Raw genomic sequence first — 48,195 nt, 5'->3', positions numbered from 1 at the left:
CGGCATCCGCGATTCAAGAGCGTCTCGTGGGCTCGGAAAAGTGTATAAGAGACAAGCCCGGGACCGTGGTCCGATTCCCCCTCGCCCGCGCCCGCGCGAATCGCGGCGGCGACGGCGGGAGGGAGCCATGAGGCGGCCGGCAACCGGGCCCGGGCGGGCGCGCCGGCCCGGCGTCCCTCCCGGCCGTCGGCGCGGCCGGGGCGTGCCCGCCGACAGGATTGGCCATGACGTCCTTGCGGACGCGGCCAGGGCCGTTTCGCCTTCCGCCACGGCGCCCCCGGCCGGCGGGGCCCGCGCCTCGCCGCAAGGATCAGAGGTCGTTTCCTTGATCGTTCCAAGGAAAGAGCCGACAATCCTAAGCCATTGCGACAAAAGGTATTTTTGCCGTTCCGGCCTGTTGCCAAACGGCGCGAACCGAGTCTTGCTGGGAGGCGGCGATGGCGGATGAGACCGCAAACCTCCCCGTCCCCCGCCCCTCGGACCCCGGCGACCTGATCACCGAGGCCGAGGCCTACCGGACCTTCGGGACCATCCTGGAGGACAAGCAGCTGCGGCGGGCGCGCCGGGACGGCCTGATCGGCTTCCTGCGGCGCAAGCGCCGGATCCTGTACCACCGCGCCGAGATCGAGGCCTTCGTCCGGCGCATCATCGAAGAGGAGTACGTGAGACCATGTCCGACACCCCCCGCTCCCCCCGGCCCGCCTTCGCGGGGCCGACGCCCGTCGATAAGTTTCGCATCGGGGACTACTGGCTTGACCATGTCGCCGGCTCGCCGTTCTGGTACGTCTGCTGGAACGACCCGGCCATCGGCGACCGGCGCCGGCTCTCCCTCCGGACGCCCGACTTCGCGGAGGCCCAGCGGCGGCTCGTCCGGTTCATAGAGGGCGGCGGCCGCGACTTCGAGCGCCGGGGCGGCGACCCGCTGGTGCGCGACGTCGTGCTGGCCTACCTCGACCTGCCGCGCAAGCGGGAGAGCTGGGCGAGCTCCTGGCGGACGCTGCTGGCGACGCTCGACGCGGTCGCGCCGTCGGTGACGATGTCGGGCTTCGTCGGCGAGGTGCAGAAGGAGATGATCCGGGCGCTGCACCGGCGGCCGATGGGCCCCAAGAGCATCGCCAACATCATGATCCTGCTCGCCGCCGCGACGCGGTGGGCCCACGCCCCGAACGACCGCGGCCAGATCCTGAGCGCGCACCGCTATCCCGTCCTGTGCTCGGTGCCCGACATCTGCGCCTTCCTCGACGTGGCCGAGCCGGGGCCGCGCAACTGGCATCCGACGCGGGACGAGATGGCCGCCGCGCTCGTGGCGCTGGCCCGCGACGAGCCCTTCCGCCGGCTCTGCGTGCTGATGCTGCTCCTGGCGTGCCGGACCATGGCGGCGGCGACCGCGACGCGCGCCCAGCTCGACCTGCGCCACGGGCTCTACCACGTCAACCCGGACGGCCGGCGCCAGACCACCAAGCGCCGCCCGGTCCTGCCGCTGCCGCCGCGCGCCCTCGCCGAGCTGGCCGCCTGGCCGGAGGCGGAGTGGGTGGCGCTGTCCGCCCCCACGATCCAGGGGCACTTCGTCACCGTGCGCAGGCGGATCGGGCTGCCGCGCCTGGTGTCGTCGGCGTTCCGGGACTACATGGCCACCGCGATGCGCCACGCCCACATCGACTTCGGCGTGCCGCGGGTGCCGGCCGAGGAGGTCGAGATGTGGATGGGGCACCGCGTGAGCATCACCCCGCCGGCGGAGCGGCTGGCGCGCCGCGGCCTCGGCGGCACGATCCACGAGCGCTACGGCGTGTTCTCGCCCGAGTACCTCGCCACGGCCCGGCTGGCGGTCGGGACGATCCTCGACGACCTCGACCGGCGCACCGGCGGGCTGCTGCTGCCGCATGCGCCGGCGCTGCTGCCGGCACCCCGCCCGGCGGCGCCGCTGACCCTCCGGCAAGTTCCGGCAAATCAGGTCTTCTCCCCTCGGGAGATGAACTGCGCGAACCACCACCCAATGGACGGTTTCCAAGGGGGCGAGAGCGGTGAAGCGACGCAATTCCAGGGCGAAAACGGGGGAAATCGGGGCCATGCGGGGCTTGTTCCGGCAAGTTTCCGGCAAGCCAGGAAGCCGGCTTTCTGCACCCTGGATGAGCTTTGGAACATCCTGCGTGCGGAAGCCGTGGCCGATCCCGTCTAGCGCCAAACCGAGAGCCCGAGGCGCGGCCCTGCCATCGGCGGGGCCGCGGCCATCCATCCGTGAATCCACTCACCCCCGCTCCGCCGTCGGTTCCATCCCGGGCGCGGGCCATCCTTAAGCAGCAATGCGTTCGATCCGGCGCCACACGTCCCAACGGGCGCCGTCCGGCCCCAAGGTCACGAGGGACCCGAACGACCCGGCCCGCACGATCACGCGCCCGTCACTGCGGCAGCGGATCTCGTCGATCACGCTCTTCAACGCGTGGTTAGCCGCGGCCCGGGCGGCGTAGCGCTCGGCGTCGGGCCGGCCAACGCAGGCCCGGGCCGCGGCAATGAGGGACCGGCGCTCGTCCGGGGTCTTCCGACTCGCCAGAGCCGCGAGTTCGCGCTTCGCCTGCGTCTCCCGTTCCGCCAACTCGGCAAGCTGCGCCTGGCGCTGTGCCAGGCGGTCCGCCACCTGCTGGCCGGCCTCGGCGAGATCGATGAGGCCCTCGATCTTCCGGGCGATCTCCGCGCGGTCGCGCGCGATGCCGGCGAGCGTCTCAAGAAACGGCTTCTCCACCTCGGTGGACGGAGCCAGGTGCTCAAACGCCTCCGCCCAGCGCAGGATCTCCCGCTCCAGGTCCGGATACCGGATGCGGCTCCCGTTCCCGCAGACGCCGTTGCGCTCGCTGGAGCAGCGGAGCACGACCGTGCTGCGGGGGCCGCGGTCCCGGTAGACCATCCGGCCGCCGCAGTGGTGGCAGACCGCCAGGCCTGACAAAATGTTCGAGAAGCAGCTGCCTTTGCGGCCGCCGCTGTTGCCGGGACCCGAGCGCGCCCGCGCGTCGGAAGCGTCCCGCGCGCGCTGCCAGAGCTCGCCCGAGACGATTCTAGGATAATAATCCTCAATGGGGTCCCCGACGGGCACGCGCACCGTCCTGCCGTCCCGCTTCTCGATCCGGTGCGGCTGGTAGCGTCCGATCAGGGCCTCGTTGTCGGTCAGTTTCTGCACGGTCCCGCCGTGCCATTCCCGCCCGTGGGTCCACGCCTTCTCCCCGGCCTGGTTCAGCCGGCGGGCGATCTTGTCGCGCCCGATGCCGGCGGCGAGATCCTCCAGGGCCTGGATGGCGATCTCCTGCCGGTGCCTGTTGACGATGAACGTGGTGCGGTCCTCGCTGAGGGTCAGCCAGGCCGGGCAGCGGCGGGTGAGCTTTTTCGTCCTGTCCTCGCGCTTGCGCCGCCAGGCGCGGAGCAGGCGGTCCGACTTGATCGAGCTTTCCTCGTGCGCACGCGACATGATCGCCAGGCTGACGATGAGCTGGGAGAAGTCGCGGTTGATGGTCTCCTCGCTGTAGACATGGCCGTCGGCGACGGTCGCGATCCTGATTCCCGCCTCCAGGATGTCCTGGAACACCCGCAACGCCTTGAGCACGTGGTCGCGCGAGAGGCGGTCGAGGCTCTCGACGATCAGGTAGGAGCCGGCTTCGATTTCGCCGGCGCGGGCCTTGCGCAGGAACGCCGCGAGCGCGCCCCGGTCCCGGTTGCTGCCGTCGAAGGCGGAGACGCCGAGGTCCCGCAGCGTGTCGTCGAGGTCGAGGTCGTGCGCGGCGACGAAGGCGTCGCGCATCTCCTCCTGGCGGGCGAGGCTGTCGCCCTTGAGCTGCCGCTCCGAGCTCATGCGGATGTAGCTGTAGGCCTTGACGCGGGGCATCGGTCAACCTCCGTAACCGCAGCACCCTCCATAGCACGGATTAACCAATCCGCATGTGACGATGTGATAGATCCCCGCCCCGCGCAGCACATCGTTCGTGGGCTCGGGAATGAGCCCGCGCTTGCCGGTCACCAGCGCGGCACCGATCCCGCCGGCCGCACCGCCGATGGACGCGGCGATGCGCTGGGTGAGCGCATTGCGGGCTTCGTCCACCCGGGCGGCCAGCCGCAATGACCAGTCCGGCGGGCTTGGCGGATCGACGCGCCGCACCTGCCCGACCATGGAGCCGACGGCTCCGATCCCTTTGTAATAGGCGTCGCGGGCGAAGTCGTATCCGCCGGGCCATGCCGCCTCCGGGGGTGGCAGCAGGCGGGCCGTGCCGGCAATGAACTGTCCGGCCGTCAGCCCTGCCCCGGCCCGTATGGAGACCCGCACCAGATGTGGGCGCTCCGCCACGGGAATGCCCTTCATGTCCGCGACCCGGATGAGAAGCCTCTGCCCCTGCTCCCGGTCCTCCACGGCTTCGATGTATCCTGCAATCGTCGTGATGGTGATGCGGGTGAGAACGGGCGCGGCAACGCTCCGGGTGCGGATCACGCCGGTCGAGAAGCCGGCAAACAGGGCCGCCATTCCGATCACGACCGCAAGGGCGGTCATGTTTCGGCGAAGCGCGATCCCCGCCACGCAACAGAGGCTGAAAGCGCCCAAAGGCGCCCAGAGGGCGGGCTGGCCGTCCGCCTGGAAGAACAGGAGGATGCCGAGGCCGAAGCACACCGCGATCCAGGGGAAAAGCCGGCGCTGCTCGACCTCGATGGCGATGGCTTTTCCGAGCCGGGCGCGTCCGTCGAAGAGGCTCCATTCGAGGCTCGCGCCCCAAGAGCGAGGCAGCACCGCAGCCCGCGCTGCGCCGCGCGGGATCCTGGAGGGCTTTGCCTTGTTGTCTTCCATCGTGCCTTCGGCTTAACGCGGCTCTCAACGCATGCTAGACGACCGCACGCTCCGGCCCAAACCGCCCTGTGGATTGAGTCGGCTGACGCTGCGGCTAAAGGGCCGCGCGCTCCAGATTTTTCTTCAGTCAAGGTTCCCCGCGATGACCGTCGTCACCCGCTTCGCCCCCTCACCCACCGGTTTCCTCCACATCGGAGGCGGGCGCACGGCCCTGTTCAACTGGCTCTATGCCAAGCGGCATGGGGGCAAGATGCTCCTGCGCATCGAGGACACGGACCGGGAACGCTCGACAGACGCGGCCATCACGGCGATCCTGGACGGCCTGAAATGGCTCGGCCTCGATTGGGACGGAGACGTGGTCTACCAGTTCTCCCGCGCCGCCCGCCACAAGGAGGTGGCCGAGAGCCTGCTGGCCCAGGGCCGCGCCTATTACTGCTATGCCTCCCAGCAGGAACTGGAGGAGATGCGCGAGACCGCCCGCAAGGAAGGCCGGCCCCTGCGCTATGACGGGCGCTGGCGCGACCGCGACCCGTCCGAGGCTCCGGCCGGCGTGAAGCCTGTGATCCGTCTGAAGGCTCCGATCGAGGGCGAGACCGTGGTCGAGGATGAGGTCCAGGGCCGCGTGGTGTGGCAGAACAAGGATCTCGACGATCTCGTGCTCCTGCGCTCGGACGGCACGCCCACCTACATGCTCGCCGTCGTGGTGGACGATCACGACATGGACGTGACGCATGTCATCCGTGGCGACGATCACCTGACCAACGCGGCTCGCCAGACGCAGATCTATCAGGCGCTGGGCTGGGATGTGCCGAAGATGGCTCATATCCCGCTCATCCACGGACCGGACGGCGCCAAGCTCTCCAAGCGCCATGGGGCATTGGGTGTCGAGGCCTATCGCAGCTTGGGCTACCTGCCGGAGGCGCTGCGCAACTACCTCGTGCGCCTGGGCTGGAGCCACGGCGACCAGGAGATCTTCTCTACACAGGAAATGATTGACGCCTTCGAACTCGGCAGCATCGGCCGCTCGCCGGCCCGCTTCGACTTCGCCAAGCTCGAGAACCTCAACGGGCATTACATGCGCCAAGCCGATGACGAGCGGCTGGTGCAGGCCCTGGAGGATCTGCTGCCCGAGTTGGAGAAGGACGAGCACCATCTCGGCCGCACCTTCAAGCCGGCCCTGCGCCAGAAGCTGCTGGCCGCCATGCCGGGCCTTAAGGAGCGCGCTAAGACCCTCGTGGAGCTGCTCGACAGCGCCTATTACCTCTATGCCCAGCGCCCGCTGCGCCTCGACGAGAAGGCCGCCGGCGTGCTTGCCGATGGAAGTGCCCGCCTCGTCGGCATTGCTGCGAAACTGGAAGCCGTTTCCGACTGGTCGGCCCAGAGCGTGGAGGCCGTCGTGCGCGAGCATGCGGAGGCCATCGGGGCGAAGCTCGGTCAGGTCGCGCAGCCCCTTCGGGCGGCTCTAACTGGCCGGGCGACATCGCCCGGTCTCTTCGATGTGATGGCGGTTCTCGGCAAGGAAGAAACCCTGTTGCGTCTTCGCGATCAGACCAAGGATGCGCCTGCTGCATAGCGGGCGCATCTCGCCTTTAGACGTGCTTGCTCCGTTCCTATGGATAAGCTACCGAAGGCGCCATCATCCGACCGGCAAACCCTGGTCCGGCAGCTCCGAGGGCCTACTCCGCTTACCCGGTTGCCCTAGGTTCTGCCCGGCCTCCTTTTGAAAGGGCCAAGACGCATGAGTTCCAGCACCAGCACCATTTCAGTCGACGGCAAGTCCGTGGAGCTGCCGGTAAAAGAAGGCACCATTGGCCCGAGCGTCGTCGACATTTCCAAGCTCTACGGCCAGACCGGGATGTTCACCTACGATCCCGGCTTCACCTCCACGGCGGCCACCGAGTCGAAGATCACCTATATCGACGGCGACAAGGGCATCCTGCTCTACCGCGGCTACCCGATCGACCAGCTCGCTGAGCACGGCGACTTCCTCGAGACCTGCTATCTGCTGCTCTACGGAGAGCTGCCGACGGCCGCCCAGAAGGCCGATTTCGACTATCGCGTCACGCGCCACACCATGGTGCATGACCAGATGAACCGGTTCTTCACCGGCTTCCGTCGGGACGCCCATCCGATGGCCATCATGGTCGCCTGCGTCGGCGCCCTCTCGGCCTTCTATCACGACTCCACGGACATCTCCGATCCGCACCAGCGCATGATCGCGTCGATGCGCATGATCGCCAAGATGCCGACGCTCGCTGCCATGGCCTACAAGTACTCCATCGGCCAGCCCTTCGTGTATCCGCAGAACGATCTGGACTACACCTCCAACTTCCTGAAGATGTGCTTCGCGGTTCCGGCCGAGGAGTACAAGGTCAATCCGGTGCTCTCGCGCGCCCTCGACCGGATCTTCATCCTGCACGCCGATCACGAGCAGAACGCCTCGACCTCGACGGTGCGTCTCGCCGGCTCTTCGGGCGCCAACCCGTTCGCCTGCATCGCGGCCGGCATCGCCTGCCTGTGGGGCCCTGCCCATGGCGGCGCCAACGAGGCGGCCCTGAAGATGCTGGAGGAGATCGGCACGCCGGATCACATTCCGGAGTACATCGCCAAGGCGAAGGACAAGAACGATCCGTTCCGCCTCATGGGCTTCGGCCACCGGGTCTACAAGAACTACGACCCGCGCGCCCGCATCATGCAGAAGACCACCCACGAGGTGCTCAACGAGCTCGGCATCAAGGACGACCCGCTCCTCGACGTGGCCGTGGAGCTCGAGCAGATCGCTCTGAAGGACGAGTACTTCGTCGAGAAGAAGCTCTACCCGAACATCGATTTCTACTCGGGCATCACCCTCAAGGCGATGGGCTTCCCCACCTCCATGTTTACGGTGCTGTTCGCGCTGGCCCGTACGGTCGGCTGGATCGCCCAGTGGAGCGAGATGATCGAGGATCCGTCCCAGCGCATCGGCCGCCCGCGCCAGCTCTATACGGGCTCGCCGGAGCGCGATTACGTGACGGTCGCCCAGCGCGGGTGAAGACATCGGATGCAATAAGAAAAGGGGCCGAAAGGCCCCTTTTTCGTATCTGCGTCCTCGGACCAGCGTGTCATTCCCGGCCGGAGCGCAGCGGTGGGGAAGGGAATCCATAACACTGCGCCTGATCGTGGATCCTCTTCCCGGCCCTGCGGGCCGCCGGGGATGACAGATAGGAAGCGCTACGCCTTTCCCTTGGATGACAGCATCTCTTCCACGATCCGCGCCGCCCGCTCGCTGGGGGCCTCGTCGCCAATCCGCATGAGGTCATCGAGCTTCCGGAACGCATCGATCTGCCGCTGACGCTCCGGCGTGTCTCCGAGCAGCGGCAGGAGGGAATCGGCCAGCTTTTCGGGCGTGCAGTCCCACTGGATGAGTTCCGGGATGACGTTCTCACCGAGCACCAGGTTCGTGAGCACGATGGAGGGCGCCTTGATCAGGTATTTCAGCACTTCCTCGATTTTCGAGACGCGGTAGGCCACCACCATTGGGACGCCTGACAGCCCGAGCTCAAGGGTCACGGTGCCGGAGGCGGCGAGCGCCGCGTCGGCCTGCCGGAAGGCCGCCCATTTGGCGGCTTCTCCCTCGACGATCCGGGGCTTTACGCTCCAGTTCTCGGCTCGCGTTCTGATCTCATCCGCCAGATGGGAGACCGCCGGGATGGTCACGGTGAACGGATGCGGCGAACGCTCCCTCAGGAGCGCCAGGGCAGCGCCGAACGGCTCCATGAGGCGGCTGACCTCCGAGCCGCGGCTGCCGGGTAGGACGAGTAGGTTGAGGGGCCTGCCTGCAACGTGCTGCCTGTCTCCAGGCGCGGGCCTGATCTCGTCGAGACGCTCGATGAGCGGGTGTCCGACATAGGTGGTCGGCGGGCCGCCAAGGCGACGATGCGCTTCGGGTTCGAAGGGCAGCAGCGCCAGGAGGTGATCCACATAGGCCCGCATCTTCGGAGCACGCCCCGGCCGCCACGCCCAGACCGAGGGGCTGACGTAATCCACGATGGGAATCTGCGGCGCGCGCCGGCGCACAGCCTTCGCCACGCGGTGAGTGAAATCAGGGCTGTCGATGATGACCAGCATGTCGGGCTTTGCCGCCACCACCGCGTCCGCCGTCATCCGGATGCGCTTCAGGATGGCAGGCAGCCGGGCGATCACGGCGGAAATGCCCATGACGGCGATGTCTTCCAGAGGAAACAGGCTGTTCAGGCCTTCCTTTGCCATGGCATGGCCGCCGACGCCGCCGAAACGCAGACGCTCGGCTCCGAGCCGCGCCTTCAGGGAGCGCATCAGCTTGGCGCCGAGTTGATCGCCGGATTCCTCGCCGGACACGATCCAGATCGTCAGCGGCTTGCTCTCAGACAAGAGGCTTCTCCATCCAGGGCAGATCGACGGCGATGAGGAAGACGCCAAGGCGGTCGGCTGTGCGCAGGGTTTCCTCCTGCTCCAGCACGAAGGTCGATCCTGCACCGATGGCGATCCCGGAGAGGCCCGCCTTGGCGGCCTCTTCCACGGTGCGCGGGCCGATGGTCGGCATGTCGACCCGCAGGTCCTGACCGCGCTTGGCGGCCTTGATCAGCACCCCCCCCTCCTCACGCCGGCGAAGGCCGAACCAGGACTGGCGCAGGCTCCTCACCCGCCGGATCATGCGGTCGGTGCCTTCGGGCCCCTCGATGGCCAGAACATGCCTGCGGTCGACGACGGCACCCTGCCCGATATCGAAGTCCGACAGGGAGGCGAGAAGCTCGAGCCCGAAGGCAATGGCGTCGTGGTCGTCAACTCCCGGGTGCCGCGTGCCGGTGAGCGTGCGGGCAGCCACCAGGTCGGGGGCGAGTTCATGGGCGCCGACGACGCGGTGGCCCCGCTCCTCGAGGAGCATCACGGCACCGCGCAGCACCTGATCGTCACCCCGGGCGATGACCTCCTTCACCTCGTGCATGTTGCGAAGCAGGGAATAGGCGCTGAGCAGGGCGGAAAAGCCGGGGCGGCGCACGGCTCCGACAAGGGAGACGGCCTGCGGTCGCCAGCCTTCGAGGGTGCTCATGATCGTCTTGAGGTCGAGTAGATCGACGGTGGCATGGGCGCGACGCTGCAGCTCCGCTTCCGCAAAGCCGCGGAACGCCAGCACCCGGACCTCCTGCCCCATTCGCTCGAGATGGTTCACGAGCTGAATGGGAAGCTGCCCAGCCCCGGCGAGTACCGCGATGGGGCCTTGGGGCGTCATCCGGCTGAACTGACGGGATCCCGCGGCGTGCAGATCGCCCTGTCCCCGCCGGCACGGATGAAATCGAGGATCTCGTGCACGAAGGGATGGCTGTCGAACTCGCCGGCGACATCCTCGACCCGCTCGGACAAGGTGCCCTCATCCGCGAACAGAAGCCGGTAGGCGCGGCGGATATCGTGGATCTGCTCGCGGGTGAAGCCGCGACGGCGCAGGCCGATGATGTTGAGGCCCGCCAGGTGCGCCCGGTTGCCCATAGCCATGCCATAGGGAATCAGATCGTTCTCCAGGCCCGACATGCCTCCCACGAAGGCATGGGAGCCGACGCGGGCGAACTGGATCACCGCGGAGGCGCCGCCGAAGATCACGAAATTGCCGACCGTGACGTGCCCTGCCAGCATCACGTTGTTGGACAGGATGCAGTCGTTCCCGACCTTCGTGTCGTGCCCCACATGGGAGCCGGCCAGGAAGGCGCAGCGGTCGCCGACGACCGTGCGCAGACCACCGCCCTCGGTGCCGGGGTTCATGGTCACGCCTTCGCGGATCATGCAATCGGCGCCGATCTCGAGCGTCGAGGCCTCGCCCTTGTACTTCAGATCCTGCGGAATGTGGCCGATGGAGGCGAAAGGAAAAATCCTCGTCCGGGGACCAATGGTGGTTCGTCCCGCGACGGCCACGTGGCTGATGAGCTGGCAGCCTTCGCCGAGTTCCACCTCGGGCCCCACGGTGCAGAACGGACCGATCTTGACGCCTGCGCCGATCTTCGCGCCATCCTCGATGACAGCGCTTGGGTGGATTATCGTTTCCATCAATCGTTCACCAGCATGGCGCTGACCTCGGCTTCGCAGACGAGAACGCCATCGACTTTGGCCTCGCCCTTGTACCACCACATGTTGCGCCGGTTGTTCAGCTTGCGCATATGGAACTCGACCCTGTCGCCCGGTTCAACCGGCTTGCGGAACTTCACCTTGTCGATCGTCATGAAGAATACCTGCTTCGGCTTGGCCTGCTGGGCCATCTTGGCCTTCACGCAAATGGCTCCCGCCGTCTGAGCCATGGCCTCGATCAGAAAGACGCCCGGGAAGATCGGACGCGAGGGGAAATGGCCCGTGAATTGTGGCTCATTGAAGGTGACGTTCTTGATGCCGATGCACGAATTGTCACCGTCGATCTCGATGATTTTGTCGACCAGGAGAAAGGGATACCGGTGCGGCAGAAGCTCCAGGATCTCCATGATATCGGCGGTTTGAAGCGTGGTGGGCGCTTCGGACATGACGGGAACTCCGAACGGTAGGGAATGTCTTCAAGGAACGTTATGAAGACGCATCGTCGTCTTTGGCGGAATCGCCCCCGGATGCAAGCTTTTTCAACGCCGTTATCTCGCGGAACCACTCGCGCATAGGGCGGGCCGGGATGCCACCCCAGCGGGCTCCTGGCGGAACATCACCGTTGACGCCGCTGGTGGCTGCGATCTGGGCACCCATGCCGATCCGGACATGCCCCTTCACGGCCACCTGGCCGCCGATCGCCACATAATCCTCGATGGTGGTGGAGCCGGCAATTCCGACCTGGGCCACGATCACGCAATGGCGGCCGATCACCACATTATGGGCGATCTGGACCAGGTTATCGATCTTGGTGCCCTCGCCGATCACCGTGTCGCGGCTTGCACCCCGGTCGACCGTGGTGTTCGCCCCGATCTCCACGTCATCCTGGATGATGACCCGCCCGACCTGCGGCACCTTCAGATGCCCCTGCGGCCCCATGGCAAAGCCGAAGCCGTCCTGACCGATCCTGACCCCCGGATGCAGAATGACCCGGTTGCCGAGATAGGCATGGGTGACGGTGACATTAGGGGCAATGGAGCAGTCGCGCCCGATCTTCACGTTCGGCCCAACGACCGAATGGGCGCCGACCAAGGTGCCGGATCCGATCTCCGCATGCGGCCCGACGACGGCGCCCGGGTCGACGCGCACACCATGCTCCAGCCTTGCGGAGGGATGAACGAACGATCCAGGAGAAACTCCAGTCGCGGCAAAGGACGATTCCGGCCGCATGGCGGATGGGAACAGGATCGCCAGCACCTGGGCGAAAACCCGGTAGGCTTGGGGCGTAATCAGAGCAACCGTGCCGGACGGCACCTTGGGCGCATAGCGCGGTGTCACCAGGCAGGCTGCCGCTCGGGTCGCCGCCAGGGCCCCGACATAGGCAGGGTTGTCCATGTAGGCGAGATCGCCAGGGCCCGCGCTCTCGAGAGGAGCAACCCCACGAAGCAAAAGCTCCCCGTCGGTGCCGTCGGGGAGCGTTACTTGGGCCATCTCCGCCACCTGACGCAGATTCAGCGTCTGGCTTTGCGGGAAGAAATTGGATTCAGCCATGAAAATAAGTGAGGGCGCCCTTCGGCGCCCTCCCCGATTAGAAGCGCGTGCCGCCCGTGAACCGGAAGGCCTGGGTGCGGTCGCCGCCGATCCGAGTGCCGTCCGCCAAGGCGACACCCTCCTCTTTCGAGAGGGCAAAGGCGTAGTCGAAGCGGATCGGGCCGAGCGGAGACGTCCACAGGAGCGAAGCACCGACCGACGAGCGCAGCTTGCTGCTGTCGAGGACATCGATTGTGCCGCCGTCGACACCCTCGAACGTGGTCGGGCCATCGTAGCCGTAGAGCGTACCGGCGTCGGCGAACACGGCGCCCCTCAGGCCCAGTTCACGGGGCAGAACCGGGATCGGGAACTGCACTTCGAGCGAACCGCCGAAATAGGTGGTGCCGCCGAGGGCATTTGCCCTGGCATCGCCGGTCGAGATGTCACGCGGACCGATGCCGTTGGGCGCAAAACCACGCACGAGGGACGGGCCCATGAAGAAGTGGTCGATGATGCGCAGATCGCCGCCGGCTCCGTCATTGTCGCCGAAGCCCATGATGTGACCGCCCTGAACGCGGGCGATACCGACCACATCCTCGAAGAGCTCGTGATAGTACCGGGCATCGCCGGTCACGCGGAAGTAGCGGGAATCACCGCCAAGCCCGGCGAAGTCCGTCTTGACCTCGGCATAGAAGCCGTTGCGCGGATTGCGGGTGCTGTCGAGGGTGTTGTAGTTGAAGGTCAGGCCGGCCAGCGAGGTGATCGTCTCGCCCTGCGCGTTCTTGATTGCGCGAGACGCTTCGCCATTCCCTTCGCACTCGGCGCGGGTGATGACGCCGTCACCGTTGGCATCCGTAAACCCAGGGATCGGGAACGTGCAGTCGTTGTACGGCCGATCTTCCTCGTTCGGGATCGTGATTTCCTGCTGATAGAGCGAGTAGCGGGTCGTGATCGTGAACTCTTCCGTGATCGGAAGGCCCAGGCGCAGCGTACCGCCGGTCATGCGGTTCTCGTAGCGGGAGTACCGGGTCTGGTCGCTGAACTTCGAGAACAGGTCGATACCCGCCGACATCCGGTAACCCAGGAAGTACGGCTCGGTGAAGGAGAAGTCGATGCCGTGGGCACGCTGGCCGAGCTGGCCTGCGAGGCGCACGAACTGGCCGCGACCCAGGAAGTTGGTCTCGGTCACGGAGACTTCGCCGATGAAACCATCGGCCGTCGAATAGCCGCCCGAGATGGAGAACGCACCGGTGGACTGATCTTCCACATCCACGTTCACCACGACACGATCAGCCGAGGAACCGGGCTCGTTGGAGATGCGGACCCGCTTGAAATAACCGAGGTTGTTCAGGCGGCGCTCCGCACGGTCGACAAGCACCTGATTGTAGGCATCGCCCTCGCCGAGCTCGAACTCGCGGCGGATGACGTAGTCGCGGGTGCGGCTGTTGCCGCGCACGTTGATCCGCTCGATGTAGATCCGCGGCGCTTCCTCGACCACGTAGGTGAGGCTGATCGTACGGGTGGACGGATCACGGGAGCCGACGGGGCGCACAAGGGCGAAGGGGTTGCCCTGGCGGGCGACATTGGCCGTGAGGCTCTGGACCGACTTCTCAACGGCTTCGGCATTATAGACGGAGCCCTCGGAGGTCGAGATCCCGCGGCGCACAGCCTCGGCATCCACACCGGGAAGCCGGGGGTCGACGCTCACGCTGCCGACCCGGTACTGCTCGCCCTCGTCGACCGCAATGGTGACGACGTAGCCACCGCCAGCGGCGTCAAATGCGACGTCGCTCGAAACGATACGGAAATCGGCATAGCCGTTCTTCAGGTAGTAGCGACGGATCAGCTCCAGATCGTTCGAGAGGCGATCCGGATCATAAACGTCGGTGCTCTTGAGGAAGCTGAGGAGGTTCGTCTCGGTCGTCTGCATGACACCGCGCAGGCGGCTCGACGAGACCTGGCTGTTGCCGACGAAGCGAATTTCCTTCACGCCGGTCTTGTCGCCCTCGACCACCGTGTAGACCACGTCCACCGTGCCGTTGGGGAGATCGACTACACGCGGCGTGACCTGGGCAAGGCCTCGGCCCGACTGCCGGTAAATCTCAAGAATTCGCCCAACGTCGGCATCGACAGCGGCCTGATTGTACGGAGCGCGGGCGCGGGCCTGGAGCTGATCCTGGAAGGCTGCGCTCTCGATCTTCTTGTTCCCCTCGACCACCACGCGATTGACGATGGGGCCTTGCGCGGCCGACGCACGGCGACTCCCCGGGGCCACCTGCTGCGCGAAGGCGCTCTCCGCGGCAGTGATTCCAGCCATCAGCGCGCTGATTGCGATAACGGCGGTGGTGGCCGGCTTCTTCCGGCGAGGAGTGGTCGTCGACATCATCAACTGGCCCGTTCTTTGTCTTTATATCCCGAGCGGAGGCATCCCCGCAGGCTGGAGACGAGTGCCCCCAACCTTATCCATGTGAAGCGCTTGTACAAACTTTCGCCGCTATTGCAAACGGCGCGTCCACAACGGAGTAGCGATTTTTATGCTGCGTGGCGTCCTTGTCACGATCCCGGGCTCATAAAACTGGTGCCAAGGTGAACAAGATCATTCCAAGTGGCGAACAACATGAGCATCGCCACCAGGGCAAACCCGATTCTGAAGCCGATTTCCTGGGCTTTTTCGCTCAGAGGACGGCCGCGAACAGCCTCAATGGCATAGAACAGAAGGTGGCCCCCATCCAGCAGGGGAATGGGAAAAAGGTTAATGAGGCCAATCGAGACCGACATGAAGCCGATGAGGCTGACAAGGCTGTAGACCCCGCCGATGTCGAAGGCGACACCGGACGCCCGGGCGATTCCGATAGGCCCTGAGAGCTGATCGGCCGATTCCACCCCCAACACGAGACGCCGGATGAAGTTGATCGTCCGCTCGACCAGGTTCCAGGTCTCGACCACAGCGGCCTTCAGGGCTCCCCAGGGCGAATAGGTCAGGCGCTTGATCGCCGAGGGGTCACGGGAGGCCTCAACACCCAGCAGACCGATCCGCTGCTTGCCGAAAGGACTGGTCCGCTCGACGAAATTCGGCGTTGCCGTCAGGGCAACGGTTTCTCCATTGCGGTCCACCGTGAAAGCGAGGGGCTCGCCCGCGCTGGAACTGACGATGAGCTGCATGTCGGCGAAGGTCTGTATGCTCCTGCCATCGACGGTCAGAATCAGGTCCTTCGGCTGAAAACCAGCCCTCTCGGCTGCGCTGCCCGGCTGGACCGCTTCGATCCTGGGCTCCAGAACCGCCCGTCCGTTGAAGTAGTTGAAGCCCGCAAAGATGGCGATCGCCAAGATGAAGTTGGCAATCGGCCCGGCCGCCACGATAGCAGCCCGCTTGGCGACGCTCTGGTGGGGGAAGCTGATGGAGCGCTGCTCCGCCGGCATCCGATCGAGCTCGTTCTGGTCCGGGACGCTGGCGGCGTTGAGATCGCCGACGAACTTCACGTAGCCGCCCAGGGGAATGGCGGAGATCTTCCACCGCGTTCCCTTCTTGTCCGTCCAGCCCACCAACTCTCGCCCGAACCCGATGGAGAAGGCCGTCACGCCGACCCCGCACAGCCGGCCGACCCAGAAATGGCCGAATTCGTGGATGAAGACGACCACCGTGAGCACCACGAGGAAAGAGATCAGGGTGAGGAACAGGGAACCTGTCGCACCGCCGATCATCGAGACATAGTCCATCTGTGTTCCTTTCGCGCCCTATCGAACCCGCGCGGCTTCGACAGAGGCTGGAATGAGCCTGCGTGCCGTCTGCCGGGCCTCCTGATCGATGGCCAGGGCCTCGGCGACGGTCGACGGCGTTGACATCTGCCTTCCGGAAAAAGTCGAGCAAACCTTCTCAACTATCTCGGAAATATCATAAAATCCAATCGCGCCTGCCATATAGGCCTCGACGGCGATCTCGTTGGCGGCATTCAGGATCGTGGGCATCGCCCCTCCGGCCCTGAGAGCTGCCTTCGCCAGGGACAGGCACGGGAAACGAGCCTCATCGGGCCGCTCGAAGCTTAAACGGCCAATCGCGGCAAGATCGAGACGAGGCAGTTCCATCCTCAGGCGCCCGTCGCCCCGGAGCGCATTGGCGATGGGGACCTTCATGTCCGGCAGGGCAAGCCCTGCGGTCACGACACCGTCGGTCCATTGAACCAGGCCGTGGACGATGGCCTCCGGGTGGACCAAGACGTCGAGGCGCTCTGCTCCGAGGCCGAACAGGTGGTGAGCCTCGATCAATTCGAGGCCCTTGTTCATCAGGGTGGCGGAGTCGATGTTGATCTTCGATCCCATGGACCAGACCGGATGGGCCGAAGCCTCCTTGGCGCCGGCTTTCGCGATCCGCTCCCTGGACCAGGTCCGGAATGGACCGCCCGAGGCGGTGATGATTGCCTTTTCCACATCCCGATTGAGGCCGGCAGCCAACGCGTGCTCCAGGGCATTGTGCTCGGAATCGACCGGCATGATCTCGACATTGAAGCGGCGAGCATCGGCCATGAAAGCATCGCCGGCGCAGACAAGGCTCTCCTTGTTGGCCAGGGCGATCCGCCGTCCCGGCTTCAGCGCTGCATGGGTCGGCGCCAAGCCGGCGGTTCCGCTGATGGCCGCGAGGACAATGTCGGCATCGCGCTCGGCGGCCTCCAGGACAGCGGCCTGCCCCGCTCCGCTCCCGATCCCAGTGCCGGAGAGCGCCTGCCGCAGAGCCTCGCCTCCGCGCTCGTCGGCCAGGGCCGCGAATTTTGCTCCGAGACGTCGGGCCGTTTCCGCCAGAGCCAGTGCGTCGCGCCCGCCGACAACTGCCTCGACCCTGAATTCGTCGCGGTGAGCCAGCACCACATCGGCGGTCGACCGGCCGATTGAGCCGGTTGCTCCAAGGATCGTGAGGGAACGGGTCATCGAGGCCTATGAGGTGGAGTCGAGGGTCAGAAGAACAAGGGCGACGACGAGGCAGACAGCCCAGAAGCCGTCCAGCCGATCCATGACGCCGCCATGACCGGGGATGAGATGGCTCGAATCCTTGACCTGGCAATGGCGCTTGAGCGCCGATTCCCCGAGGTCGCCCACCTGACTGGCAATGGACGCCACGATGGACAATGCGGCAATCCCGGCGAGCGTGAAGGGCAAGGCGGCGCCATAGTGCTGGCCGACCCACGCCACGAGAATGCCGCCCAGCGTTGCGGCAACGACGCCGCCGATGAAGCCGGACCAGGTTTTCTTCGGACTGATGGGCGGGCAGAGCTTCGGCCCCCCGAAGGTGCGGCCCGTGAAGTAGGCTGCGATGTCAGTGGCCCAGACCACGGCGAACATCCAGAGCAGACCGAGGATGCCGAGATCGGGATGATCGCGCACGATTGGAGGAATGAGAACGATGGGCAGCGCATAGACGAAGCTGGAGACGGCCCAAAGCTTGTTCTGACCGCCATGCACTGCAAAAGCGGTAGCCGCCAGGAAGGCAAGGCTTACGGCGACGGAAAGCCAAAGCTCGGCGCCGAGCAGGAAGAGAAGCGTCAGCCCGGCAAGGCCCAGACCGAGAATGGCCTGGACCGGACGGCGGGGCTCGATCCCCGTCATGTCGGTCCATTCCACCATGATTGCGATTCCAGCCGCCAGCCAGAACAGGGCGAAGGGCCAGCCGCCCCAATAGGCCGTCAGAAGCGCGGCGGTCACCATGACGAGGGCCGAGAAAACCCTGGTCGTCAGCTCTTTGGAAGGGGCCGGCTTGGGGTGAGGCGCCGATGAGCCTTCGTCCGCAACCATCGTCAGACAGCCCGGGCGCTCAGCCCGCCGAAGCGACGGTCGCGCCTGCAATACTCATCGATAGCGGATTTGAACGCGGCTTCGTCGAAGTCGGGCCAATAGCAGGGCAGGAAGACGAACTCCGAATAGGCCGTCTGCCAGGTCAGGAAGTTGGAGACCCGTTGCTCCCCCGAGGTCCTGATGACCAGATCCGGGTCCGGGATGCCATGGGTGTCGAGAGCCGCCCCCACCGTGTCCATGTCGATATCGGCCGGATCGAGGCTGCCTTCCTTCACTTGCCGGGCCAGCGCCCTCATGGCGCTGACGATCTCCTGCCGCCCGCCGTAGTTGAAGGCAATCACCAGGGTCAGGCCCGTGTTGGAGCGGGTGAGCTGCTCCGCCTCATCCAGAAGGAGGCGGATGTCGGAGGCAAGCCCCTCCCGCTCGCCGATGATCCGGACCCGGATGTTGTTGGCGTGGAGCTCGGCCAGATCGTGCCGGACAAAGCGCTTGAGAAGCCCCATGAGATCGGAGACCTCGTCAGCCGGGCGCCGCCAGTTTTCGGCGGAGAAGCTGTAGACGGTCAGGTAGCGGATCCCCAGGACTCCAGCCGTGCGCACGGCACGGCGGATCGCCTCGACACCGCGCCGGTGCCCTTCGAAGCGAGGCAGGCCCCGTTGGGCCGCCCAACGGCCATTCCCATCCATGATGATGGCAACGTGAGCCGGCATCCCCTCGCCTGCTTCCCTGCAGGCAAAGCCTGGATCCACCCGTTTGGCTTCGCCGCTCATGATGTCCTGTTCCAATGCACGCCTGAAGGATCAGACGTGCATGATTTCCTTTTCCTTGGCGTCCAGAACAGTGTCGATCTCGGCCACGAACTGATCCGTCGCCTTCTGAACCTGCTCGGCATGACGCTTGCCGTCATCCTCGCTGATTGCACTGTCCTTCTCAAGTTTCTTGAGGAGGTCGAGACCGTCGCGGCGGACGTGGCGAACGGCAATCTTCGCCTCTTCGGCGTATTTGTGCGCCACCTTCACCATTTCCTTGCGGCGCTGCTCGTTCATCTCGGGGATGCGCAGGCGGATCACCTGGCCCTCCGTCTGGGGATTGAGGCCCAGGTCCGACTCGCGGATTGCCTTCTCCACGGCAGCCACCATGCCCCGGTCCCAAACCTGGACGCTGAGCAGGCGCGGCTCCGGCACGTTGACGGTGGCCACCTGCGAAATCGGCATCGATGCGCCATAGGCGTCGATCTGGATCGGATCGAGCAGGTTCGGGGAGGCACGCCCGGTCCTGAGGCTGGCCAGGTCGTTCTTGAAGGCGTTGATGGCGCCCTGCATGCGGCGCTTCACATCGGCGATATCAAAGGTCGTAGCCATCAGTTTTGTCCCTTACGCGAACTATCTAAACGGGCTTACGCTCCCCAAGGTCCAGCATCAAGGCCCCTGGATCAAGGGGCGACGACTGTAGAGGGCACTTTCCCCTGGAGAAGAGCGGTCACGGAGCTGGGAGCGTGCACGGAGCCCACGATGATCGACAGCCGGCTCTCACGAGCCAGGGCGAAGGCGGCCGTGTCCATGACCTTGAGATCCTTGGCAATGGCCTCGTCATGGGTCAGCCGGTCGAATCGAACCGCAGTCGGATCCTTCTTGGGATCGGCCGAATAGACGCCGTCCACCTGGGTGGCCTTGAGCACCGCATCGCAACGCAGTTCGGCGGCGCGCAGGACGGCGGCGGTATCCGTGGTGAAGAACGGGTTGCCGGTGCCGCCGGCGAGAACCACCACCTGCCCCTTGTCGAGGTGATGGAGGGCGGGCTGGCGGGCATAGGTCTCGCAGATCGTCGGCATGGAGACGGCCGACATGGTGCGGGCCGGAACGCCGGCGGCGTTTAGGGCCGTCTCGATGGCCAGCGAGTTCATGACCGTGCCGAGCATGCCCATGGAGTCCGCCGTGGGGCGGTCGATCCAGCCGGCGGCGCTCATGCGGGCGCCCCGGATGATGTTGCCGCCGCCGATGACGACAGCGATCTCGAACCCGGCGCGGGTGGCCTGGGCCAAATCCTCCGCCAGGGAGGACAGGGTCTGAGGATCGAGCCAATAGCCGTCGGGGGCCATCAGAGCCTCACCCGAGAGCTTCACCAGGACGCGCCGGAATGTTGTCATCGTCAGACCTTTCGTTTCGAACCCTCTCATGAAAACGGCGGCTGAGGAGCCGCCGTTTTGCTTAAGGTCGATTTAGGCCTTGAGACCGGCCTGGGCGGCGACTTCCGCCGCGAAGTCCGGAGCCTCCTCCTTCTCGATGCCCTCGCCGAGGGCATAGCGGACGAAGGCCTTGAGGGTGACCGGCTTGCCGGCCTTGGACTCGGCTTCCTTGAGCACCTGGGTCACGGTCTTGGACGGATCGTGCACGAAGGGCTGCTCGAGGAGCGTGACTTCCTTGAAGTAGCTCTTCAGGCCGCTCTCGATGATCTTCTGCATGACGTGGTCCGGCTTGCCGGCATTCTTGTCGCGCAGGATCGCGCTCTCGCGCTCGACGGTCGCCTGGTCGACGCCGGAGGCATCGAGAGCCACCGGGTTCGTGGCGGCCACGTGCATGGCGATCTGGCGGCCGAGGTTGCTGAGAACGGTCACGTCACCCTCGGACTCGAGCGCCACCAGCACGCCGATCTTGCCGAGGCCCTCGGTCACGGCGTTGTGGACATAGGTGGCGATCACGCCCTTCGAGACTTCGAGCTTCGCGACGCGACGCAGGGTCATGTTCTCGCCGATGGTGGCGATGAGCTCCTGCAGACGATCCTTCACGGTCGTGGACGAGCCGGGGAAGGTCGCGGCTTCGAGCGACTCCATGGTGCCGTTGCCGTTGAGGCCGATCTTGGCGGCTTCGCGGACGAAGGCCTGGAACCCGTCGTTGCGCGCGACGAAGTCGGTCTCGGAGTTCACCTCGAGAATCGTCGCGGTGTGGCCCGACGATTCGACGGCCACGAGGCCCTCGGCGGCCACGCGGCCGGCCTTCTTGGCGGCCTTCGAGAGGCCCTTCTTGCGGAGCCAGTCGATCGCGGCCTCCATGTCGCCGTTGGTCTCGGCGAGGGCGGCCTTGCAGTCCATCATGCCGGCGCTGGTCGTCTCGCGCAGCTCTTTCACCATCGCAGCGGTAATGTTCGCCATGGCTGTTCCTTTCAAAGGTTTACGCATAGAGGGAGCCCGGCGCTCGTGGAACGCCGGGCTCGATCATTCGTTCAAGCGGCGCTGCAGATGCGGCGCCGTAAGGCTTACGCAGCAGCGGCTTCGATCATCGAGCGGGCCTGGTTGATCCAGCCATCGCGCTCGAGACGGCCGTTCAGCTTCAGGTCCTTGTCGAGCTGGGCGGCATCGGCCGGCTGCATGGCAGCGAGTTGCCAGTAGTGGAAGATGCCGGCCTCGTTGAGCTTCTTCTCGAGCTGCGGGCCAACGCCGTTGAGCTTGGTCAGGTCGTCCGGAGCGCCGCGGGGAGCCGCCAGACGCTCGAACTGCTCGCCCTCATAAGCGGGAGCAGCAGCCGTGTCGTTGGCCGGAAGCTCTTCAGCCATCGGGTTCTCGGAAGCACCGATGTCGATGCCCATGTCACCGGCGCCGCGGGAGATGCCGTCGAGGGCAGCGCGGGCAACCAGATCGCAATAGAGCGAGATCGCACGGCCGGCGTCGTCGTTGGCCGGGACCGGGAAGGTAATGCCGTCCGGATCGCAGTTCGTATCGACGATGGCCGCCACCGGGATGCCGAGGCGCTTGGCCTCCTGGATCGCCAGCTGCTCCTTGTTGGTGTCGATGACGAAGATCAGGTCGGGCGTGCCGCCCATGTCCTTGATGCCGCCGAGAGCGCGCTCGAGCTTTTCCTTCTCGCGGGCAAGCATGAGGCGCTCTTTCTTCGTGAGGCCCTGGCCGCCGCCGGCGAGGATCTCGTCGACCTTGCGCAGGCGGGAGATCGAGCCGGAGATGGTCTTCCAGTTGGTCAGCATGCCGCCGAGCCAGCGGGAGTTCACGTAGTACTGGGCCGAACGCTTGGCCGCATCGGCAACCGCGTCGGAAGCCTGGCGCTTCGTGCCGACGAAGAGCACGCGGCCGCCCTTGGCCACCGTGTCGCTGACGGCCTGGAGGGCGCGGTGCAGCATCGGAACCGTCTGGGCGAGGTCGATGATATGGATGTTGTTGCGGGTGCCGAAGATGAACTGACCCATCTTCGGGTTCCAGCGGTGGGCCTGGTGGCCAAAGTGAGCGCCAGCCTCAAGCAGGCTGCGCATCGAAAAATCGGGAAGCGCCATAATCTATTCTCCGGTTAAGCCTCCGCGGAACAGTGGACCGGACCCTTCCGGCCACCGGGGGTTCCTCATGAGCTCATGAGGGGATTCCGCGTGTGGGATGCGGGCGCATATAGGAGGAAACGCGAGGAAACGCAAGCGGGGCGTTCTCCTGTCGGGGCATGGCGCCGTCTCCTCCTCGGTGCCATCCCCGCGCAGGCGGGGATCCATAACCGCTAGCGTTTCAGGATGTGCATCGGCGTCACGTCTTTTCCTGCACCGTCAGCGGTTATGGATCCGGGGCTCGGCTGCGCCGCCCCAGGATGACAGCGCTATACTCGTCTTTCGATCCCGGATCGGCTTTGCCGTCCGGGATGACGTTCTCTGTCAAAGAACCAGCACCTCAGGGCCCGCAGCGGGTGCTGCGAGCCTGAAGGGCAATCGAGGGTGGCGCGACAGGCAGCCCGGCTCGATGTGTGATGGTGAAAGGGAAGAGCCGGAATGCCTCTTCGCGCACGGCTTCTTTAGGCGGACAAGCGGTGCCGGCCCGGTGACCGCTCAAGGCGTTGTCCGTCTGCTCGACGGGGGCCTTGAACCGATTCCGACCGCCGGCACGCAGCCTGGGCCTCCCGTCGATGCCGCTTGCGAGGCCGCATCACGGGACCGTGCCTGCCTCCACACAGCGACGCCTCGCGAGCGCGCCCCTCATTAGAGGCAGGTCTAAGGCAAGGTATAGCCGAGGTTAGGAGGATTGTCAAGAACAAATACAGAACGTCGAAACTTCCGACGCCCTCCACGTGCGGGCGAGGATTCCCGCACCGCCTCAATTCATCTGCACTTCGACCACCCCCGGCACGGCCCGGAGGGCACCGGCGATCTGGGGCGAGGCCATGTACTTGCCGGGAAGCTTGACCTCCACTTCCCGGTCGCCCTCATCCAGGATCAGGACCAGCGAGACCTCGCCCTCGCCTCTTGCTTTCAGGCGCTCCTGCACGCTTGAAATAGGCCGCTCGTCCCGCAGGAAGATCCGCATGCCCTTCTGGTGCTTGGCGAGAGCCTCTTCCAGCGGCTCGGCGATGCCGATTCGCGCCCTCACCTCTTCGCCCTCCATCCCGGCCTGCAGCATCAGGACGACGGCGGCGCCGGGCTCCAGCACCTCGCGGAACCGCATCAGGCCCTCGGAGAAGATGATGGCTTCGTACTGCCCGGTCTGATCGGAGAGCATGAGAATGCCCATCTTGTTGCCGGTCTTGGTCCGGCGCTCCTGCCGGTCGAGCACGGTGGCGGCAACCTTTCCCACGGAATTGCCTGCCTTCACCGAGCGGCAGAACTCGACCCAGGTCTGAACCCGCAGCTTCTTGAGGAGATCGCCATATTCGTCGAGCGGATGGCCCGAAAGGAAGAAGCCGACCGCGTCGTACTCCCGCTGCAACCTCTCGGCCGCAGGCCAGGGTTCGTAAGGCCCGATCCGCAGTTGGACATCGGCCGAGGCGACGCCGCCGAACATGTCCATCATGCCGCCATTGGCGGCCTCGTGGGATTGCTGGGCGAGGCTCATCATGGCGTCGATGGAGGCGCAGGCCCTGGCCCGGTCCGGCTCCAGCTCGTCGAATGCGCCTGCTGCGATCAGGTTCTCCAGGGTGCGCTTGTTGAGCATGCGCGGATTGATGCGCCGGGCGAAATCGGCGAGATCCTTGAAGGGCTTGTCGCCGCGGGCCTCGACCACGCTCTCGATGGCCTGGCGGCCCACGCCTTTGACGGCGGCCAGCGCATAGAGAATCTGCCCCTGGCCTTCCGCATCGTACAGCACATCGAACACCACGCCCGACTGGTTGATGGAGGGCGGGATGACCTTGAAGCCAAGGCGCTGCACCTCGCGGCGGAATTCCGACAGCTTGTCGGTGTTGTCGAGATCGAGCGTCATGGACGCGGCCAGGAACTCGACCGGGTGATTGGCCTTCAGATACGCGGTCTGGAACGCGACGAGCGCATAGGCGGCCGCGTGACTCTTGTTGAAGCCGTAATCGGCGAACTTCGCGAGAAGGTCGAAGATCTCGTTGGCCTTGGCCTTGTCGAGGCCGCCCTCCTTGGCCCCGGACACGAAGCGCTCGCGCTGCGCGTCCATCTCGGCCTTGATCTTCTTGCCCATGGCGCGACGCAGAAGGTCGGCGTCGCCGAGCGAGTAGCCGGAGAGGACCTTCGCCACCTCCATCACCTGCTCCTGGTAGACGATGATGCCGAAGGTCTCGCGCAGGATCGGCTCGAGCTTGTCGTGGGGATACCAGTCCTTCTTGTTGTGCTCGTCCTTGCCCAATTTGCGCGCGCAATAGACCGGGATGTTCGCCATCGGACCCGGACGGTAGAGCGCCACGAGGGCGATGATGTCCTCGAACCGGTCGGTCTCCATCTCCACGAGCGCCTTGCGCATGCCCGCCGATTCCACCTGGAACACGCCGACCGTCTCGCCGCGCTGGAGCATCTCGTAGGTCTTGCGGTCATCGAGCGGCAGCGCAGAGAGGTCCACCTCGATCCCCTTGCGGCGAATGAGGTCGACTGCCGTGCGCAGGACCGTGAGGGTCTTGAGGCCCAGGAAGTCGAACTTCACGAGGCCCGCCTGCTCGACCCATTTCATATTGTACTGGGTCACGCGCATCCCGGTCTTCGGGTCTCGGTAGAGCGGCACCAGTTCCTGCAGCGGACGGTCGCCGATGACGACACCGGCCGCGTGGGTCGAGGCGTGCCGATGCAAGCCCTCGAGCTTCTGCGCGATATCGAGCATGCGCTTGACGACAGGCTCCTCGTCAATGGCCGCCTGCAGCTTCGGCTCGCCTTCGATGGCCTGCGCCAAAGTCACGGGATTGGCCGGGTTCTGCGGCACGAGCTTGGTGAGCTTGTCCACCTGGCCGTAGGGCATCTCCAGCACGCGGCCGACGTCGCGCAGCACGCCGCGGGCGAGCAATGTGCCGAAGGTGATGATCTGCGCTACCTGCTCTTCGCCGTATCGCTGCTGCACATACTGGATGACGCGCTCGCGTCCATCGACGCAGAAGTCGATGTCGAAGTCGGGCATCGACACGCGTTCCGGGTTCAGAAAGCGCTCGAAGAGCAGGCTGAACCGCAGCGGATCGAGATCCGTGATGGTGAGCGCATAAGCCACGAGCGAACCCGCACCGGAACCACGGCCGGGCCCCACCGGAATATCGTGATCCTTCGCCCATTTGATGAAGTCCGCCACGATGAGGAAGTAGCCGGGGAACTGCATCTTGCGGATGATGCCGACCTCGAAGGCGAGTCGGTCGCGATAGTCCTGCTCCGTCAGGCCCGGCGCGGGCCCATGCGCGGCGAGACGCTTGGCGAGGCCTTCTTCCGCCTGCCGCTGCAGCTCCTCGCCCTCATCGAGAGTGGCAGCGTCGGGGCCGGTGCCGAAACTCGGCAGAATGGGCTTGCGGGTGCGCACGCGCGTGGCGCAGCGCATGGCGATCTCGACGCTCGCCTGCAGCGCATCCGGCAAGTCCGCGAACAGCTCCATCATCTGCTGGCGCGTCTTGAAGTGGTGTTCAGGCGAGAGGCGGCGGCGATCCGGGTTGGAGACGATCTGCCCTTCCGCAATGGCGAGCAGCGCATCGTGCGCCTCGTAGTCCTTCGACGAGGAGAAGAATGGCTCGTTGGCGGCAACGACCGGCAGGCCGTTGCGGTCTGCAAGCGTCAACAACTCGCCTTCGATCAGGCGCTCGTCTTCCAATCCGTGACGCTGGATCTCCACATAGAGCTGATGGCCGAAGGCACTTTTGAGGATATCGAGCCGGGCTTGAGCCAGATCCTGGCGCCCGCCGTTGCGCAGGGCGCAGTCGAGGGGGCCGCTGAAACCGCCTGTCAGCGCGATCAGGCCTTCGCTGTGAGCCGACAGCGCGGGGGCTGCAACCCGCGGATTTTCGCCGAGCGGCACGCCGAAATAGGCGTGGCTCACGAGGCGCATGAGGTTGCGATAACCCTCCTCGTTCTGTGCGAGCAGCACGATATTGGCGGGCTGAGGCACCACGCGGGCAACCGGGTCAGCCTCCTCGAAGCAGACCGAGAGCTGGACTCCGGCGATGGGCTGGATGCCGGAGCCCGCCATCTTCTCGGAGAACTCGAGAGCGCCGAAGAGATTGTTGGTGTCGGTGAGCGCCAGCGCCGGCTGCTTGTCGGCGGCGGCGAGTTTCGCCAGTTGGGCAATCTTCAGGGCACCCTCGAGCAGCGAATACGAGGAGTGCACGTGCAGATGAACGAAGCCGATATCCTGAAGAATGCGCGCCATGAAACTCTACTCACTCAATGACACGCATAGTGGCACGATTCTTTCCTCAGAAGTCCTAACCCAGGATGCCGAGGACTATGTTCCTGTGAATCGCGGTGGGTTGTTGTGGATTCCGGGTATCAAGCGATGGGAGAAAGAACCAGAGCCCAGATTGCCACGGCCGAGCCGAACATGGCCAACGAAGCGATTTCGGCGGTGGTCTCGATGATGAAGCGAAGCATGGTCTGATCTCCGTGTTCCCAATATGTTCATATTTGTTCATTGAATGTTCTGTGTAAAGCCTGTGCAGAGGCTGCTTTCGGGACGGAGTCAACAAAGCGTAAAGATGCGATCACCCGCCGGCGGGTGCGCCTGAAGGGCGTCTAGCGCCAGTTCGGCATGAGAGAGTGAAGCCTCAGGGCAGCTGAACGATCAGCCCATCGCGGATGGTCACGCGCCGATCCATGCGGGCGGCGAGATCCATGTTGTGGGTGGCGATGAGGGCCGCGAGCTTCGACGCGCGGACGATGGCCACGAGGGTCTGGAAGACCCGGTCGGCGGTGTGCGGGTCGAGGTTGCCGGTGGGCTCGTCCGCCAGCAGCAGGCGCGGAGCATTGGCGACCGCACGGGCGATGGCGACGCGCTGCTGCTCGCCGCCGGAGAGCTCGCCGGGGCGGTGGTCGAGGCGCTTGCCGAGACCGAGGAAGGTGAGGAGCTGCCTGCCCCGATCCTGCGCTTCCGCCTTGGGAAGTCCGCGGATGAGCTGCGGGATCACCACGTTCTCCAGGGCTGAGAACTCCGGCAGGAGGTGATGGAACTGGTAGACGAAGCCGAGCTCCTCGCGCCTGACGCGGGTGCGGTCCTGGTCGTTCATCGCGGCAGTCGGCTTGGAGCCGACGAACACCTCGCCGCCATCTGGTTTCTCGAGCAGGCCCGCCACATGAAGCAGCGTCGACTTGCCCGTGCCCGACGGCGCGACGAGCGCCACGATCTCTCCGGGCCAGATCGCGAGATCGGCGCCGCGCAGCACTTCAAGGAAGCTGTCCCCTTGCGGGTAGCGGCGCTCGACCTTCGACAGGTGCAGGGTGGGCTGGGATTGGGCTGGCGACATACTCAACCGTAACGCAACGCTTCGACGGGATCGAGCTTCGCGGCCCGCCAGGAGGGATAGAGGGTCGCGAGCAGCGACAGCACCATCGCCATGATCAGAATGGTCGCGACCTCGGTCGGATTCACATCGGCCGGCAGGCGGCTCAAGAAGTAGAGTTCGGCCGGAAAGAGGTTGGTGCTCGTAAGCCGCGAGATGACATCGCGGATGGTCTCGACGTTGAGCGCGAGCAGCAGCCCGAGGCCGAATCCCGCGATCGTTCCCACGATGCCAATGGAGGCACCGGTGATCAGGAAGACGCGCATGATGGCGCCCCGTGTCGCCCCCATGGTGCGCAGGATCGCGATGTCCTCCGACTTGTCCTTCACCAGCATGATGAGGCCCGAGATGATGTTGAGCGCCGCCACCAGCACGATGAGCGTGAGGATAAGGAACATCACGTTGCGCTCGACCTCGAGCGCGCCGAAGAAGGTGCGGTTGCGCTGGCGCCAGTCGGTCATCAGGATCGGCCGCCCGGCCGCCTCCTCGATGGCCGCACGCGCCTCGTCCACCCGGTCGGCATTGTCGAGATAGACCTCGATCAGCTGCACGTCGCCCTGGCGGTTGAAGTAGTTCTGCGCCTCCGTGAGGGGCATGAACACGAAGGTGGAGTCGAACTCCGACATGCCGATCTCGAAGATCGCCTTCACAGGATAACCCTTCACCCGTGGCGCGGTGCCGAAGGGCGTGGACGCGCCGCGCGGCGTGATCAGCGTGAAGGTATCGCCCGCCTGGAGCGACAGGGCATCAGCGAGTCGCCGGCCGATGGCGACCCCCTCGCCTTCCTCGAAATTCTCGAGGGTGCCCTGGCGGATGTTGCCGGAAATGTGCTCGATCTTCTGCAGATCCTCGGGGCGGATGCCGCGCACGAGGACGCCGCTGCCGTTGTACTGCGAGGAGCCGAAGGCTTGGCCCTCCACCAGCGGGATGGCGCGCCGAACGCCCGGCACCGCGGCAATGCGCGCCGCGACCTCAGGGTAGTCGGTCAGAGGGCTTTCCAGCGGGGCTACGAAGATGTGGCCGTTGATGCCCACAATCTTGTCGAGCAGTTCCTTGCGGAAGCCGTTCATGACCGAGAGCACCACGATCAGCGTGGCGACGCCGAGCATGATCCCGAGGAACGAGAAGCCGGCGATCACCGACACGAAACCTTCCCGCCGCCGGGTGCGCAGGTAGCGCCCCGCGAGCATCCACTCGAAGAGCGAGAAGGGTTTCGTCCCTGACGGAGCCGCTTTGGTGTCCGGTGCCTTGGCCATGACTGCTTATGTATGGCGGCTCAGGCGCGCGGCCACATCCTCGAGGGACAGCGTCTCGCGTTCGCCCGTGGCGCGGCGCTTCAGCTCCACCTTGCCCTCGGCGAGGCCCTTCGGGCCGATCACCACCTGCCACGGCACGCCGATGAGGTCGGCGGTGGCGAACTTTCCGCCCGGACGCTCGTCGCGGTCGTCGTAGAGCACGTCGCGACCGGCGGCGGAGAGTTCGCGGTAGAGCCGCTCGCAGGCGCCGTCGGTTGCGGAATCGCCTGCCTTCAGGTTCAGGATCGCCACATCGAAGGGCGCCACGGCCTCGGGCCAGATGATGCCGTTCTCGTCATGGCTCGCCTCGATGATGGCGGCGATCAGGCGGCTCGGGCCGATGCCGTAGGAGCCCATGTGGACTTCGTGCTCCTGACCGTCCGGCCCCATGACCTTCGCGCCCATGGGCTCGGAGTACTTGGTGCCGAAATAGAAGATATGGCCGACCTCGATGCCACGGGCGGACATCTTCTTCTCGCCCGGAACGGCGTCGAAGGCTGCCGCATCGTGCATCTCGGAGGTCGCCGCATAGAGCGACGTCCACTTGTCGACGGTGCTCTGGAGGCCGGGAATGTCGTCGAAGTTGGTGTCCGCCGGCGGAATGTCGAAGTTCAGGTAATCCGCGTGGCAGAACACCTCGCTCTCGCCGGTCGAGGCCAGGATGATGAATTCATGGCTCAGATTGCCGCCGATCGGGCCCGTATCGGCCCGCATCGGGATCGCCTTCAGGCCCATCCGGGCGAAGGTGCGGAGATAGGCCACGAACATCTTGTTGTAGGAGTGGACGGCGCCGGCCTGGTCCAGGTCGAAGGAATAGGCGTCCTTCATCAGGAACTCGCGGGAGCGCATGACGCCGAAGCGCGGACGCACCTCGTCGCGGAACTTCCACTGGATGTGATAGAGGTTCAGCGGCAGGTCCTTGTAGGAGCGCACGTAGCCCCGGAAGATCTCCGTGATCATTTCCTCGTTGGTGGGGCCGAACAGCATCTCGCGCTCGTGCCGGTCCTGGATGCGCAGCATCTCCTTGCCGTACGCGTCATAGCGGCCCGACTCGCGCCAGAGATCGGCCGACTGGATCGTCGGCATGAGGAGTTCGACGGCGCCGGAGCGGTTCTGTTCCTCGCGGACGATGGCGTTGACCTTGTTCAGCACCCGCAGCCCCAGTGGCAGCCAGGCGTAGATGCCCGCTGACTCCTGGCGGATCATGCCGGCGCGCAGCATCAGGCGGTGGGAGACGATCTCCGCCTCCTTCGGCGTCTCGCGAAGAATGGGGAGGAAGTAGCGGCTCAAACGCATGGGACGCCTTTAAGATCTCGATCAGAGGAAGAGTTGGAAAGCGACTCGTTTCCAGCACACAACACAGGCCTCGGCCAAAAGACAAGCTGTCATCGGTTCACAGGGCCCGCGGCGCGGCGGATTAGACCAAAGATGAATACAGTAAATGCCGAAAATTGCACCATCGGCTGCCCAAGAAAGGTGACACCCTTGGGGAACCTGATTATAAACGAAGCCCTAACGTCTTAAGACCTTCGAAGGTTAGAGGCTACGGTCCGAGTTTCGGGAGGAACAAGATCCCCAAGCGCCAGACAGGCGCTGGCCTGAGAAAGCCAGGGATCAAAAAATGCCAAAAGGCAGTTCAGGCAAGGCGAAAGCCTTGCTTTTTTCTTTTGGGTTAGCGCTTGAGGCCTCTAGAGCATCGTGCGGAAAAGTGGACCCGGTTTTTTCCGGTCACACGATGCTCTCATCCAAGAAGAAAGCATCGGATCCGATCCCAAAAGTGCAAATCCACTTTTGGGTCCGATGCTTTAGAGCCCGGCCAGGGGAAAGACCGCCGCGACGATGACCAGTACGACTGACGCGACGAGGGTCGTCCAGATCGCCTTCTCGCGCAGGGCTGGAAGCGCAGGCGCCCCCGGTTCGCTGCCCCGGACCACCTCACCGGCCTCCGCCTGACTGCGGACGCCGAAGGGCAGGACGGCGAAGAGCAGAATCCACCAGATCACGAAATAGAGGGCCAGCCCTCCGCTGATCCGCAGGTCGAAGCCGTTGACGACAACGGCAATGGCAACCGCCGAGATGGCGACCACTACGGCCAGGGTGGACCAGACCGATCCGGAGAGAGCTTTGACGAGGTTTATCAACAGCTTGTCCTCAGGCTTGTTCAAGTTCGATGAGGGTGCCGTTGAAATCCTTGGGGTGCAGGAAAAGCACGGGTTTCCCGTGTGCCCCGATCTTGGGCTCGCCGGAGCCGAGCACCCTGGCCCCGGAATTCACAAGCTGGTCCCTGGCGGCGCCGATATCGTCCACCTCGTAGCAGATGTGGTGCATGCCGCCGTCCGGGTTCTTTTCCAGAAACCGGGCGATGGGGGATTCCGCGCCCAAGGGCTCCAACAGCTCGATCTTGGTGTTCGGCAGCGTGATGAACACGACGGTAACCCCGTGCTCTTCGAGAGGTTCAGGTGCGGAGACCTGGGCGCCCAGGGTGCTGCGATAGACCTCGGAAGCCGCCGCGATATCGCGCACGGCTATGGCGACATGGTTGAGACGTCCGATCATCTGGCTCTCCCGGGGTTCGACGCCCTATGCCTCGATCACGAGCACGTGGCAGGCGGGCTTCTTGCCCCATTCCTGGTTGACGGCAGCGCGGACGGCCCGGTGGACGGCGTTCTCGACCGCCTCCGGATCCCGGCGCTTGGCTTTCGGCAGTCCATCGAGCAGGTCCGCCACCGTATCGGCGATGATGTCGGTCATGTCACGCCCTTGCCGGTTCTTGTCCGGAAGGCCCATGGCGTCGATCACCGGATCGCCCACGAGTTCGCCCCGGTCGTCGATCGCGATGGCGACCGTCACGATGCCGGCAAAGGCGAGCTTGCGGCGCTCCGGCAGTGCCCGCTCCGCGGCGCCGATGACGATGTTGCCGTCCCTGTAGAGGCGGCCCGCCGGAATGGTATCGACGATCTCCGCAGGGCCGGGTGAGAGGCGAACCAGGGTTCCGTTCTTGGCTCTCACCACCTCCTGCACGCCCTGCTGACGGGCGAACTTCGCATGCTCGCTCAGGTGCAGCGGCTCGCCATGGGCGGGAATCGCGATGCGGGGACGGGTCCACTGGTACATCTGGGCGAGTTCCCCCCGGCGCGGGTGGCCGGAGACATGGACCATCTCGGTTCGATCCGTGATGACATCGATGCCCTGCTCGATCAGGCTGTTGATGATCGAGCCGACGGCCTTCTCGTTGCCCGGAATGGCCCGGGAGGAGAAGATCACCCGGTCGCCGGCGGAGAGCGCGATATCGGGATGCTCGTCCTGGGCAATGCGGGCCAGGGCCGCGCGAGGCTCGCCCTGGGAGCCGGTGAGAATTGCGACGACCTTGTCACGCGGTATGTAGCCGAAGTTATCGGCCGAGCGGAACTCGGGCAGGTCTTCGAGATAACCGCATTCCTTCGCCACCTCGACGACGCGGTCCATCGCGCGGCCGACCACGATCACCTCGCGCCCGCACTCCCGCGCGGCTTCCGCGACGGAGCGAATGCGGGCCACATTGGACGCGAAGGTGGTGACGGCGACCCTGTGGGGGGAGTCCTTGATGAGCTGGGCGAGGTTCTTCGACACGTCGGCTTCGCTCGGGCTCGTGCCCTCGCGCACCACGTTGGTGGAATCGCAGACCAGCGCGAGAACGCCCTCGTCGCCGAGGGCGCGGAAGGCCTCCTCGGACGTCAGGCTGCCGAGATACGGGGTGCTGTCGAGCTTCCAGTCGCCGGTATGGACCACGAGCCCATGCGGCGTTCGGATCGCCAAAGCGTTCGACTCCGGAATCGAATGGGCGACGGGCACATACTCGATGTCGAAGGGGCCGAGCTTCAGGCGCTGGCCCGGCACGATCTCATTGAGGTCGACCTTCGGCGCGTTTGGCTCCGACAGGCGGCGTGTTTCCAGGAGGCCGATGGCGAATTTCGTGGCGTAGACGGGCGCCTGCAGGCGCGGCCACATCTCGACCAGAGCGCCGATGTGGTCCTCATGCGCGTGAGTGATGAAGATGCCCAGAAGGTTATGGCGCTCCTCCTCGATGAAGCGCAGATCCGGGTAGACGACGTCGATGCCAGGCAGGTTCTCCTCGCCCCCGAAGCCCATGCCGCAATCGACGAGAATCCACTGCCGGTCGCGCTCCGGCCCGAAGCCGTAGAGGGCAGCGTTCATGCCGATCTCGCCGAGACCGCCGAGAGGGAGGAAAACCAATTCGTCCTGGTGGGATGCCATTAAGATTGAGACCTTTTCGCGCCAGCGCTTGGCTTGGCTATATCGTGCAGCAAATTGGGAAAATAAAGGTCGCCCGCGTCGATGAGTTCCACCCCGGCGGCGCTTTTCAGCTGCAGGCGGCCGAAGCGGTCGAGACCTTCGAAGATACCGCGCCTCTCGCCGGAGGGCAGTCGGAGCGTGACCTCCTGCCCGACCCCGGCTGCGCGCTCCAGCCAGAGGCGCCGGATTGCTCCGAACGGATCGGACGCATTCATGCGCGATGAAGCCCGCCACGCTGCGAACGCCCTTGCGAAGGCACCGGACAGGGCTTGCAACACCTCGTCGCGGGTCAGGCTCGGCCTCACCTGCTGCAGGCTCGCCGCCGGATAAGGCGTGCCGGAGGGAGCGAAAGAGACGTTCACTCCGAAGCCGATGACGATTGCCAGCGGGCCATTCGGCTGCAGCCTGTGCCCTTCGAGCAGCAGACCTGACACCTTGGCGCCGTCAAGCAGGAGATCGTTCGGCCACTTGAGGGCGAGACGCGGAGCACCGAGGCCCGTGACGGTCTCGACCGCTTCGTGCAAGGCGAGGCCAGCAACAAACCCGAGCTGCGGTGCAGATGCCACGTCGCAGGGATCGACCAGCAGCAGGCTGGCATAGAGGTTGCCGGGAGGCGACGACCATTGCCGGCCGTGCCGCCCCCTGCCCGAAAGCTGCTCGGCGGCGGTAATCCAGAGCTGTCCTGGATCTCCCGACCGTGCGGCCTGAAGGGCGTCGTCGTTCGTCGAGCCTGTCGCCTCGAGGGAGATCAGCCTGTATCCGGCAGACTCGGTCTCGGGCGACAGGTGCACGGTCAGAACAGGGAGATTGCGGCCGTGCGCGCAGCCGCCACAAGCGGCGCCGGAACGATGCCGAAGAGCACGACGAAGATGCTGCAGAGAGCGAGCACGAACTTCACGCCCGCAGGCATGGCATCGTAGCGCTCGGCCGGATCATCGAAGTACATCACCTTGACGATGCGCAGGTAGTAATAGGCGCCGATCACGCTCGTCACCACGCCGATGATGGCAAGAGCCACCAGATCGGCTTCGATCGCAGCGTTGAAGACCGCAAACTTGGCGAAGAAGCCGGCGAGCGGCGGGATACCCGCGAGCGAGAACATCATCATGGCGAGGCAGAAGGCGAGCACCGGATGGGTGCGTGCCATCCCGGACAGGTCGTCCACCGTCTCGTACATCACGTTTCCGCGGCGCAGGCCGAGGATCACCGCGAAGGTGCCGAGCGTCATGGCGAGATAGATCGCCATATAGACGATGACGCCCTGAACGCCTGCCGCCGTGCCGGTCGCGAGGCCGATCAGCGCATAGCCCACGTTGCCGATGGAGGAATAGGCCATCAGGCGCTTGATGTTGCGCTGGCCGATGGCCGCGAAGGAGCCGAGCGCCATGGAGGCGATCGAGATGAAGACGATGATCTGCTGCCACTGGATCAGGATGCCCGGGAAGGCATCGATGAAGACGCGGGTGGCCATGGCCATGCCGGCCATCTTGGGAGCGGCGGCGAAAAAGGCGGTCACCGGCGTGGGCGAGCCCTCATAGACGTCCGGCGTCCACATGTGGAACGGCACGGCGGAGATCTTGAAGGCGATGCCGGCGGCCACGAAGACGAGGCCCACGATGGCGCCGATGCCGACATCGCCCTGAAGGATCGTGGCGATGACCGGGAACGAGATGCTCCCGGAGAAGCCATAGACCAGGGACGAGCCGTAGAGCAGCATGCCGGACGAGAGCGAGCCGAGCACGAAGTACTTCAGGCCGGCCTCCGTCGAGCGGACGTTGTCGCGGTCGAAGGCGGCGATCACATACGAGGACAGGCTGAGCAGCTCGAGACCGATATAGAGGGCGATCAGGTCATTGGCCGAGATCACCATCATCATGCCGATGGTCGAGAGCACGATCAGGATCGGGTACTCGAACCGGCTGATCCCCTCGCGGCGCATGTAGTCGAGCGAGAGAATAACGCCGCCGGCCGAAGCGATGAGCGTCAGCGCCTTCATGAACTTGGCGAAGCCGTCGATCACGAAGGAGCCGCCCATGGTCTCAATGCGCTCGGACGGGAGCATCAGCACCGCCACGAAGGTGACGGCCAGAAGCGCCAGGGCGATGATGTTCATGGCGTAGCCGGGCCGCTCGCCACGGATGGCGCCGAACAGGACCATGATGAGGGCTCCGGCCGCCAGGATGATTTCTGGCAGCACGGGTCCGAAAGCGGGAATGGTGAGGGCGGGGTTCATCGTGACCTCAGTGTGCGGCGACAGCGGCCGTTTTCACGGTGGCGAGCGCAGCCTGAACGTTGTTGAGAAGCGTCTCCGTCGGTGCCGCGAAGACGTCGAGGATCGGACCGGGCTGCACGCCGTAATAGATGATGAGCAGGATCAGCGGCGCGAAGGTGATGATCTCGCGGCGGTTCAGGTCGGTGATCGTCTGGAGCGCCGGCTTGTCGAGCTCCCCGTACACCACGCGTCGGTAGAGCCAGAGCGCATACGCAGCCGACAGGATCACGCCCGTGGTCGCGAAGAACGCCACCCAGGTGTTGGACCGGAAGGCTCCCATCAGGGTGAGGAACTCGCCGACGAAGCCGGAGGTGCCCGGCAGGGCCACGTTGGCCATAGTCAGGATCAGGAACACCACCGCATACATGGGCATCCGGTTCACAAGGCCGCCATAGGCCTTGATCTCGCGGGTGTGCATCCGGTCGTAGATGACGCCCACGCAGAGGAAGAGCGCGCCGGAGATGAGGCCGTGGGAGATCATGGTGAACATGGCGCCCTGGATGCCCTGCTCATTCATGCTGAACAGGCCCATGGTCACGAAGCCCATATGCGCCACCGACGAATAGGCGATGAGCTTCTTGATGTCCTCCTGCATCAGGGCGACCAGCGAGGTGTAGACGATCGCGATGACAGAGAGCGCGAAGACCAAGGGGGCAAAATACTCCGATGCCTCGGGGAACATCGGTAGGGAAACTCGGATGAAGCCGTAGCCGCCCATCTTCAGCAGGACGCCGGCCAGGATCACCGAGCCTGCGGTCGGCGCCTCAACGTGGGCGTCCGGAAGCCAGGTGTGGACCGGCCACATGGGCATCTTCACGGCGAACGAGGCGAAGAAGGCGAGCCACAGCCAGGTCTGCAGGTTCGACGCGAAGTTGAACGCCAGCAGGGTCGGGATGTCGGTGGTGCCCGCCTGCCAGTACATGGCCATGATGGCGAGCAGCATCAGCACGGAGCCGAGCAGCGTGTAGAGGAAGAACTTGAAGCTCGCGTAGATGCGCCGCTTGCCGCCCCAGATGCCGATGATGAGGAACATCGGGATCAGGCCTGCCTCGAAGAACAGGTAGAACAGCACGAGGTCGAGGGCGCAGAACACGCCGATCATCGTGGTCTCAAGGACCAGGAAGGCGACGAAGTATTCCTTCACCCGGTGCCCGATCGACTCCCAGGAAGCCAGGATGCAGAACGGCATCAGGAACGTGGTGAGCAGGATCAGCGGCATGGAGAAGCCGTCGACGCCGAGCTTGAACCGGATGGTCTCGGTCAGCCAGACGTGGCTTTCCACAAGCTGGAACGCTGAAGTGGCCGTGTCGAAACGCGCCCAGGCGACGAGCGACAGCAGGAAGGTCGCGATCGTCGTTGCAAGCGCCGCCCAGCGGGCGTTGGAGCGAGCCGCCTCGCTGTCGCCGCGCAGGGTCAGGATGAAGGCCGCTCCGACAAGCGGGAGAATGAGAAGGCCGGAGAGGATGCCGAAGCCGAACATTAGTGGGCTCCCCTGAAGAGATAGAAGGTCACGAGAGCCGCAACGCCGATCAGCATCGCGAAGGCATAGTGATAGACGTAGCCCGTCTGGACCCGCACCACCCCGCGCGTCACATCCATGACGCGGGCGGAGATGCCGTCAGGGCCGAGCCCGTCGATGATGCGCTGGTCGCCGGTCCGCCAGAAGAAGCGGCCGATGGCCATGGCGGGACGCACGAAGATCGCGTCGTAGAGCTCGTCGAAGTACCACTTGTTCAGAAGGAAGCGGTACAGGAGCGGATGATCGGCCGCGAGTTTCACGGGCTGCTTCGTGTCGACGATGTACATGTAGTACGCGAGAGCCAGACCAAGGGCCATCATGATCGACGGCAGGAGCGGCACCCAGCCCGGGAGGTGGTGCATCTCTTCCAGGATGTGGTTCTCGGGACGGGTGAACAGGGCGCCCTTCCAGAATTCAGCATAGCCTTCGCCGATGAACGCATCGTGGAAGACGATGCCGGCTACGACCGCACCGATGGCGAGCACGATCAGCGGCAGGAGCATCACCAGCGGGCTCTCATGGGGCGTGTGGTCCCCATGGTGGCCGTGCTCGTGATCGGCATGGTGGGCAGGCTCCACGTCGCGGCTGCGCTCGTCGTGCTCAACACCCTCGTGGTCGTGCGGAGCATGAGCCGCATGGCCGTGATGGCCATGGCCCCAGCGAGCGGTGCCCTCGAAGGTGAGGAAGAACAGACGCCAGGAATAGAACGACGTCATGAAGGCAGCGACCACCGTCGCCATAAAGGCGAAGGAGCCGGCGGTCGAATGGGCCGCGTAGGCCGCCTCGATGATCGCATCCTTGGAATAGTAACCTGCGGTGAACGGAAAGCCGGTCAGGGCCAGGTTGCCGATGAGCATCATGGCCATGGTGATGGGGATGTAGCGGCGCAGAGCCCCCATGTGGCGCATGTCCTGCTCATGGTGCATGGCGTGGATCACCGAGCCGGCGCCGAGGAACAGCAGGGCCTTGAAGAAGGCGTGCGTGAAGAGGTGAAACACGCCGGCGCTGTAGGCACCGACGCCGAGCGCCACGAACATGTAGCCGAGCTGCGAGCAGGTCGAGTAGGCGATCACGCGTTTGATGTCGTTCTGGACCAGACCGACGGTCGCGGCGAAGAAGGCCGTGATGCCGCCGATGATGGTGACGACCGTCAGAGCGGCCGGCGCATATTCGAAGACCGGCGAGAGCCGGGCGACCATGAACACGCCCGCAGTCACCATGGTGGCGGCGTGAATCAGGGCCGAGACCGGGGTCGGGCCTTCCATCGCGTCCGGCAGCCAGGTGTGCAGCAGGAACTGCGCCGACTTGCCCATGGCGCCCATGAACAGCAGCAGGCAGGCGATGGTCAGGGCATGCCACTCGATCCCAAGGAAGGTGAAGTTCGCGTTCGCGAACTCGGCCACCCGAGGGAAGATCGTATCGAAGGTCACGCCGCCGAACAGCACGAAGATCGTGAAGATGCCGAGCAGGAAGCCGAAATCGCCGACGCGGTTGACGATGAAGGCCTTCATGGCCGCCGCATTGGCGGAGTCCTTCTGGTACCAGAAGCCGATGAGCAGATAGCTTGCGAGGCCCACGCCCTCCCAGCCGAAGAACATCTGGACGAGGTTGTCGGCCGTCACCAGCATGAGCATGGTGAAGGTGAAGAGGGAGAGATAGGCGAAGAAGCGCGCCCGGTGCGGATCCTCGTGCATGTAGCCGATGGAGTAGAGGTGCACGAGGGCCGAGACCGTGTTCACCACCACAAGCATCATGGCTGTCAGCGTATCGATCCGGAAAGCCCAATCGACCTGGAGGTCGCCGACGGACATCCACTGGGCGACCTGGACCCGGGTGGCGCCGTCACCGAAGCCGACCTGGATGAAAGACACCCAGGAGAGGACGGCGGCCACGAAGAGCAGCGCCGTGGTGATGATCTCGCTCGGCCGGGGACCGAGCACACGCCCGAAGAGGCCTGCGATGAGGAAGCCGACGAGCGGCAGGAAGACGATTGCGTGATACATGTTCGTTTACTTCGCCGGTCCGTTCGGGCTTACAGCTGACGCATGATTTTGTTCAGAAAACCGGTTCCCACTTTTCTGAATCATGCTCCTAGCCCCTCATCATGTTGACGTCTTCAACCGCGATGGAGCCGCGATTGCGGAAGAAGACCACCAGAATGGCCAGGCCGATGGCCGCCTCCGCCGCCGCAACCGTGAGGATCAGCATGGCGAAGACTTGGCCGACGATGTCGTTCAGGTGGGTCGAGAAGGCCACCATGTTGATGTTCACGGCGAGCAGGATCAGCTCGATGGACATCAGGATGACGATCACGTTCTTCCGGTTGATGAAGATGCCGAACACGCCCAGCGTGAAGAGCACGGCCGCGACGGTGAGATAATGACCCAGTCCGATAACCATGGCGTGCCTCCTTAGATGCCCTGGCGGAAGGGAACCTTCCGCACCTCGACGGCAGTCTCCTGCGTCCGGGCGTTCTGCTTGGAAATATCCTGGCGGCGCACGCCGACCCGCTCGCGGAGGGTCAGGACGATGGCCCCGATCATCGCAACCAGCAGGATCAGGCCGGCTGCCTGGAAGAAATAGAAGAACCGGGTGTAGAGCACCTGCCCGATCGCTTCGGTGTTGGTCATGATGTCGGCAGCCGGGATTGGCACGACCGGGGTCAGGACCAGACGGGGGTCAATGGTGTAGGTGCCAACTACCAGGATCAGCTCGAGCAGAAGGATCAACCCGATCAGGCCGCCGATGGGCAGGTACTGCAGGAAGCCCTGGCGAAGCGCCGCAAAGTCCACGTCGAGCATCATGACGACGAAGAGGAACAGCACCGCGACCGCGCCTACGTAGACGATCACCAGGATCATCGCCAGGAACTCGGCTCCCATCAGCAGGAACAGGCCCGCCGCATTCACGAAGGCCAGGATGAGGAAGAGCACCGACTGCACGGGATTGCGGGAGGCAATCACCATGAAACCGGAGGCGATCGTGATGGTCGCGAACAGATAGAAGAAGGCGGCGGTAACCGTCATGCTCAGCTTAAGCCGCTAAAGAGCGGCCCCTTCCGACGTGGCCCCGGAGAATCCGGCGGCCTGTCTATAAATTCCGAATCCGGCGGGGACAACCCGCCGGAACTGCTTGCCCCCTGCCCTTGCCGGGCAAAGCGCCCTTAGCGGTAGGGTGCGGACTTCGCGATGTTCTTCGCGATCTCGCGCTCCCAACGCTCCCCGTTCTCGAGAAGCTTGGCCTTGTCGTAGTAGAGCTCCTCGCGGGTCTCCACGGAGAACTCGAAGTTCGGCCCCTCCACGATGGCGTCCACCGGGCAGGCCTCCTGGCACATGCCGCAATAGATGCACTTCACCATATCGATGTCGTACCGGGTCGTGCGGCGGGTGCCGTCGTTCCGGCGCGGGCCGGCCTCGATGGTGATGGCCTGGGCCGGGCAGATGGCCTCGCAGAGCTTGCAGGCGATGCAGCGTTCTTCGCCGTTGGGGTAGCGCCGCAGGGCGTGCTCACCCCGGAAGCGTGGCCCGCGATGGCTCATCTCGAACGGATAGTTGAGGGTCGCCTTCGGCTTGAAGAAGTACTTCACCGTCAGGATGAAGCCTGAGACGAACTCCTTCAGCAGGAGCGACTGGGCGATGCGGTCGAGCTGCATGGCCGATCTCCTTTAGCGGACGCCCGGCGCATTGCCGGTGACCATCAGGACAGCTGCCACGATGACGACCATGGCCAGGGAGAGCGGCAGGAAGACCTTCCAGCCGAGGCGCATGAGCTGATCGTAGCGGTAGCGGGGCACCAGGGCTTTCACCATGGCGATGAGGATGAAGAGGAAGCTCGCCTTCAGCACGAACCAGATCACGCCCGGCACCCAGGTGAAGGGCGCGAACGGGATCGGCGACAGCCAGCCGCCGAGGAACAGGATCGTGCCGAGCGCGCACATGGTCATGATAGCCACGTACTCGCCGAGCATGAAGAGCAGGTACGGCGTGGAGGAATACTCCACCATGTAGCCGGCCACGAGCTCGGATTCGGCCTCAGGCAGGTCGAAGGGCGGACGGTTCGTCTCGGCCATGGCCGAGATGAAGAACACCACGAACATCGGGAAGAGCGGCAGCCAGTACCAGCCCAGGATGCCGAGGCCGGTGTTCTGCGACTCCACGATGGCCGACAGGTTCAGGGTTCCGGCGCACATGAGCACCGTCACGATCACGAAGCCGATGGAGACCTCGTAGGAGACCATCTGGGCCGCCGAGCGAAGGGCGCCGAGGAACGGATACTTCGAGTTCGAAGCCCAGCCGCCCATGATGACGCCGTAGACGCCGAGCGACGAGATCGCGAAGATGTAGAGGATGCCCACGTTGATGTCGGCGATGGCCCAGCCGGCATTGAGCGGAATCACCGCCCAGGCCGCGAGCGACAGGGTGCACATCACCAGCGGGGCCAAGAGGAACATGCCCTTGTTGGCAGGCGCCGGAATCACCGGCTCCTTCAGCACGAACTTGAGCAGATCGGCGAAGGACTGGAACAGGCCCCAGGGACCGACCACGTTCGGGCCGCGGCGCAGCTGAACCGCCGCCCAAACCTTGCGGTCGGCATAAAGCGCATAGGCGATGAAGATGAGAAGCGCGACCAGCATGAGCAGGCTCTTGCCCAGCATGATCGCGACGGCGAGGAGGATGTCCCCTAATTCCATGATCCGTTCCTCTTACTCAGCCGCCTCGAGCTTCAGCTCACGGGCGAGCGCGGAGCACTCGGCCATGACGCCGGAGGCGCGGGCAATCGGGTTCGTGAGATAGAAGTCCGTCACCGGGCTCGCGAAAGGTTCGCGCCCCGGGGTGCCGCCGATATTGGCCAGCGCCTGGACCGCAGCGAAACCGTCGGCCGGCTGAACCGTCTCGATCGCGGCGAAATGCGGGTACTGCGCATAGAGCTTGGCGCGCAGGGCATTCAGCGAGTCGAACGGCAGGCGATGACCGAGCACGTCCGACAGCGCACGCAGGATCGCCCAGTCCTCGCGAGCCTCGCCGGGCGCGAAGGCGGCCCGGTTGGCGAGCTGGACCCGGCCTTCCGTGTTCACGTAGGTGCCAGACTTCTCCGTATAGGTCGCGGCCGGCAGGATCACGTCCGCACGGTGCGCGCCACGGTCGCCGTGGGTGCCCTGGTAGATCACGAAGGCGCCGGGAGCGACATCGATCTCGTCGGCCCCGAGGTTGAACAGAACGTCCACTTCGCCCTGGGCCATGGTCTGGGCGTTCAGCCCCCACTCGCCCGGCACGAGGCCGAGATCGAGAGCGCCGACGCGGGACGCGGCGGTGTGCAGAACCGAGAAGCCGTTCCAGCCGTCCTTCACGGCACCCACGTCGCGGGCGAGCTGAGCGACGGCTGAGAGAACCGCGAGACCGTCCGGGCGAGAGAGAGCCCCCTGCCCCACGACGATCAGCGGGCGCTCGGCGCCACGGAGCTTCTCGATGAAGCTGTGGCGGCCGGAGGCGAGTTCGGAGAGTGTCTCCGGTCCGGCGCCGAGATATTCGTAGGGGTAGGTCAGGTCCGCATGCTCGCCGATCATCGCGATCGGCGGCGGAGCCGCGCGCCAGCGCTTGCGGATACGCACATTGACCAACGAGGCCTCGATGCGCGGGTTCGAGCCCACGATCAGGATCGCGTCCGCATCCTCGATGCCGGTGATGGTGGTATTGAACAGATACGATCCGCGGCCATAGACCGGGGTCAGCACGCTGCCGTCCTGGCGGGCGTCGATGTTGGTGACGCCGAGGCTCTCCATGAGGAGCTTCAGGGCATACATCTCCTCGACCGCAGCGAGATCGCCCACGATGGCGCCGATGCGCTTGGGGTCCGTACCCTTCACGCGGGCAGCAATGGTGGCGAAGGCCTCCTGCCAGGAGGCAGGGCGCAGGCGGCCGTTCTCCCGCACAAAGGGGCGGTCGAGGCGCTGGAGGCGCAGGCCGTCCACGATCTGGCGGGTCTTGTCGGTGATCCACTCCTCGTTCACAGCCTCGTTCACGCGCGGCAGGATGCGCATGACCTCGCGGCCACGGGAATCGACGCGGATGGAGGAGCCGACAGCGTCCATCACGTCGACGGAGTCGGTCTTGGTGAGCTCCCAGGGACGGTAATGGTAGGATTCCGGCTTGTGGGTCAGGGCGCCGACCGGGCAGAGATCCGCCACGTTGGCCTGCAGCTCGGAGCCGAGGGCCTTCTCGAGATAGCTCGTGATCTCCATGTCCTCGCCGCGCCACAGGGCGCCGAGATCCGGCACGCCGGCCACTTCGGCCGTGAAGCGCACGCAGCGGGTGCAGTGGATGCACCGGTTCATGGAGGTACGCACCAGCGGGCCGAGGTACTTGTCGGTCACCGCGCGCTTGTTCTCGTGGAAGCGGCTGGTGTCGACCCCGTAGGCCATGGCCTGATCCTGCAGGTCGCACTGGCCGCCCTGGTCGCAGATCGGGCAGTCGAGCGGGTGGTTGATGAGGAGGAACTCCATCACCCCTTCCCGCGCCTTCTTGACCGTCGGCGACTTGGTGGAGATTTCCGGCGGCTCGCCGTTCGGGCCCGGACGGCAGTCACGCACGCCCCAGGCGCAGGAGGCGACCGGCTTCGGCGCGCCCTTCACCTCGACGAGGCACATGCGGCAGTTGCCGGCAATCGAGAGCCGCTCGTGGTAGCAGAAGCGCGGAATTTCCGCCCCGGCCATTTCGGCGGCCTGGAGCAGGGTGTATTCCGCAGGAACGTCGACCTCGACGCCATCAACGATGATTTTCGTCATCTTCAATCTCACTCCGCCGCGATCATGACGGATTCGGAATGCGGGTTCGCCGCGTAATCGTCGATCCGCTTCTCGATCTCATGACGGAAGTGGCGGATCAGACCCTGGACCGGCCATGCCGCCGCGTCGCCGAGCGCGCAGATGGTATGGCCTTCGATCTGGGTCGAGACTTCGAGGAGCATGTCGATCTCGCGCTTCTGAGCACGACCCTCGGCCATGCGGGTGAGCACGCGCCACATCCAGCCCGTGCCCTCGCGGCACGGGGTGCACTGGCCGCAGCTCTCGTGCTTGTAGAAGTAGGCGAGGCGGGCGATGGCGCGCACGATATCCGTGGACTTGTCCATCACGATCACGGCGGCGGTGCCCAGACCCGACTTCAGATTACGCAGAGTGTCGAAGTCCATGTAGGCATCGGCGATCTGCTCGGCCGGAACGATTGGAACCGACGAGCCGCCCGGAATGACGCCGAGCAGGTTGTCCCAACCGCCGCGGATGCCACCGCAGTGGCGGTCGATCAGCTCGCGGAAGGTGAGGCCCATGGCCTCCTCCACGTTGCAGGGCTTGTTCACGTGGCCCGACACGCAGAAGAGCTTGGTGCCCACGTTGTTCGGACGGCCGATGCCGGAGAACCAGGCGGCGCCACGGCGAAGGATCGTGCCGGCAACCGCGATGGACTCGACATTGTTCACGGTCGTCGGGCAGCCGTAGAGGCCCATATTGGCCGGGAACGGCGGCTTCAGGCGCGGCATTCCCTTCTTGCCCTCCATGCTCTCGATCAGAGCCGTCTCCTCGCCGCAGATATAAGCGCCTGCGCCGTGGTGAACGTAGAGGTCGAAGGGATAGCCGTGGATGTTATCCTTGCCGATGAGCTTGGCCTCGTAGGCCTCGTCCACCGCCCGCTGGAGCGCGTACCGCTCGGCTACGTACTCGCCGCGGATGTAGATGTAGGCAGCGTGGGCGCCCATGGCGAAGGAGGCGAGAAGGCAGCCCTCGACGAGAAGATGCGGATCGTTCCGCATGATCTCGCGGTCCTTACAGGTGCCGGGCTCCGACTCGTCGGCGTTCACGACCAGATAGTGCGGACGGCCGTCCGACTGCTTGGGCATGAAGGACCATTTCAGGCCCGTGGGGAAGCCTGCGCCGCCGCGGCCCCGCAGGCCGGACGCCTTCATCTCGTTGACGATCCAGTCGCGGCCCTGCTCCAGGAGGAACTTGGTTCCGTCCCATGCGCCGCGCATCTTCGCGGCCTGGAGGTCCGGCGAATGGAAGCCGTAGAGGTTGGTGAAGATACGATCTCTGTCCTGAAGCATTCCCGATCACTCCATCAGGACGTCATGTTGTCTTTGTCGACGACAACGTCCGGCTTGCTCTCGCTGCCGTCACGTCGCGTCTCGGCTTGGGCGGGCGGCGTTCCGGCTTCCGGCGTCGTCGGGCTCGTCGGCACGGCCTCACCGTCCTTCGTCGGCGAAGCCACGTAGGACTTGCTGCTCTGCGGAGCCGGGCGAGCGCCGGATTCCGTGTGCGAGTCGCCCTTGGTGGCTTTCGACGGATCGGCAGCTTCCTTGCGGTCGACCGGATTGATCGGCGTCTCGCCTGCTTTGGCACGCTCCGCAGGGGTATCCGCCACAGGGGTCTCAATCGCGCGGCCGGCCGTCGGCTTGGCGGCTTTCATCTCTTGCGGAACGGAGGCCATCGCGGCAGCGGCTTCACCGGTCTCCGCAGCCTTCGCCTGCTCATCGAAGCGCGTGCGCCAGGCGCCAACGAGGGAGCCGTCGTAGAGCACCGGATCCTGCAACGTGTTCACGGCCTGGAAAGGCTCGGACCGGTTGCGGCCGATCTGCGACCCCTTCGTCACCGGACGGCCGGCGGCAAGGTCGTCGAGGAGCTTTTCGAAGTTTTCCGTGGTCAGATCCTCGTAGTAGTCATCGTTGATCTGCACCATCGGGGCATTGGAGCAGGCACCCAGACACTCGACCTCGAGCCACGAGAACGTGCCGTCCGGGGACACATGGTTCTGTTCGCCGACACGGCGCTCGAGAACCTGCCGGATGTCTCCGGCGCCGCGCAGCATGCAGGGCGTCGTGCCACAGAACTGGATGAAATACTTTCCAACCGGTTCCAGATTGAACATCGTGTAGAAGGTCGCCACTTCCATCACGCGGATCACCGGCATGTCGAGCTTCGCGGCCACGGCCTCGATAGCCTTACGCGGCAGCCAGCCGCCCGCCTGCTCCTGAGCCTTGCCCAGGAGAGCGATCACGGCCGAGGCCTGCCGGCCAGGCGGATACTTGGCGACTTCCTTGTCCGCAAAAGCCTCGGTCTCTGGGGAGAGAACGAAGCTCTGGGGCTGCAATTCTTCAGGCGCGAGCTTACGAACGGCCATACACTCTTCTCCTCATCGTCATAGCCGGGCTCAAGGCCCGGCCATACGACTTGAACCATTTCAGCACGCTTCAAAGAGCGTGGCTCCCTGCTCCGGCGCCGGAGCAGGTCTTCGTTAGCGGTCGACTTCGCCGAACACGATGTCGATGGAGCCCAGAACGCCTGCGACGTCGGCCAGCATGTGGCCGCGGCACATGAAATCCATGCCCTGCAAGTGCGCAAAGCCCGGGGCACGAATCTTGCAGCGGTAGGGTTTGTTGGTGCCGTCCGACACAAGATAGACGCCGAACTCGCCCTTCGGAGCCTCCACGCAGGCATAGACCTCGCCCGCCGGCACGTGGAAACCTTCCGTGTAGAGCTTGAAGTGGTGGATCAGCGCCTCCATGGAGCGCTTCATGTCCTTGCGCGAGGGCGGAGCGACCTTGCCGTCGAGCGTCGTCACGGGTCCCTGTCCGTCCGGCGCCCGGAGCTTGTCGAGGCACTGGCGCATGATGCGGACGCTCTGGCGCATCTCCTCCATGCGGATGACCTGGCGGTCGTAGTTGTCGCCGTTCTTGCCAACGGGGATGTCGAATTCCATCTCCTCGTAGCACTCGTAGGGCTGCGACTTGCGCAGGTCCCAGGCCACGCCGCAGCTGCGGACGATCGGACCCGAGAAGCCCCAGCGGAAGCAGTCGTCCAGGGTGATGGTGCCGATGTCGACGTTGCGCTGCTTGAAGATGCGGTTGCCGATCACAAGGGTGTCGAGATCGTCGAGAACCTGCAGGAATGGATCGCAGAAAGCCTCGATGTCGTCGATCAGCTCCGGCTGAATGTCCATGTTCACGCCGCCGGGGCGGAAGTAGTTGGCATGCATCCGCGAGCCGGAAATCCGCTCGTAGAAGATCATGAGCTTCTCACGTTCCTCGAAGCCCCAGAGGGGCGGCGTGAGCGCGCCGACGTCCATGGCCTGCGTGGTCACGTTGAGGAGGTGCGAGAGAAGGCGCCCGATTTCGGAAAACAGAACGCGTATCAGCTGGGCACGTCGGGGAACCTGGATGCCGAGGAGCTTCTCGATCGCCAGGCAATAGGCATGCTCCTGGTTCATGGGCGCGACGTAGTCGAGCCGGTCGAAATAGGGGTTGGCCTGAACGTAGGTCTTGTACTCGATCAGCTTCTCGGTGCCGCGGTGGAGCAGGCCGATATGAGGATCGACGCGCTCGACCACCTCGCCGTCCAGCTCCAGCACGAGGCGCAGCACGCCATGCGCCGCCGGATGCTGCGGGCCGAAATTGATCGTGAAGTTGCGGATATTATGCTCGCCCATGGGTCGCCCTTTCCGCTCCTTTAAGCCTTGGCCTTCTCGTCGCCGGGCAGCACGTAATCCGTGCCTTCCCAGGGAGAGAGGAAGTCGAAGTTGCGGAACTCCTGGCTGAGCTTCACGGGTTCGTAGACCACGCGGCCCTGCCCGTCGTCGTAGCGGACCTCGACATAGCCGGTCATCGGGAAGTCCTTGCGGAGCGGATGCCCCTCGAAGCCGTAATCCGTGAGGATGCGGCGCAGGTCCGGGTGCCCCGAGAACAGGATGCCGTAGAGATCGTATGCCTCGCGCTCGTACCAGTTCGCCGCCGGGAAGAGGCCGACAAGCGACGGCACAGGCGTTGCCTCATCGGTCATCACCTTTACCCGGATCCGACGGTTATGGTGCGGCGCCAGGAAGTGGTAGACCACGTCGAACCGCTCCTCGCGCGCCGGATAATCGGCCCCGCAGATATCGATGAAGCAGACGAACCGGCAT

General features: G+C 65.0%; 39 protein-coding genes (1 of these 39 running past the window's edge). 3 read left to right on the top strand and 36 right to left on the bottom strand.

Features of this window, described 5'->3' with window-relative positions:
- Window positions 1-670 precede the first annotated feature (670 nt).
- Window positions 671-2,176, top strand: coding sequence for a site-specific integrase (locus JAO75_RS15085; RefSeq protein ID WP_199049958.1), 1,506 nt, complete (start codon window positions 671-673; stop codon window positions 2,174-2,176).
- 114 nt (window positions 2,177-2,290) lie between these two features.
- Here the strand turns inward: JAO75_RS15085 and JAO75_RS15080 are convergent, their stop codons facing one another.
- Both JAO75_RS15080 and JAO75_RS15075 read right to left on the bottom strand, forming a co-directional pair.
- Window positions 2,291-3,868, bottom strand: coding sequence for a recombinase family protein (locus tag JAO75_RS15080; RefSeq protein ID WP_199049957.1), 1,578 nt, complete (start codon window positions 3,866-3,868; stop codon window positions 2,291-2,293).
- 3 nt (window positions 3,869-3,871) lie between these two features.
- Window positions 3,872-4,816 (bottom strand): DUF4131 domain-containing protein, encoded by a 945-nt coding sequence (locus JAO75_RS15075; protein WP_199049956.1) that lies wholly within the window; start codon window positions 4,814-4,816, stop codon window positions 3,872-3,874.
- A gap of 142 nt (window positions 4,817-4,958) precedes the next feature.
- Here JAO75_RS15075 and gltX point away from each other — a divergent pair, with 142 nt between their 5' ends.
- The gene (gltX, locus tag JAO75_RS15070) at window positions 4,959-6,389 is read left to right on the top strand and encodes a glutamate--tRNA ligase (protein WP_199049955.1); all 1,431 of its coding nucleotides are present in this window, start codon (window positions 4,959-4,961) and stop codon (window positions 6,387-6,389) included.
- Window positions 6,390-6,554: 165 nt separating this feature from the next.
- The gene (gene gltA, locus JAO75_RS15065) at window positions 6,555-7,847 is read left to right on the top strand and encodes a citrate synthase (protein WP_199049954.1); all 1,293 of its coding nucleotides are present in this window, start codon (window positions 6,555-6,557) and stop codon (window positions 7,845-7,847) included.
- A 179-nt stretch (window positions 7,848-8,026) separates the two neighbouring features.
- Here the strand turns inward: gltA and lpxB are convergent, their stop codons facing one another.
- The 34 genes from lpxB to JAO75_RS14895 form a co-directional block, all read right to left on the bottom strand.
- The gene (gene lpxB, locus JAO75_RS15060) at window positions 8,027-9,205 is read right to left on the bottom strand and encodes a lipid-A-disaccharide synthase (protein ID WP_199049953.1); all 1,179 of its coding nucleotides are present in this window, start codon (window positions 9,203-9,205) and stop codon (window positions 8,027-8,029) included.
- Window positions 9,198-10,064, bottom strand: a complete 867-nt coding sequence (locus JAO75_RS15055; protein WP_199049952.1) for an LpxI family protein — start codon at window positions 10,062-10,064, stop codon at window positions 9,198-9,200. The genes lpxB and JAO75_RS15055 overlap by 8 nt, the downstream gene beginning before the upstream one ends.
- The gene (gene lpxA / locus JAO75_RS15050) at window positions 10,061-10,870 is read right to left on the bottom strand and encodes an acyl-ACP--UDP-N-acetylglucosamine O-acyltransferase (RefSeq protein WP_199049951.1); all 810 of its coding nucleotides are present in this window, start codon (window positions 10,868-10,870) and stop codon (window positions 10,061-10,063) included. Before lpxA ends, JAO75_RS15055 begins: the two co-directional genes overlap by 4 nt.
- Entirely contained in the window at window positions 10,870-11,334 is a 465-nt protein-coding gene (fabZ, locus tag JAO75_RS15045) for a 3-hydroxyacyl-ACP dehydratase FabZ (RefSeq protein WP_199049950.1), read from the bottom strand. The genes lpxA and fabZ overlap by 1 nt, the downstream gene beginning before the upstream one ends.
- Window positions 11,335-11,374: 40 nt before the next feature.
- Complete coding sequence (lpxD, locus tag JAO75_RS15040; RefSeq protein ID WP_199049949.1) at window positions 11,375-12,439, bottom strand: UDP-3-O-(3-hydroxymyristoyl)glucosamine N-acyltransferase; 1,065 nt, start codon at window positions 12,437-12,439, stop codon at window positions 11,375-11,377.
- A 37-nt stretch (window positions 12,440-12,476) separates the two neighbouring features.
- Window positions 12,477-14,804 (bottom strand): outer membrane protein assembly factor BamA, encoded by a 2,328-nt coding sequence (gene bamA, locus JAO75_RS15035; protein WP_199049948.1) that lies wholly within the window; start codon window positions 14,802-14,804, stop codon window positions 12,477-12,479.
- A 167-nt stretch (window positions 14,805-14,971) separates the two neighbouring features.
- Window positions 14,972-16,135, bottom strand: coding sequence for an RIP metalloprotease RseP (gene rseP / locus JAO75_RS15030; RefSeq protein WP_199049947.1), 1,164 nt, complete (start codon window positions 16,133-16,135; stop codon window positions 14,972-14,974).
- Window positions 16,136-16,153: 18 nt separating this feature from the next.
- Entirely contained in the window at window positions 16,154-17,338 is a 1,185-nt protein-coding gene (dxr, locus tag JAO75_RS15025) for a 1-deoxy-D-xylulose-5-phosphate reductoisomerase (protein ID WP_199049946.1), read from the bottom strand.
- Between the two features lie 6 nt (window positions 17,339-17,344).
- Window positions 17,345-18,199, bottom strand: a complete 855-nt coding sequence (locus tag JAO75_RS15020; RefSeq protein ID WP_199049945.1) for a phosphatidate cytidylyltransferase — start codon at window positions 18,197-18,199, stop codon at window positions 17,345-17,347.
- 2 nt (window positions 18,200-18,201) lie between these two features.
- On the bottom strand, window positions 18,202-18,909 hold the full coding sequence (locus JAO75_RS15015) for an isoprenyl transferase (protein WP_246742518.1): 708 nt from the start codon (window positions 18,907-18,909) through the stop codon (window positions 18,202-18,204).
- A gap of 90 nt (window positions 18,910-18,999) precedes the next feature.
- Window positions 19,000-19,560 carry a ribosome recycling factor gene (frr, locus tag JAO75_RS15010; protein WP_199049943.1) on the bottom strand — a complete coding sequence of 187 codons (561 nt, stop codon included), beginning with the start codon at window positions 19,558-19,560 and terminating at the stop codon, window positions 19,000-19,002.
- 71 nt (window positions 19,561-19,631) lie between these two features.
- A complete protein-coding gene (pyrH, locus tag JAO75_RS15005; protein ID WP_425523194.1) occupies window positions 19,632-20,345 on the bottom strand; it encodes a UMP kinase in 714 nt (237 codons plus the stop codon).
- Between the two features lie 72 nt (window positions 20,346-20,417).
- Window positions 20,418-21,347 carry a translation elongation factor Ts gene (gene tsf / locus JAO75_RS15000; RefSeq protein ID WP_199049942.1) on the bottom strand — a complete coding sequence of 310 codons (930 nt, stop codon included), beginning with the start codon at window positions 21,345-21,347 and terminating at the stop codon, window positions 20,418-20,420.
- 104 nt (window positions 21,348-21,451) lie between these two features.
- Window positions 21,452-22,477, bottom strand: coding sequence for a 30S ribosomal protein S2 (locus JAO75_RS14995; protein ID WP_199049941.1), 1,026 nt, complete (start codon window positions 22,475-22,477; stop codon window positions 21,452-21,454).
- A gap of 799 nt (window positions 22,478-23,276) precedes the next feature.
- Complete coding sequence (dnaE, locus tag JAO75_RS14990) at window positions 23,277-26,750, bottom strand: DNA polymerase III subunit alpha (protein ID WP_199049940.1); 3,474 nt, start codon at window positions 26,748-26,750, stop codon at window positions 23,277-23,279.
- Between the two features lie 394 nt (window positions 26,751-27,144).
- Entirely contained in the window at window positions 27,145-27,840 is a 696-nt protein-coding gene (locus JAO75_RS14985) for an ABC transporter ATP-binding protein (RefSeq protein ID WP_199049939.1), read from the bottom strand.
- Window positions 27,841-27,842: 2 nt separating this feature from the next.
- Window positions 27,843-29,132, bottom strand: coding sequence for a lipoprotein-releasing ABC transporter permease subunit (locus tag JAO75_RS14980; RefSeq protein WP_199049938.1), 1,290 nt, complete (start codon window positions 29,130-29,132; stop codon window positions 27,843-27,845).
- 6 nt (window positions 29,133-29,138) lie between these two features.
- Complete coding sequence (proS, locus tag JAO75_RS14975; RefSeq protein ID WP_199049937.1) at window positions 29,139-30,467, bottom strand: proline--tRNA ligase; 1,329 nt, start codon at window positions 30,465-30,467, stop codon at window positions 29,139-29,141.
- 509 nt (window positions 30,468-30,976) lie between these two features.
- Entirely contained in the window at window positions 30,977-31,312 is a 336-nt protein-coding gene (locus JAO75_RS14970; protein WP_246742517.1) for a DUF1467 family protein, read from the bottom strand.
- 10 nt (window positions 31,313-31,322) lie between these two features.
- Entirely contained in the window at window positions 31,323-31,727 is a 405-nt protein-coding gene (mce, locus tag JAO75_RS14965) for a methylmalonyl-CoA epimerase (protein ID WP_199049936.1), read from the bottom strand.
- A 24-nt stretch (window positions 31,728-31,751) separates the two neighbouring features.
- Window positions 31,752-33,425, bottom strand: a complete 1,674-nt coding sequence (locus JAO75_RS14960; RefSeq protein ID WP_199049935.1) for a ribonuclease J — start codon at window positions 33,423-33,425, stop codon at window positions 31,752-31,754.
- Entirely contained in the window at window positions 33,425-34,255 is an 831-nt protein-coding gene (locus JAO75_RS14955; protein ID WP_343234622.1) for a biotin--[acetyl-CoA-carboxylase] ligase, read from the bottom strand. The genes JAO75_RS14960 and JAO75_RS14955 overlap by 1 nt, the downstream gene beginning before the upstream one ends.
- 2 nt (window positions 34,256-34,257) lie before the next feature.
- On the bottom strand, window positions 34,258-35,697 hold the full coding sequence (gene nuoN, locus JAO75_RS14950) for an NADH-quinone oxidoreductase subunit NuoN (protein WP_199049934.1): 1,440 nt from the start codon (window positions 35,695-35,697) through the stop codon (window positions 34,258-34,260).
- Between the two features lie 7 nt (window positions 35,698-35,704).
- Window positions 35,705-37,216 (bottom strand): NADH-quinone oxidoreductase subunit M, encoded by a 1,512-nt coding sequence (locus JAO75_RS14945; RefSeq protein ID WP_199049933.1) that lies wholly within the window; start codon window positions 37,214-37,216, stop codon window positions 35,705-35,707.
- Window positions 37,216-39,258, bottom strand: a complete 2,043-nt coding sequence (nuoL, locus tag JAO75_RS14940; protein WP_199049932.1) for an NADH-quinone oxidoreductase subunit L — start codon at window positions 39,256-39,258, stop codon at window positions 37,216-37,218. The genes JAO75_RS14945 and nuoL overlap by 1 nt, the downstream gene beginning before the upstream one ends.
- An 88-nt stretch (window positions 39,259-39,346) precedes the next feature.
- Entirely contained in the window at window positions 39,347-39,655 is a 309-nt protein-coding gene (nuoK, locus tag JAO75_RS14935) for an NADH-quinone oxidoreductase subunit NuoK (RefSeq protein ID WP_036353841.1), read from the bottom strand.
- Window positions 39,656-39,666: 11 nt separating this feature from the next.
- On the bottom strand, window positions 39,667-40,281 hold the full coding sequence (locus JAO75_RS14930; RefSeq protein WP_199049931.1) for an NADH-quinone oxidoreductase subunit J: 615 nt from the start codon (window positions 40,279-40,281) through the stop codon (window positions 39,667-39,669).
- A gap of 137 nt (window positions 40,282-40,418) precedes the next feature.
- Window positions 40,419-40,907, bottom strand: a complete 489-nt coding sequence (gene nuoI / locus JAO75_RS14925; protein WP_199049930.1) for an NADH-quinone oxidoreductase subunit NuoI — start codon at window positions 40,905-40,907, stop codon at window positions 40,419-40,421.
- A 12-nt stretch (window positions 40,908-40,919) separates the two neighbouring features.
- Window positions 40,920-41,945, bottom strand: a complete 1,026-nt coding sequence (gene nuoH, locus JAO75_RS14920; protein WP_199049929.1) for an NADH-quinone oxidoreductase subunit NuoH — start codon at window positions 41,943-41,945, stop codon at window positions 40,920-40,922.
- Window positions 41,946-41,957: 12 nt separating this feature from the next.
- A complete protein-coding gene (gene nuoG, locus JAO75_RS14915; RefSeq protein WP_199049928.1) occupies window positions 41,958-44,036 on the bottom strand; it encodes an NADH-quinone oxidoreductase subunit NuoG in 2,079 nt (692 codons plus the stop codon).
- 8 nt (window positions 44,037-44,044) lie between these two features.
- A complete protein-coding gene (gene nuoF / locus JAO75_RS14910) occupies window positions 44,045-45,346 on the bottom strand; it encodes an NADH-quinone oxidoreductase subunit NuoF (protein WP_199049927.1) in 1,302 nt (433 codons plus the stop codon).
- A 14-nt stretch (window positions 45,347-45,360) separates the two neighbouring features.
- Window positions 45,361-46,419, bottom strand: a complete 1,059-nt coding sequence (nuoE, locus tag JAO75_RS14905; protein WP_199049926.1) for an NADH-quinone oxidoreductase subunit NuoE — start codon at window positions 46,417-46,419, stop codon at window positions 45,361-45,363.
- 114 nt (window positions 46,420-46,533) lie between these two features.
- Window positions 46,534-47,724, bottom strand: coding sequence for an NADH-quinone oxidoreductase subunit D (locus tag JAO75_RS14900; protein WP_199049925.1), 1,191 nt, complete (start codon window positions 47,722-47,724; stop codon window positions 46,534-46,536).
- Between the two features lie 20 nt (window positions 47,725-47,744).
- Window positions 47,745-48,195, bottom strand: partial view of an NADH-quinone oxidoreductase subunit C gene (locus tag JAO75_RS14895; RefSeq protein WP_199049924.1) — the 3' portion only. The gene runs 152 nt beyond the window's last position; the window shows 451 of its 603 coding nt (coding positions 153-603); its start codon lies off the right edge, out of view; the stop codon is at window positions 47,745-47,747.

This window comes from Microvirga splendida (assembly GCF_016427565.1).
GTDB classification, from domain to species: domain Bacteria; phylum Pseudomonadota; class Alphaproteobacteria; order Rhizobiales; family Beijerinckiaceae; genus Microvirga; species Microvirga splendida.
The sequence above is the reverse complement of the archived record's forward strand: the minus strand, read 5'-3'. Positions and strand labels throughout refer to the sequence as shown.

Coding starts and splice junctions, on each gene's coding strand:
- gltA (WP_199049954.1), top strand. CDS start 6,555: ATGAGTTCCAGCACCAGCACCATTTCAGTCGACGGCAAGTCCGTGGAG.
- nuoH (WP_199049929.1), bottom strand. CDS start 41,945: ATGGAATTAGGGGACATCCTCCTCGCCGTCGCGATCATGCTGGGCAAG.
- nuoL (WP_199049932.1), bottom strand. CDS start 39,258: ATGTATCACGCAATCGTCTTCCTGCCGCTCGTCGGCTTCCTCATCGCA.
- rseP (WP_199049947.1), bottom strand. CDS start 16,135: ATGGACTATGTCTCGATGATCGGCGGTGCGACAGGTTCCCTGTTCCTC.
- nuoF (WP_199049927.1), bottom strand. CDS start 45,346: ATGCTTCAGGACAGAGATCGTATCTTCACCAACCTCTACGGCTTCCAT.
- gltX (WP_199049955.1), top strand. CDS start 4,959: ATGACCGTCGTCACCCGCTTCGCCCCCTCACCCACCGGTTTCCTCCAC.
- lpxD (WP_199049949.1), bottom strand. CDS start 12,439: ATGGCTGAATCCAATTTCTTCCCGCAAAGCCAGACGCTGAATCTGCGT.
- dnaE (WP_199049940.1), bottom strand. CDS start 26,750: ATGGCGCGCATTCTTCAGGATATCGGCTTCGTTCATCTGCACGTGCAC.
- JAO75_RS14930 (WP_199049931.1), bottom strand. CDS start 40,281: ATGACGGTTACCGCCGCCTTCTTCTATCTGTTCGCGACCATCACGATC.
- bamA (WP_199049948.1), bottom strand. CDS start 14,804: ATGATGTCGACGACCACTCCTCGCCGGAAGAAGCCGGCCACCACCGCC.
- JAO75_RS14980 (WP_199049938.1), bottom strand. CDS start 29,132: ATGGCCAAGGCACCGGACACCAAAGCGGCTCCGTCAGGGACGAAACCC.
- JAO75_RS15075 (WP_199049956.1), bottom strand. CDS start 4,816: ATGGAAGACAACAAGGCAAAGCCCTCCAGGATCCCGCGCGGCGCAGCG.
- JAO75_RS15020 (WP_199049945.1), bottom strand. CDS start 18,199: ATGGTTGCGGACGAAGGCTCATCGGCGCCTCACCCCAAGCCGGCCCCT.
- fabZ (WP_199049950.1), bottom strand. CDS start 11,334: ATGTCCGAAGCGCCCACCACGCTTCAAACCGCCGATATCATGGAGATC.
- nuoG (WP_199049928.1), bottom strand. CDS start 44,036: ATGACGAAAATCATCGTTGATGGCGTCGAGGTCGACGTTCCTGCGGAA.
- nuoN (WP_199049934.1), bottom strand. CDS start 35,697: ATGAACCCCGCCCTCACCATTCCCGCTTTCGGACCCGTGCTGCCAGAA.
- nuoK (WP_036353841.1), bottom strand. CDS start 39,655: ATGGTTATCGGACTGGGTCATTATCTCACCGTCGCGGCCGTGCTCTTC.
- JAO75_RS15085 (WP_199049958.1), top strand. CDS start 671: ATGTCCGACACCCCCCGCTCCCCCCGGCCCGCCTTCGCGGGGCCGACG.
- JAO75_RS15080 (WP_199049957.1), bottom strand. CDS start 3,868: ATGCCCCGCGTCAAGGCCTACAGCTACATCCGCATGAGCTCGGAGCGG.
- JAO75_RS15055 (WP_199049952.1), bottom strand. CDS start 10,064: ATGACGCCCCAAGGCCCCATCGCGGTACTCGCCGGGGCTGGGCAGCTT.
- nuoE (WP_199049926.1), bottom strand. CDS start 46,419: ATGGCCGTTCGTAAGCTCGCGCCTGAAGAATTGCAGCCCCAGAGCTTC.
- JAO75_RS15015 (WP_246742518.1), bottom strand. CDS start 18,909: ATGCCGGCTCACGTTGCCATCATCATGGATGGGAATGGCCGTTGGGCG.
- dxr (WP_199049946.1), bottom strand. CDS start 17,338: ATGACCCGTTCCCTCACGATCCTTGGAGCAACCGGCTCAATCGGCCGG.
- JAO75_RS14995 (WP_199049941.1), bottom strand. CDS start 22,477: ATGGCGCTTCCCGATTTTTCGATGCGCAGCCTGCTTGAGGCTGGCGCT.
- frr (WP_199049943.1), bottom strand. CDS start 19,560: ATGGCTACGACCTTTGATATCGCCGATGTGAAGCGCCGCATGCAGGGC.
- lpxA (WP_199049951.1), bottom strand. CDS start 10,870: ATGGAAACGATAATCCACCCAAGCGCTGTCATCGAGGATGGCGCGAAG.
- pyrH (WP_425523194.1), bottom strand. CDS start 20,345: ATGACAACATTCCGGCGCGTCCTGGTGAAGCTCTCGGGTGAGGCTCTG.
- nuoI (WP_199049930.1), bottom strand. CDS start 40,907: ATGCAGCTCGACCGCATCGCCCAGTCGCTCCTGCTGAAGGAGTTCGTC.
- proS (WP_199049937.1), bottom strand. CDS start 30,467: ATGCGTTTGAGCCGCTACTTCCTCCCCATTCTTCGCGAGACGCCGAAG.
- mce (WP_199049936.1), bottom strand. CDS start 31,727: ATGATCGGACGTCTCAACCATGTCGCCATAGCCGTGCGCGATATCGCG.
- JAO75_RS14960 (WP_199049935.1), bottom strand. CDS start 33,425: ATGGCATCCCACCAGGACGAATTGGTTTTCCTCCCTCTCGGCGGTCTC.
- JAO75_RS14900 (WP_199049925.1), bottom strand. CDS start 47,724: ATGGGCGAGCATAATATCCGCAACTTCACGATCAATTTCGGCCCGCAG.
- JAO75_RS14945 (WP_199049933.1), bottom strand. CDS start 37,216: ATGTTCGGCTTCGGCATCCTCTCCGGCCTTCTCATTCTCCCGCTTGTC.
- tsf (WP_199049942.1), bottom strand. CDS start 21,347: ATGGCGAACATTACCGCTGCGATGGTGAAAGAGCTGCGCGAGACGACC.
- JAO75_RS14985 (WP_199049939.1), bottom strand. CDS start 27,840: ATGTCGCCAGCCCAATCCCAGCCCACCCTGCACCTGTCGAAGGTCGAG.